Genomic DNA, 46,575 nt, shown 5'->3' with positions numbered 1-46,575 from the left:
CTTTTTTAGCTGCAGTTTTCTTAGTTGTAGTTTTTTTTGCAGTTTCTTTTACTTCAGCTTCATCTTTTTTAGCTGCAGTTTTCTTAGTTGTAGTTTTTTTAACAGTTTCTTTTGCTTCAGTATCATCTTTTTTAGCTGCAGTTTTCTTAGTTGTAGTTTTTTTTGCAGTTTCTTTTACTTCAGCATCATCTTTTTTAGCTGCAGTTTTCTTAGTTGTAGTCTTTTTTGTAGTTTCTTTTACTTCGTCTTTTTTGTTTGTAGTAGTTTTTTTTGTTGCCATATCTTTTTACTCTGTAATATTTTGTTTATTTTTGATTAATATGTTTCTTATAGAGCTCATAGTTTTTTCATCAAACATATTTTCTGTAATATTTCCAGTTTTTAATGACTCTACAAGATAATTGTTTAAATTTATATCTTTGTTTAAGTTATATTTCTTAGCAATATAAACAGAATTACACATAAATAAAATTACTCTAAGCTGATTTCCATTAGAGGAATATTTATCTATTAGCTTTTGGGGATCATCTATACCTAAACAACTTAAATTATAACAAACTTTGAAGAAAAGTTTATCAACAGCTTGTTTAACTTGAGTTTCTTTTTTAGCTTTCTTGTTTAGAGTATAAAGTATAGAGAAATCCCTAGCTTCAAAATTACATACAGTGGCAAAAAACTTCTCTTGATGCGGCATAAGATAGTGATGACTTTTCACTTTAGATTCTACTCTAGTAATAAACCCTTTTTCTTCAAGAGTATCCAAAGATTTCACTATAGTAGCATTTCCACCTATTCCAGCTTCGCTTAATATCTGAGAATGAGTTATTTTAGCAAGTCCAATCTCATAATCATAATTAGCCACTAAACTTCTGTAAACTTCTTTAGCAGATAGAGGTAATTTTTTCCAAGTGTTGTTCTCTGTTATAGATTTTGGAATAAACGAACACATTGATGCTATAGATAAGAATGTCTCTTTATCTATTGTTTTTAATTCAGCTTTGTTAATAATATCTATGATGTTATCCAAAATCTTACTCCATTTTTAGGTTTATATAATATATCTAATTAAATATAAAATCAAGTTCGTATAAACATAATATTTTTTTTAGCTTATTTTTATATATAATCAGCTAATTTCCTTTATCGGCTTTGTTTAAAATACTTTAGTTGATATTTTTTTTATTTATCATTGCATTTATATTGTATTTTTTTAAGAATAATTTTTTATAATTTTTTTTATAGAACAAGTCTTTAATTTTCAAGAAAGACTATAATACCTAATTTTTAATAATATCATAAACAAATATAGTTTTTTGAGAATCAAGTTGTATTTTTATTTTTTATATCTTTTCTTTGTCTTTTCCAAGCATGCAAGATGTAGCACTTTATTTTTTGCATCATTCACCATTTCTTTTGCGATCGAAAAAAGTCTTTTATAGCGACTGAAAAAATACTTTTAGCTATTCTATTGATACAAAGTCTTATATTCTCAATATACTTTGTAAAAAGGGTATCTTAAAGTTAATAATTTATATCATAATCTAAAATAAACTTAGTATGATTTTATAATTGTAAGTTTATATTTGCGCTTTCATAAAATATATCCAATCCTGTTGAGGGTATAAGGTTCTTTAATGAAGTACTAAAAGAGTATGTGTCTGTAAAATAACAACATAAAAATTGACAAACTTTAAAAAAATCAATGTATCCTAATCTCAAGACTATACTAATTTTCAAGAAAGATTCTAATTACTAAGAATAATCTTAATTGATTTTAAGATTTTTTGAAATGATTTTAAGATTTTTTGCGGCTTTTTATAGAAATTTTATGCCCTTTAGACCTGCTATTTTGGAAAAATTTAGAATTATTTTGGAAAAAATATCCATGTATTTTGAAAATTACATAGTCTAAAACGATTTTTTTAAAAGTTTTTTTCTAAAAAAATCCAATTTTTTGCAATTTTTTTAAAAAAATCAGGAAAAATTTCCCAAAAAAGCCCCAAAATTTCCCAGAAATTCCAGATTTTGAGCCATTTTCGAGGTCGAAATTGGCAAAAAATGGGCAAATTTGGCAAAACGAATTTTAAAAATGTAGTATATGTATTATAAAGCGTGATTATGGCTAAAAAACTCAGAATTTTTTTAAAAAACGCGGTTTTAGCCTATTGTGTTTTTTTGACCCTGTGCTATAATAATAAAACAGTTGATGAGAAAAAACAAAACGAAATAAACATCAGCTGAGACACAAAACTAAAAAACAAAAGTTCTTTGAAATATGGATAGCAGAAGCAATTTAAGAAAAACAAAACACAACTGGTGTAAATGAACTTAATAAGTTCTATGACCCAACGGTTACAATTTGTAACATTTCTTTAAGTAAGTAAATCTCTATTCAGTAGAATAGAAAAATAAAGAATCGTTTCAGATTCACAAAATTGTGAGTATGGAGAGTTTGATTCTGGCTCAGAGCGAACGTTGGCGATGCGTCTTAAGCATGCAAGTCGAGCGGGCTTATTCGGGCAACTGGATAAGTTAGCGGCGAACTGGTGAGTAACACGTAGGTAATCTGCCGTAGAGTGGGGGATAACCCATGGAAACATGGACTAATACCGCATATACTCTTGCTACATAAGTGGCGTAGAGGAAAGGAGCGATCCGCTTTACGATGAGCCTGCGGCCTATTAGCCTGTTGGTAGGGTAACGGCCTACCAAAGCTACGATAGGTAGCCGACCTGAGAGGGTGACCGGCCACATTGGGACTGAGATACGGCCCAGACTCCTACGGGAGGCAGCAGCTGAGAATCTTCCACAATGGACGAAAGTCTGATGGAGCGACATCGCGTGAGGGATGAAGGCCTTCGGGTTGTAAACCTCGGAAATTATCGAAGAATGAGTGACAGTAGATAATGTAAGCCTCGGCTAACTACGTGCCAGCAGCCGCGGTAATACGTAGGAGGCAAACGTTGCTCGGATTTACTGGGCGTAAAGGGTGAGTAGGCGGACTTATAAGTCTAAGGTGAAAGACCGAAGCTCAACTTCGGGAACGCCTCGGATACTGTAAGTCTTGGATATTGTAGGGGATGATGGAATTCTCGGTGTAGCGGTGGAATGCGCAGATATCGAGAGGAACACCTATAGCGAAGGCAGTCATCTGGACATTTATCGACGCTGAATCACGAAAGCTAGGGTAGCAAACAGGCTTAGATACCCTGGTAGTCCTAGCCGTAAACGTTGTACACTAGGTGCTTCTATCTAAATAGGAGTGCCGTAGCTAACGTCTTAAGTGTACCGCCTGAGGAGTATGCCCGCAAGGGTGAAACTCAAAGAAATTGACGGGTCCCCGCACAAGTGGTGGAGCATGTGGTTTAATTCGATGATACGCGAAAAACCTTACCTGGGTTTGAATTGTAAGATGAATGATTTAGAGATAAGTCAGACCGCAAGGACGTTTTACATAGGTGCTGCATGCCTGTCGTCAGCTCGTGTCGTGAGATGTTGGGTTAAGTCCCGCAACGAGCGCAACCCTCACCCTTTGTTGCTACCGAGTAATGTCGGGCACTCTTAGGGGACTGCCTACGTTCAAGTAGGAGGAAGGTGGGGATGATGTCAAGTCCTCATGGCCCTTATGTCCAGGGCTACACACGTGCTACAATGGCAAGTACAAAGAGATGCGAGACCGCGAGGTGGAGCGAAACTCAAAAAAGTTGCCTCAGTTCGGATTGGAGTCTGAAACTCGACTCCATGAAGTTGGAATCACTAGTAATCGTAGATCAGAACGCTACGGTGAATACGTTCCCGGGGATTGTACACACCGCCCGTCACGCCATCGGAGTTGGTTTTACCTGAAGTCGTTAGCCTAACCGCAAGGGGGGCGGCGCCGAAGGTGGGACTGATGATGAGGGTGAAGTCGTAACAAGGCAGCCGTACCGGAAGGTGTGGCTGGATCACCTCCTTTATTCGGAGATTGTCCGACTTAAATCTTACTGCTATTCATATTTGAAAGAATTTTTCCATATTATATTTTTTATACCTCGTTAATAAACTAGCCACTTAGGCTGGTTTTTTTGTGCCTTTTATTCTTTATTTCCTTGAATTCTTCTATAAACTTGTTATACTTTTAAATATTTTAATTTTTAAAAAGGAATTTATTATGTATCAAGATTTTAATAAAACTGAATTAAAAAATTTAGGTAATGGGCTTAAAAGAAAAATATTAGCTCATTCTGATAATCTTATGACTGTTTATATGGAATTTGATGAAAATGCTGTAGCTGAACCTCATTCTCATAATGAGCATGAACAGATTACTTATATATTAGAAGGTGAATTTCAATTTAATGTTAATGGACAGGAATATTTCTGTAAGCCTGGTGATACTTTGCATTTCGCTAAAAATATGGCTCATGGATGTAAATGCATTAAAAAAGGTAAATTATTAGATACTTTTACTCCTCAAAGAGAAGATTTTTTGAATAATTAATTTATATATTATAAGGGTGTATTATGCCAATAATAGAAGATGAATTAAAATTATTGACTTTAGGAAATATTTTAGAAAAAAAATTAGTTATACCAGAATATCAAAGACCTTATAAATGGAAAGAAGAAACTATTTTAAAGCTTCTTAATGATATAAAAAATAATAATAATAAAAATGAATATAGAATTGGTACTTTAATTTTACATAAAGAAAAAGAAGAATATAATATAGTAGATGGTCAGCAAAGATTGGTGAGCATTTCTATTATACTTAATATTTTAGAAAAAATGAATGATAAAAAAGAAAGTATAGAAAATGCTATTTTAAATTCTTGCTTCGATGATATTTCTAAAAATAATATTATAAGAAATTATAAATATATAAAAAGTTATGTAGCTAAAGATACAGATTTGTTAAAATTTATTTTAAATAATTGTAAGATGGTGGTTATTGTAGTTGATAAGTTAGAAGAGGCTTTTCAATTATTTGATTCTCAGAATTCAAGAGGTAAGCCATTGGAAGCATTTGATTTATTGAAGGCCTATCATTTGAATGAAGTGTCTCCTTACATTACTAATTTAACAAAAAAACAAATTGTGAACAAATGGGAAAGATTAATAAATAATAATAGGTTAGGTGAATTATTCAACACATTGTATAGAATAAAAAAATGGACTGTTAGAGATTATGCTAGTGATAATTTTTACAAAAATGAAATAAATTTATTTAAAGGTATTAATAAAAATAAAAATTATCCATATATTAATAGCAGCATAGTTAATAATTATTATGATATAAATAGACCTATTATAAATGGGGAATATTTCTTCTATATGCTGGAGTATTATAATGATTTGTATGATACTGTGGAAGTCACATTAAAAAATGCCATTCATATCAATTATTATAAGAGTGATAGATCTGGTGATAAATTTGTTAAATTATTATATAAAGCAGCATTAATAGCTTTTATTAATAAGTTTGGAATTAATAGTTTAAATGATAATTTAAATATCAAAATATATGCTTATGCTTATAGAATAAGATTGGAAAAATATGCTGTTACAAATCATATTATTAATAATTCTATAAATAATTATTTTTATTATATTTATAATTTTTGCTATGAGCCTAATGATATATTAAAACTAGGTATAATGAATCAAAAAGTAAATATCAAATATGAAAAAAGAAAAATAGATAAAATTATTGACTATATAAAAAATACTATTCCTGTTTTTTATGATAATAAAGAAATTAAATAATTGGGGGATAAAAATGTCTAGTGAAGAATTAAAGACTTATACATTATACGAAATATTTGATAATGATGATTTCTATAGAATACCTATATATCAAAGAAATTTTGCTTGGGGTGAAAAAGAGATATTAGAATTATTACTTGATATTTATAATCAATATAAAAATGATAAAGAATCGCATTATTATATAGGTTCATTGGTTGTTGCTCATAAAGAAAATGATAATATCTACGATGTTATAGATGGTCAGCAAAGGTTAACAGTTATAAGTTTAATTTATATTTATTTGAGAGAAAAATATCTTTTGAGAAATGAATTAATAAATAAAGATATCACAATTTATTTTGAAATTAGAGATGAAATAAATGAATATTTGAAAAAGAAGTTAGGAAAAGAAGAAATAAATGAAGCATATGTAACAGAAGAAAATGGCTTGCAGTCGTTTGAATATGCTTTTAATGTTATAAATAATTTTTTTGATGAATATTTCAAAGAAAATGAAGACATCAAAAAAGAATATACTGATTTTTTATTTGATAAAGTACAAATTATAAGAATAATACTTTCTAAGGATACTGATTTAATAGAATATTTTGAGATAATGAATACAAGAGGCGAACAGTTAGAATTTCATGATATATTAAAAGCAAGACTATTAAATTTAATCAAAGAAGGTGAGAAAAGAAAGCAATATTCTTATATTTGGGAAATTATTTCTGATTTTAGTATATACCCTTCATATAAATTAGATATTGAGAATATAGAATCTATAATAAATAATGAAAATATTTTTGAAAAAATAAATGCTCAGTTACCAAATATAAGTGATAAATCTACATTGATTAATATTTTTAAAGATGAGGCTTCAATAGATACAAAACCAGATGAAAAAACAGAATTAGATGAAAGGTTCAAATCTATTATAGATTTTCCAAATTTCTTATTGATTGCTCTTAAATTATATTCAAAAAATGAGGAATTATCATTAGATATACAAAAATTATTAATTAATTTTGATCAATATTTAGAAAGGAATAATTTTGTTTGTGATTTCATATTGAAATTATTAAAATATAGATTTATTTTTGATAATTATATTATTAAGCAGGATAATAAAAAAGAGAATGATGAAAAATATAGAATACAGTCATATAAGAAGAATATTAAGGAAAAATATTATATAAATACTATCACTAATGAATTAGAAGAAGATGAAGCAAAAGATGATAATAAAAAATTGTTAGAATTATTGGAATATTTTATTATACATTTACAAATTATACTAGAAAATTTAAGTCCTACAAAACAAAATAAAACTTGGCTTTATAAAGCATTAAATTCATTGATAAATAACTGTGAAGAAGATAGATTAATGAGTTTTACAAATTCTTTGTGGAAATCATTAAGAGAAAATGTTAGTAAGTTGGATTTTTATAAATTATGTTATCCTGATATTTCCCGTAAACTTTTTTATTATATAGATTTTTTAATTTTATTAGAGAATAAGCTTTTTAATAATTATAACGAAATTAATGATATAATAAAGAATTTTGAATTTGCTTCAGTTGGTTCTATTGAGCATATATATTCACAAAAACAGGCTGAAAATATAGGATTAGGTAATGATATTTTGCATGGTATAGGAAATTTATGTTTAATATCTTCATCACAAAATACTTTACTAGGAAAATGGGATTATAATAATAAAAGATTAGAATGGGAAAAATTTAAAAGAAAATATAGCTTAAAACAAGCTTTAGTTTTTTGTAAATATGATAAATGGGTAGAAGATGATATTAAAAATCATCAGGAAGAAATAATTAATTTATTAATAGAATATGAAGATAAAGATGATCTATATAGTATAATAACAGAGAATAAATAAGATGAATATTAATCAAGCAATAATTAATTACGCTAAAAAATTAGAAAATATTAATAATGATTATAAAGTGTCATATATTGAGGCACAGACTATTATAATGCATACTTTGAACATATCTAAAGTAAAATTAATATCTGAGGGCTTAAAAGAGCTTACAGAGGCTGATATAAATCAAATAGAGACATTTATAAATAGACGTCTTAATTATGAGCCTTTATCTTATATAATAAATAAAAAAGAGTTTTATGGTTTTGATTTCTATGTAGATAGTAATGTACTTATTCCAAGGCCTGAAACAGAAGAAATTATTGATTTAGTATTAGATTATACAAAGGATAAAGATAATATTTCAATATGCGATATTGGTTCAGGAAGCGGAAATATACCTATTACATTAAAAAAATTATTTTTAGAGCAGAATAAAAATATTGATATTACTGCTCTTGAAATAAGTTCTTCAGCTGTTGAAGTTATAAAGAAAAATGCTTTAAATATATTAGGTTCTATTGATTCTATAAATATAATAAATGCTGATGCTTTAGATTTTCTGACAGAAAAGAAATTTGATATAATAGTTTCCAATGCTCCTTATGTACCTTTAAGAGATAGAGATTCACTTCAAATGGATTTAGAATTTGAACCTCAAAATGCATTATATTCTGGATATGATGGGCTTGATTTTTATAGGAGTTTTTTAAGTATAGTAAATAGATATTTAAAAGATAATGGTGCTTTCTTTTTTGAGATAGGCTATGATCAGGGAGAGGCTTTAATAAATATATGTAACGGCATTAATATAAAAAATGCGGCAGTAGAAAAAGATTTAAGCAATAAAGATAGATTTTTAGTTTGTTTTAACTATTTAAGTATTAATAGATAAATTTAACGCACGGTAAACTAAGTTTCTAATATAATCAAATTTAAATTTTAAATAATACTATCTTGTTAATTTCATTTTACGTGCGGTGAGTAGACATCAGATTTAAAAAAATCTTGGGTGGGCAGCTAAAATAACAATTAGAAATTTAAAAGAAAAATAATTTTAAATATCAAGAAAAATAAAAAGGATAGAGGGTGGGCAAGTGTAATTAAATTTTAAAATTCAAATATTTTGTAAATTAAGGTTTATTATACCGAACGTATATTGTACTTTGTATAATGAATGCTATTACTGTTCCCGCCCTTTATTCTTTGTTGTTTAAATCAATAATCTTACTTTTATTATCTTTACTGCTTAATTAGAAATTTTAGTACCCACCCAAGTGTTATTTAAATTTAAGGCTTATTTACCGCACGAAGAATGATTTTATTAATATGAACTTAATTATTAATTCAAATTAAATTTATTATAAGAATGCATTTACCGTGTGTTGATGAAATTATGAATTTAATTAGCACTTTTGTGTGAGTTCTTTTTTATTAATTACAGTTTAATATAAATAAAATTTTTAATTGAAATTGAGACTATAATTTTACAGTGTGGATTTAAAAAAATATATATGTCTTTTTTGCAACTTTTTTGGCGAAAAAAAGTTGATATAAAAATTAATGCATTTATTTAATCAAAATTTAATTCTATATAAAAAAAGCATGCACTTCTAAAGAATAAAAGTGCATGCGAGGTTATATTATCTTTTTAGAATATATGCTTAACTATTTCTTATACATTCGCATAAGCAGGTTCTGAACTATTCTCATTGTTATTTTTTTCTTCTTCCAATGCTTTTCTTTTCATCTTTTGATAAATATAAATGTACATGATGCTAGCCATTATAACTGTAACTACATCGGCTATAGGCTGAGCCCATATAATACCTTTTATTCCAAATAATTTTGTACCTATGAGTATTGTAGGAACGAATGCTATACCTTGTCTGCTTATAGAAAGTATTAGGGAAGGTATTGACTTTCCTAATGCTTGGAATGTAGACATAAATACAAATTGGAAACCTATTATAGGAGCTATAGAATAACTAGCTACTAGGAATCTTACTCCATAATCAATTACTTCTTCATTGTTAATGAATACTTGAACGGATAATCTTCCAAATACTAAAGATAAACCTAAAAGTAAAAATCCTATTATTACGCTTGTAACGCATGATAATTTTATAGCGGCATTCATTCTTTTATAATTTTTGGATGCAAAGTTGTATCCCACAAAAGGCTGAAGACCTTGAGAAAGTCCTATAAATACTAATACAGCAAGAGTAAATATTCTTTGAGCAACTCCAAGTCCTGCAACTACATTATCATTGTAGCCAGCTGCTAAATTATTTATAAGTATATTTGAAGCACTCATAAGTATATTGTTAATTGAAACAGGTATTCCTATAGCAAATACATTTGATAGTATGTCTGATTTCATACTAAAATCTTTAAAATGTATAGATAAGAAAGTTTTCTTTCTCAAGATATGATAAATGTAGTATATAGTAGAGCATGCATTACCAATGATTGTAGCAAGAGCAGCACCAGCAACACCCATATTCATATAAAGAATCATAATAGGGTCTAATACAATATTCACTACAGTACCTATCATCATACCAATCACAGCCTCTTTTGAAGAACCTTCAGAACGTATGATCTGTCCCATAGCCATTTGATTGACTACAAAAGGAGCACCGAATGCTACTATAACTAAATAGTCTTTAGAAAATTGATAAGTATTTTGACTAGCCCCTGAAATCTTTAATATGTCTTTCATAAATATCAAATAAACAGCCATAGATATAAAGCCAATTATAATGCTTGCATAAAAAGCAAAAGAGGATATTTTTTTTACGCTTTCATAATCTTTGGCACCTAATTTTCTTGATATGTATGATCCTCCGCCTATACCAAATATATTACCAAAAGCCATAAGGAGCAAATATATAGGCATACATAATGATACTGAAGCAACCTGATTTGGATCTCCAGTTTGTCCTACAAAGAAAGTATCTACCATATTATAAAAAACGTTTACTAACATTCCTAGTATTGTTGGAAGTGCTAGCGTAAGTAGAGCTTTATGTACTGGATAATTTTCAAATAATTCAATTTTTTTATCTGTCATACGTCGTACCTCCTGATTTTAATTGTTTGAAATATATAGTATACTATATATTAAAATATAGCAAGCAATATATAAGAAGAAAATTTGGTTTTTTTATATGTATTTTTATAAAAAAATGAATTTTATTTGATTTTTTTCTTAATTGTATATTGATAGATTAGTTATATTGAATACTTATTTTATATTTTTTAATATGTAATTTATTAAGAATTTTGATGAAAAAAATAGTATTAAATCGTACTAAATTTTATAATTGATGATTTTATTTAAAAAAATAAAGAGGCACTATTAAATAAATAATAATGCCTCTTAATAAACTCTATATAGATTATTCTATTAATCTCTTCTTTTTTGAGCCAACATTACAAGTCTTAAAAGTGTAAGTATAGCACTAACAGCAGCAGCAACATAAGTTAAAGCAGCAGCAGATAAAACTTTTTTAGCTCCGTAAAGTTCTTCGCTATCTAAAAATCCGCCTTTATCCAATATCTTTATAGCTCTGTTTGAAGCATCAAATTCAACAGGCAAAGTAACTAAAGAGAAGAATACAGCAAAGGCAAAAAGTATAATACCAGCTATCATAATGTAGTATGAAAAACTTCCTGCACCTCCTATCATCATACCTATTAATACCAAATAAGGGCCGAATTGATCCCCTATAGCACATAAAGGATAGAAACCATTTCTTATAGAAAGAGGAGCATATCCTCTATCATGCTGTATAGCATGTCCTACTTCATGAGCAGCAACACCTAAAGCAGCAACATCAGTACCATCATATACACCAGAAGAAAGTCTTAAAACTCTTGCAGAAGGGTCATAATGGTCTGTTAATGTACCGCCTATTCTTTCTACAGGAATATCTATACCATATCCTGACAATATGTATTTAGCAGTTTCAGCACCAGTTATTCCTCTTTTATTTTCCATTCTGCTGTATTTAGCATAAGTAGTTTTTACTTTAATTTGTGCCCAAAAACCTAATATTAAACCCGGTACGAGTATCCACATATATCCGAAATAATACTCAAAATATCCAAACATATTAAAAAAACCTCCTATTTTTTAGTATTTTTCATTATAAAATTATAAAATAATTTGAATATATTACAACAATTTTCTATAACAATGTTAATAGTTTTAATGTAAAATTAAATTTTGTATGTTATATATTTTTTATTGTTAGCTATAAACTTCTTATAAATTAGCTTACAATCTTAATTAATATGTAAAAATCTAACAATTGACATTTAATTTTTTGTTCTAAGTATAACATTCTCATTTATGGTATAAAATTAATAAACTTTTATTATTGTTAATCATAAACTCGCTTTATAATAACTGACAACTTATCAGCTGCTCGTTTATGACAGAAATTAATAAATTTTATCAGCGTTCTTTATTGTGTATTCTATTGTCTTTCCTACAGCATCTAAAGTTTTTTTATCTAATTTATCTATTGTATCTTGTGATGTATGGTGAAAAGGATAATCCATATCTATAACATCAATAAAAGGTATTTTCTCATTTAAAAAAGGAGTATGATCATCTATTATACTTCCATAATGAGCATCAAAGAAATATTTACCGTATCCTAAATCATTAGCATACTGCCAAATTTTATTGTATATTGGTGAATAGTATGTATGTGCAAAACTTTCATATTTGAATTTGGCATCTTTGCTTCCTACCATATCAAGAAGTATTCCAAATTTTATTTTTTGTTTGTCTATGATCTTATCTCTTAAGATAATTTCATTTACAAAAGCAATACTTCCCTGTATCCAGTCGGTTTCAATTAATGAATTTCCTTCAACATCAAATAAATTTCCGTCATCTTCCAAATCAAATAATACAAAGCAAACACTATAAGGCAAATCATTATAATTTTTTAAAGCGTTCATAAGTTCAAGTAAAACACCGCTGCTGCTTGCTCCGTCATTTGCACCGCTTATAGGTTTATTTCTATTAAATGCCATAGGATCTTTTTCAGCTACAGAACGGCTGTCGAAATGGCTTGATATAATTACATAATTATCAGTTTTTCCTTTTAGAAAAGCGTATATATTTTCGCCTTTTCTGTCTTTAATGTATGGAGCTTCAAAATTATGAGTATGTACTTCATACCCCATATTAGAAATTTCTTGTTTAAATAACTCTCTTACTTTTTTATGAGCTTCACTTCCGTAATTTCTAGGGCCTAAATCTGTTTGAGCCTTTATATATTTGTATGCATTTTCAGAATTGAAGTAAAAATTGTCATTTATTTTTATACTATTATCAGTATTTGCCTTTGCTTTACTACAAGAACTTAGAAAAATAGCAGTAATAAAAATCATTATATATATTTTTTTCATATTTTTTTATCCCTAAAATGTGATAATACCGCCCAATTTTAGTGTAATATAGTTAAAAAGTCAATCTTATTGTAGTAATATACAGTATAAAATAGCCTATCGACATTTTTTTATAAAAAATTAGTCTTTACTTTTTTTTAAAAAGGTATTATAATTAATTATGTGAAGTTGATATTATGTTGCTATTTTTTAGGGGATGACTAAATAGCAGGGTAAGACATAATATATATAGCTTTAGAAAATAAAAATTACAAAAATATTTTAAGCACTATTCATGGAGGGTAGTTATGATTATCAACAATAATATTTCTGCATTAAATGCAAACAGACAATTGAATTTAACTGGAAATTCAATGACTAAAACAATCGCTCAGCTTTCTAGCGGTCAAAGAATAAATACAGCTGGTGACGATGCTTCTGGATTAGCAGTATCTGAAAAAATGCGTTCTCAATACCGTGGTTTACAACAAGCTACTAGAAACGCTCAAAACGGTATCTCTTTCATTCAAACAACTGAAGGTTATTTAAATGAAACTACTAACATTATGCAAAGAATGAGAGAATTAGCTATTCAAGCTGCTAACGGTATCTATTCTGACAGCGACAGAGCTTTAATCCAAGTAGAAGTTAACCAATTAGTAGCTGAAGTTGACAGAATCGCTTCTCAAGCTGAATTCAACAAAATGAACATGTTAACTGGACGTTTTGCTGCTGACGGTCAAACTCCTATGACTTTCCACATCGGTGCTAACATGGATCAAAGAATTTCTGTTAATATAGGTTCTATGACTGCTGCTAACTTACAAGTTGGTGGAGATACTCCTATTTCTATTTCTTCAGTTGAAACTGCTAACCAAGCTTTAGGTAGAATCGACGAAGGTATACAAATGGTTGTAGCTCAAAGATCTGAATTAGGTGCAGTTCAAAACAGAATGGAATCAATGGTAAAAAGCTTAATGATAGCTACTGAAAACACTATAGCTTCTGAAAGCGTTATACGTGATGCTGATATGGCTTCTGCTATGGTTGCTTATACTCGTGAGCAAATCTTACAACAAACAGGTGCTGCTATGTTAGCTAACGCTAATATGAAAAACCAATCTATAATGAGAATCATTGGATAATTTTTTCTAAGCGACTTATTACAAATGTAGATATAAAGCCTGTCGGTAGCAATACTGATGGGCTTTAATTTTTGCATAAAATTAATATGATTTTTATTTATTAAGGTTGTATATGTATAAAAATAATGTATATAGAAAAGAAAAAATAGAAGGCAGAAGTTTTTTCGGCATTATTAAAAATGGTTCCTATTTCTTTTCTAATTTAGCAATTTATGAAGATGGTATAGTTAGTGCTTGGGCTAAATTTGATATTTATCAATTTGAAAAAGCATTGGAAAGAAAATGGGTTGTATCATTTATAGAAGATAATGAGAAATTGGATATTCATGGAATAGGGAATTTTGAAATTTTAGAATCACAGTGGTTTCATAAAGATGATTATTATGAATATGTAAAAAGCATATTGAAAGAAATGAATCCTGAAATGCAGAATATTTATAAAACTACCAAAAGAGAAATAGAAAAGTGGGAAAGTTTAAAAGTAGCATTTTCTGCAAGTCCAATTGATTTTAAAATGAAAGGAAAATTTGGATATGATTTATCCGACGGTAAAAGTTATTTTATATTTAGAAAATCTCCCAATTATTCATATAATAAAGAAGTATTTTTAATTTGTTATACAATTTATGATGATGAAACAATATCTTTTAATAATGATGAAAAAGTATATTCTTTTGATGATATGAAAAATATGTTTGATAAAGATGAGTTATTATTATATCCAAAAGAAGATGATACTATTATAATAGAAAATCTTGCAAAACTTAAATTAAAACCAGTTATAAAATACACAAATAAAAAAGAAAAATTAAAAGAAATAGAAGAAAATATAAAAGAGATTTCAGATAAAGAAAATGCTTTTGACTATGCAATAAGATGTTATCATGATTATCTTGTATATCCTTCAGATTATAATAGAAAATTATTAAAAGAAGCTTATGAAAAAGTACCTGAACATGAAAGAATGTTTTTAGGAGATATGGACAATAAAGACACTGATTTCATAAGAATAATTTATACTCCTAATATAAAGAGGGAAGTATAAAACTGAGGCAGTCTTTTAGTATATACCTAAACAATTATATTTTGTCAATTTTCACTTTTTTATAAATGTAAATTATTATTTTTTATAAAGTAAAAGATTACCTAATATTAAGAAATATGTTTTACATGTAATATATATTTATTGATTTTGTATAATAATGAGTAATCAGCCGCACTTATAGAGGACATTCAGTAAAAATAAGCAATACTGTGCGGGTTGCCGCTACGGCTAGTAGTTGACAAAGTTAAAAATTTTTAGTATATAAAAAAATAACAAGCATTTTAAAAATATACTTATTTAAAACAAATATTATTTTTAATTTGAGAGGCAAATATGTCTGTATGCTTCATAAGCCACAATAGCTGCAGTATTTGATAGATTTATTGAACGTATATTATCGCTCATAGGAACATATACAGAATTTTCTAAATCATTTTCCCATAATGATTCTCTTAAGCCGGTAGATTCTCTTCCGAATAGAAGTATATCATCATTTGAATAATTAAATTCGTCGTATCTATTTTTTCCAAATTTAGTAATAGGTATTATTCTTTTATTATTGTTATTGCAGTATTCTAAAAATGTATGTTCATTTTCATGTTTTATTATATTAAGATGTTCCCAATAATCCAAACCAGCACGTCTTACTTCTTTTGAGCTTATTATAAATGCAGGTTTTGAAACTATATGCAAAGATATATTAAGTCCTACACATAATCTTCCAATATTTCCAGTATTAGCTGGTATTTCAGGTCTGTATAATGCTATTGATATATAAAAATTATCTTTTATTTTTGTTTGATCCATAATGCTATAAATTTATTTTTAATATGTATTTTTTATATTTTATTTTAGTATAGTTTATATTTTTTTCAATATGTTTAATATATTAATATAATTATTATTTTAAAACTATTGATTTTTTTCATTTATAAGTTAAAGTAGTTAATTAGGGATTTTATATAAAAAGAAGGTAAGAAGAAAAAGTGAATAAAATAGAAGAATATAATCAGTCAACTTCAAAATATGAGCTATATACTCATCTTACAGAAAAAATAGTTTCAGGCGAAATAAAAGCCTTTTCAGAAATTTTTACTTATGCTAAAAACGTTAATTTTGAAAAAGTACATGATCACAAAGCAATATTAAAAGGGTTATTCGATCTCATACGTAAAATTAACTGGGGGTTTTTTAATAATTTAGATAAAGAATCTTATCCGAAACTATGGAGCAAATTTGTTATAGAAAATCAAAAATATAATTTTGCGGGGGATTTAAAACTTAGTTTGTCAATAGCTGATGTTTATATAGCTATGCTTGATATTCATGGCTATACAAAGTTTTGCGAAGAAAATAAGAATAACTTATCAAAACTGCATGCATTAGATGATTTGATGCAAAATAAAGTAAGTGAAGTAACAAAATTTTATAATGTTATATCACATAGGAAGCAGGGTGATGAAATTATTATGGTATGCCCTACTGCAACAGATGCTTTGAGTGCTACAATAGCTATAATTGGTGTGTTAAGTAAAAAGAGATTATTAAATGAATATCCTAGTGTTGATACTTCAGGGCTTCCGGAGTTTAAAATAAGTGCCGGAATATCAGGCGGAAACACTAACAGTTCTTTGATTATTACAGAAGACGGAGATTTATCAGGATTCTTAATTAATAATGCGGCAAGAATGCAGTCAAGGGCAAATACTTTAGCACCTAAAGAAAACAAAGTAATAGTTACAAAGAACTTACAGTTTAACTTCTTGAAAGAAAATAGTAAAGTAAAAAGCGAATTATTTGAAAAGAATATTATATCTTTCTATGATAATGGAATGATATCATTTAAAGGTACCGAAATACCTATTGTAGAAGCTATATTTAATCCTAATGAAAAATATAAAGAATCATTCTTTAATGAAATGGAAGAACTTGTAAAAAGTGTAAGAGGAAATTTATGGAAGCAGAGAATGTTTACTGCAATTTTGGATTTAATATCCAAAGTAGCTAAATCAATGCCTCCTTTTGAAATAAAAGAAAAAGTTAATGATTATATATCAGGCTATACTAATGCTACTATATGTGATTTATGCGATAGAGCAAATGGAGCTTATGTAGTTAAAGAAAATTATAAAGAGGCAATAGACACTTTTGCTTTAATAATAAATTTATTAAAGACTATTCCAGATTTTGATAAAATGGTTCTAGAATATGCCGAAAGTATTTGTGCGGGGTATGAAAAAGTTTTGCCTATATATGATGTGGTTATAAAGAAAGATATAGAAGCAAATATATCTGAAATATTTCCAGCTAATCATATACCAATATTCCAAAATGTACAAAAGGCAAATGAAACCTATAATAAGTTAATGAATTATGCTATGAGCAGTAAAACATTAAAAAGAAGAAAATCTATTTGGTACGGTATTTTAGAAAAAGAATTGCCTAATTTGGTAATTAGTATGTATTCTGGTAAAAAATAATAAAAAAGTTCTTGACTTATTAATTGCATATATGTAAAAATTATGTGTTTTTGCTTGCAGAAATATTTATATATGATACACTATACAACTATTAAATCGTTTTTTTATTTTTAAGGAGTATAAATTTATGAGTTTAAAAAACTTAAAAAAACTGTTATTAATATTAACATCATTACCTATCATCGCTTGTTCACAGGGTAATGGAGGATCATCTTCTGGTTCTTCTGCTTCATCTGATGCAGTTAGTTATTTGAAAGGCGGAGAAGGTGAATGGGTATTAAAAATAGATGATTTTACTATTAATCAAACTAATTTTATGAAGGATTTAGAAGCTTCTTTAGTGCTTCAAAGTGCTACACCAGAACAAATAGCTATGTATGCTAATGATGCTGCTACTAAACAAATGTATGCAGATCAATTAATAAGTTCTATATTATTATTGAAAAAAGCTGAAGAAGAAAAGTTTTTTGATACACAAGAAGCTAAAGATTTTATTAATCTTTCAATAAGAAATATTAAATTCCAATATTATTTGACTAAATTAATGGCTGATGCTTCTAAAAATATACCTGATCCAACTCCTGAACAGGCTAAAGCTTTCTTTGATCAAGCTAAACAGCAATTAACTCAAATGTATGGTATAACAGAATATAATACAGAAACAGCTCCTTATATTGCTCAGTTATATAAAAATACTTATGCTGAACAATTAGTACAAAGAGATTTAATGGATTTGAAAGATAAAGCAGTTATAGAAAGAAATACTGCAGTTTTAGGCGAAGCAAGCATACTTCCTCCTACAATAGGTCAGCAAAATACAAATGCTGCTATGCCTGCTCAAAGCAATGATTTATTACCAAGAACAAACAATTAAAATCTAATATAAATGGGAAAGGAAAATAATGTCTCAAAAAAATGAGAATAATGAAAAAAACATTAATCAAGAAAGCTCTGTAGCTGATAATAAACCTAAAGTTATAATAAAAAAGGCCAATAACAATAATAACAACAATAATGATGACGGCCAAGCTACAGCAAAAGTAAAGAAAAAAGTTATAGTAAAAAAGAAAATTATTATACATAATAAGGCTGAGAAACAAGAAGTTCAAAAGCAGGAAAATAATTCTGAAAATATAAAAAAATCTAATAGAGATAATAATAACAACAATAAAGAAAATAATAAAAATAAGAATTATTCTCATACTAATAAAGAACATAAAGACTTCAACAAAGAGAGTAAAGAAAATAAAGAAAACAAAATATATAAAGATACTCCTATTACTCCTCCTGTTGAAGATGTTTCTTCTTTCAAAAAAGATAATAAAAAAGACAACAAGAAAAGAGATTATGAGAAGAAAGAAAAAGAATACGATAAAAAATCTTCTCAAAAAGACTCTAAAGCTGAAGCTGCACAAAGACAAGAAAATAAAATCTTTAATAAACTTCAAGCTAAAAAACGTCAGCAGGAACAAAGACTTGCAAGTGTTGAAAAAGAAATCAGCATAATGGAAACTATTACTGTTGGTGATTTAGCTAAAAAAATGAATTTAAGAGCTTCAGACATAATATCCAAACTTATGGGAATGGGTACTATGGCTAGAGTTAATGATATAATCGACTCTGATACTGCTACAATTATAGCTGATGATTTCGGCTGTAAAGTTAATGTGGTATCTTTACAGGAAGAAGCTACTATTGAAGTAAAAGAAGACAGAGAAGAAGATTTGAAACCTCGTCCTCCAGTTGTAACAATAATGGGACACGTTGACCATGGTAAAACTTCACTTCTTGACGCTATAAGACATAGTAATATTACTTCTAAAGAAAGCGGCGGTATTACACAAAATATTGGTGCTTATAAAGTAAAAATACCTAGCGGAGAAATAGCATTTATTGATACTCCGGGACACGCTGCATTTACTATGATGAGAGCAAGAGGTGCTAAGAGTACTGATATAGTAATACTTGTTGTTGCTTCTGATGACGGTGTAATGCCTCAAACAGTTGAAGCATTGAACCACGCTAAAGAGGCTAATGTACCTATAATAGTTGCTGTTAATAAAATGGATTTACCTAATGCCAGTATGGATAAAGTAAAAGCTGCATTATCTGAATATGGTCTTACTCCGGAAGAATGGGGAGGAGATACTCAATATATAGGTGTTAGTGCCTTAACAAAACAAGGTATTAATGATTTATTAGAGGCTATTATTTTACAAGCTGAGATGTTAGAATTAAAAGCTAATCCTAACAGAGAGGCTATAGGTATAGTTTTAGAGGCTTCTCTTGATCAGGGCAGAGGTCCAGTAGGTACAGTTTTAGTACAAAATGGTACTTTGAAAATAGGCGATTATTTCGTATGCGGACTTTCTGTTGGTAAAGTACGTGCTATGGTTAATGATTTAGGTCAAAGAGTTACAAAGGCTTTGCCTTCTACTCCTGTTGAAGTTTTAGGTTTTGAAAAGACTCCGGAAGCAGGCGAATCATTCAATGTTATGCTTGATGAAAAAGAAGCTAAAGCTATAGCTGATAAGAGAGTACAATTAAAACAGCAAGAGGCTTTGAAAGCTAATGTTAAAGTTACATTAGAAAATCTTTATGAAAAAATAGCTTCTGATGCTATGAAAGAGTTTAAAGTTATTATTAAAGCAGATGTACAAGGCAGTGCTGAGGCTTTAAGAGATGCTTTAAATAAAATACAAAGTGATAAAATTCGTTTCGTTTCAATATATAGTGCCTCAGGTGCAGTTACTGAAAGTGATGTAAACTTGGCACATGCTTCTAATGCTATTATTATAGCATATAGAGTACGTCCTTCTGCTAAAGCTAGAGAATTGGCAGAAAAACTTGGAATACCTATAGAAAGATATGATATCATTTATGAGGCAATTGAATCTATTCAAAATGCTATGAAAGGTTCTCTTGAAAGACTTAAAAAAGAAGTTGATATCGGTACTGTTGAAGTTAGAGATGTATTCCATGTACCTAAAGTTGGTACTATTGCCGGTTGTTATGTAACTAGCGGTAAAATAGAAAGAAATGCTAGTGTAAGAGTAATGAGAGATAACGTTCTTATATACACAAGCAAAATATCAAGTTTAAGACGTGTTAAAGATGACGTAAAAGAAGTTGCTACTGGTTATGAATGCGGTGCTTCTATAGAAAACTTTAATGATATTAAGAAAGGCGATATATTAGAGATATTCAAGATTGAAGAAATAGCACAAGATTTATAATCTTTTGCATTTAAATATTTTATAAGCGATGAATTCATTACAAGTTCATCGCTTTTTTTATTGTTATTTTTTATTTTTATATATAATTTTATTTTTATTCATGTGTTATTACAGTATATATATAGATTTTATGTATGAAATGTATTGTAATTTGTAAAAAATGTTAACAGTTATGCTTAAAATAAAGTAAAATTTTTTTTTATTTATTTTTTAATTATTGATTATTTAATTTTATATGTTATAATAATATATATGAAAAATACATAATAATAGGAAATTTAATATGAAACAATACGTTCTTTTTATTTTGTTATCTATTATGTCTCTAGTATCATGTACCAAAAATACTGGCATAGTTGTAACAAAACCTGGTTCTGATTTAGTGCTTGCAAAGATGCATAGCGGAAATTGGACTGGTGTTACTGCCAATGGAAATACTTTAAATATAAAAGGCAGTCAAGAAAGTGATGGAAATTATACATTCAATAGTCCTGTACTTGGTATAGGTGCTATGTATAAAGATGAAAGCGGAAAATATTTATTGACAGTTCCAATGGGAAGCGATTTGGTTGTAGTTACAGTGTTAGAAGATGGAAAAAAAGCCATTGATGCTGTTTTGGATGTATTAGATGATGCTGGCGGGGAAGCAGTTATTGGCAATTTGGTTGATGTTATAGTAAAGGAAGGTGCTGGAAATCTTGATTTGAGTAATCCTGATAAAATACTTGCAGGAACTAACATTTCAATGGATAAATATAAAGAAGTGGAAAGTATATTGATGGCATCTAATAAAGATAGTTTTACTAATGCTGAAACTATAAAGTAATTTTTAGAGTGTGATTTATGAAAAAGAATTTTATAATAATATTTATTTTGATTAGTTTATCAAATGTTGTATTTGCTAAAGGTTTACCATTATCTACAGAAGTAACAGGGGAAGATTATAGCTGGATTAAAGGCAGACAAATGATTAGTTTGAATTTTAATCCTGGAATATCTGTATTTGCTCCTTTATATTTCAATGATATATTTAGACATGGAAAACATATAGCAGGTATGTTGGGTATGAATTTAGGAGATATAAGCACTTATTTAAATTATGCTGAAGTTAAGGGTTCATCTTGGTTTTTACCTAGAGTAGAGTATTCTTTATTTGTACATAATCAAATAGCTCTTGAGGCTGGAATAGGTGTATATGGAAGTGAGTATCTATTAAATATTAGTAAAGAAAATGCTGATAAATTTTTAGATTCTATGGGACAAGGTAATTATGCTGGTGTTGTTTCTTCTGATACTAAATTCAGAGCTTCATTTGTATTTATGCCTACTACATTTGGTGTTAAGTTTTATGGTAAGAAAAGACAATTTTATAATGCTTTCCGTTTAGGTATAGATGCATTTTTCTATACTATTGAAACAGAAAACGGCTTAACAGGAATAAAAACTACTCAGTCTATATCAGATGCAGCAGTTTATGTTTCTTATGAAATTGGCTGGAATATAGAATTATTCCCTACTAAAGAGTGGAGAGTAAAACCTATGATAGATATAGGACTTTTAGAAATTGGTTACTATGTAAGACCTTGGGCAGGCAATGTATATGGTGCTATACAAGGAAACTTAGGCGTTTTAACTGCTGGTTTTGTTCAAATGCCTTTACCTGCTTGGGAAAGCGTTCCTGGTTGGGCTAAAATAGTTTCTAATTTAAGAATAGGTTTATTCCCTAGAATAGGCGTTAGTATAAGATTTTAATGGATTGGATTATGAAAAAAATAATAATACTTATATTTGTTTTAATATTATCAATGAATACTGTGATGTATGCGGCAAGTTATGAAAATGTTAAACATGCTGTAGGCATAGATTTCGGTACTACAATATTTTCTGCTGTAACTTTGCCTGGTGTTGCTAATTTAATTTTTCAGCCAAAAAATGGTGCCGCTGAAAAATTATTTAAAGGCGGTTTTGGTATAAGATTTACATACAATTACAGATACTTACCTAAACAGGCAATAGATGCTACTTTTGGTATATATACTTTCAGTGGTTATTACAATGGAGTAAAAACTATTGGAGGAACAAGTAATTATGAAAAATTTTATAATGCAGATGTTGTTGCTATACCTGCTTCTATAGGTGTAAGATTTTATTTCAATAAAAGAGATAAAGATAATGGCTTCTTCCTTCTTCCTAAAGTTGGTATGACTATATTAGCTGTAAACGGCAGAGATTATCAGGTTAATAAACAGGAAAAGAGTGCTATAGCTAATTTCTATATATCTGGTGAAATGGGATTCAAGATAGATATGTTTACAAAAATGGGGGCTGAATGGCCAGTACGTCCATTTATAGATATATCAATACTAGATTTTGGTTATTCATTTACTCATGGAATAAGATTTGTACCGCTTCCTAGATTATCTATTGGGGTAGCATTCTAAAAGATATTATTAATATGAAAAATGAAATAGGTATGGTTTTTTACTGTACCTATTTTTTTTATAAATATAAAAATTTTTCTTGTAAATAAAAAAAATATTGGTATACTACTAGCTATATATATCTTATTCAACAATAAAAAATGTAAAAATTAAGGAAATTATTTATGAGTATTTCTTATGAAGACAGCGGAGTCAGCAGAGAGGAAGGATATAAAGCCGTTTCTCTTATGAAAGAAGTTGTAGCTAAAACTATGCATGAAAATGTGCTTAATAATATAGGCAGTTTTGGTGCTATGTATGAACTTGGAAAATATAATAATCCAGTTTTGGTATCAGGAACAGATGGTGTCGGTACGAAATTAGAAATAGCATTTTCTATGAAAAAATATGATACTATAGGAATAGATGCTGTTGCTATGTGTGTGAATGATGTACTTTGTCATGGTGCTAAGCCTATTTTCTTCTTAGATTATTTGGCTTGCGGAAGATTAAATGGTGAAACTGCTGCTTTGATAGTAAAAGGTATTGCTGACGGCTGTTATGAGGCTGGAGCTGCTTTGATAGGCGGTGAAACTGCTGAAATGCCTGGTTTTTATAAAGAAGGCGATTATGATATAGCAGGTTTTTGTGTTGGTGTTGTTGAGAAAGATAAAATCATTGATGGTTCAAAGGTTTCTGAAGGAGATGCTATTATAGGTATTGCTTCTTCTGGTTTTCATAGTAATGGATATTCTCTTATAAGAAAATTAGTTCGTGATTATAATGCGGTATATGAAGGCGAAAAAATTGGAGAAACTCTTTTAATTCCTACTAAAATATATGTTAAGAAAGTTTTGCCTTTATTAGATAAATATAATATTAAAGGTATGGCTCATATTACAGGTGGCGGACTTATAGAAAATGTTCCTCGTGCTGTTGCTAAAGGATATAAGGCTGTTATAAAAAAGGATAGCTTCCAAACTCCTAAAATATTTAATTATATTAAGTATCTTGGAAATATCAAAGAAGAAGAAATGTATAATACTTTTAATATGGGCATAGGATTTGTAATAATAGCTGCAAAAGAAGATAAAGATAATATTATAAATGATTTAAAAGAAATGAATGAATATGCTTATGAAATAGGTTATATTGCTAAAAATGAAAATGAGGATAAGAGTGATATATGCTTAGAATAGCTGTTTTAATTTCCGGCGGCGGAAGCAATTTAAAATCATTGATTGAATCACAGGATAATAATTATTATAAAATAGATGTTGTTATTGCTGACAGAAAATGCGGGGGCTTGAATATAGCTGAGAATGCTGGTATAAAAGCTGTTTTAATAGACAGAAAATTATACAAAGATGAATTATTCAAAAAAATAGATGAAGAACTTTCAAACATAGATTTAGTTGTATTGGCAGGATTTTTATCTATAGTAGATTCAAATTTTATAGCAAAGTGGGCTAATAAGATTATTAATATTCACCCTTCGCTTCTTCCAAAATTTGGAGGAAAAGGAATGTATGGTATTCATGTTCATGAAGCTGTTATAGCAAATAAAGAAAAAGAATCCGGCTGTACAGTACATTATGTTACTGACACTATAGACGGAGGTGATATTATAATGCAGGCTAGGGTAGAGGTAAAGGAAGATGATACTCCGGAAATACTTCAAAAAAGAGTATTAGTAGAGGAGCATAAACTTCTTCCTGCAACAGTTAAGAAATTATCTCAAGCTGTTTAATTATTTACCCATATAATAAATATAAGCTGACATTATTGATATTTCTCCAGATGTTTCATTACCTTCAGTATCTTCATCGCTGTAGCTGAAATAGCTTGATAATGGTGCATAATCATCTTCAGTTATATTGTAATCTATACTTGTTTTTATAATAGAATCATTCAAATCTGAAACTATTAATTTTGTATCATCACTTATTATACTGCTAGGTTTATTATTATATATGCTTGATATTCCAAAGAATAGTAATAATACTGCAGCTATAGAACCTATGTATCTTATTACTTTATATTTACTGAATGTATTTTTCTTGTTTACTATAATAGGTTTATTGCCTAAAAGTATAGATGACATAGAATCCAATTCATTTTTAAACTTCTGACATGATTTGCATTCTGATAAATGCTTTTCCATTTCAAATATTTCATCTGTATTTAAATCATTGTCTTTGTATCTGCTTATTAGCATTTCATAATATTCATGATTGTTTTTCATAAGCTCACCTCCATTTTTTGCATAATAGATAAGAGTTTTTTTCTAGCTCTGAAAATTCTAGTTCTTACTGTATTAACAGGAAGGTCTAGTTTTTCAGATATTTCATTATAAGAATAATTTTCATATTCAGCCATCATAAGCGGTATACGAAAATCATCTTCCAATTTTGCCAATGCTTCTGCTAGTATAATTTTATTAATACTATGATCATTATCTGATTCCTGCACCTCTGAATGTCTGTATTCTTTAAGTCTGTATTTCTTTTCTCTTTCTCTTTTTCTAATATGATCTATTGCTCTATTGAAGGACACTCTATAAAGCCAAGTATAAATCTTGCTTCTTCCTTCAAAACTTTCTCTTTTTATATAAAAGCTTACAAAAACGTCCTGCACTATTTCTTCTGCCTCATCAGTATTAGAAATAATGGAATAAACCAAATTAAACAATGGTTTTTTATATGTTTCTATAAGCTCTTTATAGGCTTCTTCATTGCCTATTTTAAAAGCATCTATATTATCTTCATAAGCCATAGTTTCGTTCATACTTACCCTTAAATTATTTCATTATTTCATCATACAACTATTTAGCTGTGCCTTTTGCTCAGGGGTTAGTACATTAATGATATCTAAATCCCTAACTATTCTCAAATAATCCCTTAATGCTTCCTGCTCTTTTTTGCTTTTTATTAATTCTTTTAATTTATTCCTATCAGTATTTTCTTTCATTAATTCCATTCTAATACTGTTTTCTATTCTTTCTATTTCAAATCTTATAGGTTCTTCTTCAGTGATGAATTTTATAGCAATATCATACATTTTATTTGCTTGTTCATCTGTAAGTACTATTCCTGCTCTTCTAAAAAACTGCAATGGATCATGACCTAATCTTTTATCAAAATCATCTCTGCCTCTATGTCTTGGACCTTTAGGGCCGCCTCCATGAGGACCTGGACCCATTGGACCTGGCTGACCTAAAAGAGTTAAAGATAATATCAATATTAGTGATGTGATGTATACTACTTTTTTCATAAACTCTCCTTACAAAACTGCTGTCAATTTTATTTAATGATCCTCTAAATCCATTTATTTAGACGATTTACAGATAAAAAAGTTCCCTTACTTTTGGAAAATTATATAATATTTTATCTTTTTTATATCAGTGTCGGAAAATAATTCTAAAATATCCAAATCACATGACATAATAAGATAGTCAAAATCTGCTTCTTTTCTCTTTTTTTCGTAAATAAGTTCTTTTATATTTTTTAAATTGATTTCATTTCTTTCATATTCTTTACTTATTTTGAAATCTATATCTTTTATTTCTTTTAATAGTATTTTTGCATCGTATGAATATTTATTTACTATTAATTTGATATTTTCTAATTGATCCTTTTTTATTTCTATACCAGCATCTCTAAGAAGTTTTAAAGAATTATCACTTATTTTAAAATTATCATTAGCGTATAAAATACTTATATTAAACAAAATAAAAATAAATATTATGAATTTTTTCATATATCTCCAATATAAATAAAGTAATTTAATTTTTTATTATTTTCCTTCTTAGACGAATATAAAAATCAAAAAGTTCCTTAAAAATAACTTCCAAATAACTTTATTTTGTATCTTTAAAAAAGTATTTTTTTGTACTATAATATTATAATTACAAAAATATTTTAATTACAAATATAAAGGTTCGGATATAAAATGTACAAAATAATTTCTTTTGATGAAAAACTGAGAAGGGTAAAAATACTTTACGATGACAATTCCAAAAATGCTATGTTTTCTTTAATGCGTTATATAAAGTCAAAGATAAATGCAGAGATGAAAGAAAAAGATAATGGCTATTTATTATTTAATGAAGATAAGAAATACTTTTTTTATATTGTAGAAAATGATGCTTTATATATAGAAGTATTAGAACATGATGATAAAGTGGCTTTTTCCAATTTCAAATATATGGAAGGAGAGTTTAAATCTTATATAGATGATATTAATTTGCTTCAAATAAATGAAAAGGTAAAAAATATAAATGCTGCTATAAAGGATAATATGTGGCTTGATTTTATGATTTCTGATTATGAAAAAGATTTGCATATTGTAGCCAGCAATGATTTAAGCTGTTATCATAGTATAGAAGTGATTTTTAAAAATGCTTCTTTTGTACAATGTTCAAAACATTTTAATGTATGTCCAAATGAGTATGATGTGTTTCATATTTGCAGCAGCGATGATATTGAATATATTAATAAAAGTTATAAAAATATCATAAATGAAAAGTATTCTATTATGATAAAAATTAAGCCTGATGATACTAATAGTTTCTTTTATATAGCTTGCGATGGTTTGGAATTTATAGACGAAGAAGTAAGATACGATTATGATTTTACTTCTTTATATTCTTCTGATAAGGAAAACATTATAAAGAAATATGATCTTAAAAAAGAAAATAATGCTTGGTATCAGGAAAAAGAAAATTCTCATAAAACATTAATATTTACAGATAAATTTTTAAATAGAAATGACACTATTGGTATATTATTTAGAATATATAAATTATGTTTTGCCAAAGTAAAGTATTTTAGGGCTTATCCATTTAAATTTGAGCCTTATAAATATGATTATAAAAAAGGATTCATTAAAACAGAACTTTGGGACGCTGAGTTTTTCAAACATACGGATTCCGGATATATGCTTGATTTAAGGTTTTTGCAGTCCATAACAGTTTATGAAGATTTCGTAAAATTATGCAAAGAACTGGAATCTTTTGAAAAATGATGTATTATTTATAAATGGATTTATTTCTTCAATTATTATTCGGTGCCTTCCTTGGTGCCGTATCTGGATATTATACTAATACAATTGCTTTAAAAAAGTTATTCTCAAATAATGGAATAATAGCAAGGGAAAAGGATAAATTTATTGATGAAATAAGTAAAATGATATCTGTAAAAATCATTAATTATGATTCTATATTTAAAGAAATCAAAAAAGATAAATTTAAAAATAATATAAAAGAATTCTTCAAAAATGTAAAAGATAAATTAATATCAAAAACAGCTATAAAAATAAAAGATATAGTAGGATTTAATAAAACAAAAGATAATATTGTAAATTGGACTAAAGAAAATACAAAAGATTCTGTTATATTGATACTAGATAATATATTTAAAAATGTTAAAGTTAAACAGATTGCAGATGATAGACAAGTTAAATATATTATTAATAATGTAATAGATTCTTTTGTATCTTATGACAGAAAAAATAATTTAATAAATACTACTCTAAAAAAAATAGCTGATGATGAAAAATATAAAATTATATTAAAAGAGATTATAGACAATATATTTACTAATTTATCTAATAAAGAAAATGAAAGCGATGATGAAAAATTAATAAGATCTTTGATTGAGTATTCAAATATAGAAAATTGTTTTTATGATTTTCTTTCTTCATTGTCTTCTAAAAGAATAAATGATTTATTTACTGTAGATGATATTTCTGAAATAAAAGATATTATCAATCAGTTATCAAGAAATAAAGATTTTGAAAATATTATTGATTATGTAATAGAAGAATTATATTTAAAATTAAAAGATACTGATAAAACTATATATGAATTATTAAATCCAAATATAGCAAACAGATTGAATTTAATATTATCCGATATACTTCCAAAATTGATAGATGTAATAATTCCAATAATAAATGAAAATAAATTAAGATTAGATGCTATTATAGAAGAAGCTGTTGATGAAGAAATAGAAAATATAGACGGTGTTTTTTGGCAGTTTATAGTAAAATTGATAAGGAAAGTTTTTTTACAGGATATAGCAGCAAGATATAAAATAGTTCAAAAGATTATAGAATATGTAGAGAAATATAAAGAAAATTCTGATGATATTATTAAAGCCATTACAAATGATATTGTTAATTATTTAAATGATACAAAAATTTCTGTTATATTAAAAAATGTTAATAATATAGATAATGTAAAAAACATAATAAAAGATATTGTATTATTTAATATAAGAGAGATTCCTGATTCTTGGATAGAAAAGTTCTTAAATATGAGAATAGATATATTAGTAGATTCTAATATGATAAAGGATTTATATACTTTCTTAGAAAAAGAGATTATTAAATATATATCATCAAATTCTATTATAGAAAAAATTAAGTCAGTAGTAAATAAAAAAATAGATTCTTTAAATGCTGATAAATTGAAATTAATTTTAGATAATGAAAAAATTATAAGCCTTATTAATCAAAATAAATCAAATATAGAAAATTACATATTTGATATTTATAATCAATACAAAGATAGAAATATTAATAGTTTATTTGAAGATATTGATTATATATTTGAACTGTTATTTGAATTATTTGAAAATATAATAAATAAATATTCTGATAAAGATTTAAATGAATTTATTATAAATAAAGAAAGTCAGATAAACTTTTTTATAGATAATAATGCCTATAATTCAGTATTAAGTTTTTTGAGTAAAGAGAAAGTTTTTATATCAAATATAATAGATTCTCTTGTAATAAAAACAATAAAAAATAATATGGGCAAGCTCAATAAAGATGAAATAGCTAGAATGGCGAATGATTTTATGGGTAAGGAATTAGAGCCTATAAATATGTTAGGTGCTTTACTAGGACTTGTATTTGGATTATTTACCGCTTATTTATTTCCTACAAATTCATTTAATCCTTCTTTAGGATATTTAAATTATATAGCAGAGCCTTTAGTATATACTTTTATAGGCTGGATAACAAATGTTCTTGCTATTTATTCTATATTTCAGCCTTATGAGCCTTTATTCGGTATAAAGAAAAAAGTTTTTTGGGGTGCTGTGGCATGTGAGAAAAACAGATTTGCTGCTTCAATGTCTGATTTCGTTAATGATAGGCTTATGGAGAAAGAGGGTATATTAGATATACTCGATAATAAAAAAGATATAGAAAATAATTTGATTAAAGATAATTATAAAACATTCTTTAATTATATGCTTGAAGATGATAAAATAGTAAGTTTTAATATATTTTCAAGTTTAAAAAATAATTTGAATAATATTATAAAAGGAAGTATAAATTCTATAAAATCTGGAGTTATTCAATTTATTATAAAAAATAATTATTTAGATAAAATAAAAGAAAATAAAAACATTAAAAAATCAATTATAGATTATACTAATAGTAATATAGATAATATATTGATATCTATATTAAACTCTTTATTAAAAAATATTGATGTTATTCCATTAAAAGAATTTATACAAAACATAGTAAGAAATAATTTAAATGATTTAAGCAGATTTAAAAATATAATAGTTGCTAATATGATAAAGGCTCTTAATTCAAATTCTGTGAGAGATAGAATATTTGTTATAGTTACTGATTTACTTGATAATGAAATATCTAAAAATGGTGATAAAAAGATAAAAGATATGTTTGGAGGAGAAATTCTCAATCTGGTTAAAACTAATAATGAATTTATATTTTCTATGATGAATAAAAAATTGAATGAAACTTTAAATAATAATAGATATGAAATAAGAGATATGATTTTAGAGAATGTTCCTGTAAAAAATGATTTTGTTGTAGATTTAGTTGATAGAATAATATTAAATTTAATCAATAGAAAGATTCCTGTTTTTATCAATGATATGAAATATAATATTATGAATATAAGTTTTGACTTCTTAGATGATAATATTTTATCAAAAAAAGTTACTTATTTATTCGGAGATGAAAAACTTTATGAGGTGAATAGTTTAAGAAAGTATTTAGATGACACTATAGATAATAATCAAAAAATGATATTCAATGTTTCAAATATGTTATTTGAAGTTTTAGTTAATAATTTGGATAATAAAATAATAGAGAAATATATAAATTTATTTTTGAAAAATACAGATTATGATTTTTATGAATTAATAAGAAAGTTATGCATTAATATTTATAACAATAGAGATAATGTTATTACAAGTATTAGAAATTATATAGAAAATAGACTATATCCTATTAGTATAAAAGATTGTATAAATATAGAAAAATATTTTGATGATGTGTTTAATGATATTTTTAAATACTCAAAGAATGGTATAGAAGAATTTTTGATTCATATATCAAATGATGACAATTTAATTGATTTAGATAATTTGAAAGAATCTCTTTATAAATTGCTTGAAACTTTAGAGCATGATGAATTAATAAATAATACAATATACATAGAATCAAAGAAAATATTATCAAATTTAAGAAATGATTTGCTTGATATTATAGATGATGAAACAAAATATTATTTTTTGAATTTGATTATTGATTGTGCCAAAGATGATATTAATTTGATAATAGAAGCAATAGATTTTTCAAAGATTACAAGAGAAGAAATAGATAATATGAATCCTAAAAACATACATGATGTATTTAATTCTTTTGCCAAGAAGTATTTAAATAGATTAAAATTATACGGTATGTTTGGAGGATTGGTTGGAGTTTTGCTTGTTATTATCAAGTGTGTAAATACGGTTAATGCAGATGTCTTTAATGTTCTTAATATTATTGTTATAGTATTAACAGCCATTTTATCAATATTTATGATTATTAATATAGTAAAGAATATTTAGTTTAAAGTATTTGAGCTTTATTTAATACCCCGCCCTTTAAAGTTTATTAATTTATTTTGAATTATAATACTATTATATTTATAGCTTAATTAGAAATTCCAGCACCCGCCCAAGTTTTGTTTAAATTTTAAAACTTTATTTAACGCACGGTAAACTAAATATATAATATAATAAAATATTGAATTATAAATAAATTTATATTTTTAGCTTTATTTTGCGTGCGTAGAGTAGACTATATTAAAAAATATATATTGTGTATATAGTTAAAAAAGTGTATAAATATTATGAAGATTTGTAAAATACAGAGTTTTTAATATATAAATGATAAAAAAATATATTTTTGGTATAAATTGTTTAAAACTTTTTTCAAAATTATTCGTCTAAAATAAAGACAAATTGAGATTGATAAAAATAGATTGTATGCTATATATTATATAAAGCAGGGGTGAATTGAATGAGAAATTTTATAGAATTAGTAGTAAAAAGACCAGTAGCGGTTTTCATGTGTATGATAGCTGTGCTTATATTGGGCTTTGTAAGTTTAAGTAAATTGGCAGTAGATTTTTTACCGGATATGGAACTTCCATATATTACAGTAAGAACAGAATACGAGAATGCAGGCCCGGAAGAAGTTGAAAAATCAGTAACTAGAATAGTAGAAAATGCAGTTGCTACAGTAAGCGATATTAGTACAATAACATCTACTTCAGAAGAAGGACAATCAAGCGTTTTTATAGAGTTTAACTGGGGAACTGACTTAGCGGTTGCTACTGCTGATGTTAGAGAAGCAATAGATACAGCAAAAAATTCACTCCCAGATGATGCTGAAAATCCAACAGTACTTAAGTTTTCAACAGATATGATGCCTATTATGGAAATAGCATTTTTCGGTACAGATAATTTAGGAGCATTATATAATTTAATAGATAATCAGGTACTAAATAAAATAGAACAGGCTTCAGGAGTTGCAAGAGCTGAGATTAGAGGCGGACTTAAAAGCGAGATGAAAGTTGATTTAGTTTTGAATAGACTTCATGCTTATGGTATAGATATTAATAGTATAGTTTCACTTTTATCTTCAGAGAATCAAAATCTATCAGGCGGAGATACTTATGAAGGAGTTTATAAATATACTTTAAGAACAATGGGAGAGTTTACAACGGTAGAAGATATTGAAAATACAGTTGTGGCATTAAAAACAAATGATACTCCTATAAAATTAAAAGATGTAGGCAGAGTTTATCAAGGATACAGCGATGATTCAGAAATAGTAAAAATTAATGGAATGCCTGCAATATCAGTTTCTGTTAATAAAGAATCAGGCGGAAATTCAGTTAATGTATCTAAAGCAGTTCAAAAACAATTAGCTAATCTTAATCTTCCCGAAGGAGTTGAATACGAAATTTTATTCAATAGTGCTGACAATGTAAATGAATCTATAAAAGGTGTATTAGATACAGCTTGGCAGGGAGGTTTATTTGCCGTTATAATATTAATGCTTTATTTATGGAATATTAAAACAGTTTCTATAATAGCGGTTTCTATTCCTATATCAATAATTATCACTTTTACATTAATGTATTTTATGGGAATAACTTTGAATATAATATCATTATCAGGACTTGTTTTGGGTATTGGTATGATGGTAGATAACTCCATTGTTGTGCTTGAAAATATATTCTATTACCGAAATAATGGTTATGGAAAATATTCATCTGCTATAAATGGTACTTCTTCTGTTGCTCTTGCTATATCCGCTTCTACACTTACAACAATAGCAGTATTTTTACCATTCCTTTTTGTTGAAGGACAAACAGGACAATTATTTAGAGATTTATGTATTACAGTAACAGTATCTATGATAGGTTCTTTATTTGTGGCACTTACTATAGTTCCTATGCTTGGAGCTAGACTTGTAACAAATAAAAAGACTAAATTTTTAATACCTATAGAAAATTTTGTTAATAAAAACTTTCATGACAGAGTTAATAATTTGTATTCATCAATACTTCATTATTCTATAAAAAATAAGAAAAAAGTATTGATTTCATCTTTATCAGTGATACTTGTAATAATAGCATTAGGCTTGATATTTATAGGTAAAGAAGGATTTCCTACTTCAGATGAAGGACAATTTAAGATAGATGTAAAAATGCCGGTTGGTACAAAATCCGAACAAACACAATCATTTGTAACAAGAATGGAAAGCGATATACAAAATATAATAGGCGAAGATTTTGACAGAATGCAGTCAAGAGTAAAATCAGGTTCAGAAGAAAATACAGCAGAAATAAGAATACAATTAAGAGAGAAAAGCGAAGGAAGAAAAAAGTCAGTTGATGAATATATAGAATTAACAAGAAATGCTTTAACACCATATCCTGCACAAATTAATATAGCAGCTATAACAACTTCAGCAATTGGCGGCGGCGGAAGAAACGGAGGAACAGGCGGACAGGAAATAGAAATAGAAGTAGTAGGAGATGATTTGGATAAAGCCACAGAAATTGCTAATAATATAATTTCAGTAATAACAGATATAGAAGGTATAAGAGAACCTAGATTAAGCAGAGATGACTCTAATCCGGAATTAAAAATATATGTTAATAGAGAAATAGCAGCTAAAATGGGTATTAATGTAAATACAATAGCTAATATAATAAAAACAAGTTTTGCAGGAACAACAGCTACAACTATGACTCCAGCTAATTCAGATGTTACAGATATAGATGTTAATGTTCAATTAGGAGAGCCGGACAGATTAAAAATAGATGATATATCAAGACTTATGATACCTACAACAGCAGGAATAGTACCTATATCATCAATAGCTACAGTAGAAAAAAGTTACGGCCCTACAGAAATAGAAAGAAAGGACAGTACTAGAATAACAACAATAAAAGCCTCAGGATATAATAGAGCTTTAAGCGATATAATGATTGATGTTCAGGAAAAAATAAAAAAAGAAGTATTCGTACCTTCAGGATTTAATATTAATTATACTGGTGATTTTGAAGATATGAATGAGGCATTTTTACAGCTTCTTCAGGCTTTGATATTGGCATTAGTTTTAGTTTATGCAATAATGGCAAGTCAGTTTGAATCATTTATAGCACCTTTTGTAATAGCATTGGCTATACCATTTGGTTTTGCCGGTTCTTTAATAGCTTTATTTATAGGAGGACAAACTTTAAGCGTATACAGCGGAATAGGTTTCATAGTTTTGATTGGTATTGTAGTAAATAATGGTATTGTACTTATAGACTATATGAATCAGCTTATGCATGAAAAACGTATAAGCGGAGATGAGGCAGCATTAGAATCAGGCCCAAGACGTTTAAGACCAGTATTAATGACTACTTTAACTACTATACTTGGACTTTTGCCTATGGCATTATCAGGCGGAAGCGGAAATGAAATGTATCAGCCATTATCTTTAGCCATACTTGGAGGACTTTTGCTTTCAACAGCATTTACTTTGATAATAGTACCTACAGTTTATGCTGCTATAAGAAATAAAATACCTCTAAAAGATTATGAGAAAAAAGATATGGAAAGCAGAAACGATTTTAGTAATTATGATACAGTAAATGTGACAGGTAAGTGATATTTTTTTCATAAATTGTTTATTTTGTTTGATGGGGCTTTATTATAAAATAAAGCCCTATTATTTTTTATATTAATATTCTATGCTATATTATATATAATATAAATTTGTAATTAATTTAAAATTGTATATACTATATATAGTATATAAATACTAGAATTCAATATAGTAGGATATTAAGTGAAGAAAATATTTACAGACATACCTCATCCAATAAAAGAAATAGCAAGAATATTGCATGTTGAAGGCTTTCAGTGTTTTTTAGTTGGCGGAGCAGTTAGAGATTCAATAATGGGGCTTACTCCTCATGAATATGATATAACTACAGATGCGAAACCAGAAGATGTGCAGAGAATATTTAAATATACTATTCCAACAGGAATAAAGCATGGCACTGTGCTTGTTATTATAGAAGATATGCATGTAGAGATTACAACTTTCAGAAGTGACGGAAATTATAGTGATGGAAGGCACCCAGATAATGTTGAATATGCTTCTAATATAGAAGAAGATTTGCCTAGGAGAGATTTAACAATAAATGCTATGGCTTATAATGTTTTAGACGGAACACTTATTGATATGTTTGACGGTATGAAAGATATTAAGCGTAGAATAGTAAAATCTGTAGGAAATCCTTATGAGAGATTTATGGAAGACGGACTTAGAATAATGCGTGCTATAAGATTTGCTACTAAATTGAATTTTGATATAGAGAAAGAAACTTTTGAAGCTATAACGCATTCTACCGGTATGCTTGCTTCGATAGCGGCAGAACGTATAAGAGAGGAGTTTAACGGTATATTATTATCAGATAATCCTTTCAGAGGTTTAGAGTTATTAAGAAAAACAGGAGTTCTTCCTTTAATATTGCCGGAACTTATGCAAGGTTATGGAGTTACTCAAAATAAATTCCATAAGTATGATGTTTATTATCATATACTTCATACTATACAGGCAGTTGAGCCTTTAGAAACAGAAGAATTAACTTTATTGGTAAGATTGGCGGCATTATTCCATGATATAGCAAAACCTATGGTTCAGAAGAAAGTATCAAAGCAAGATGACCCCGTTTATTATAATCATGAGGTAGTAGGTGCCAGTGTTGCCAAAAAAATAATGAAAAGATTAAAATACTCTAATTCAGAGATAGATTTTGTAACTTTATTGGTAAGACAGCATATGTTCTATTATCAAGATGAATGGACTGATGGTGCGGTTAGAAGATTTATGCGTGCTATAGGGGTTGAGAATATAAAACCTCTTTTAAAGCTTAGAGAGGCTGACAGGCTTGGAAGCGGTCATAGGAAAGATAAGGAAAGTAAGGCTATACCTAAACTTTTAGCTAGAATAGATAAGATAATAGAGGAAGAGAATGCAATTACAGTAAAAGATTTGAAAATAGACGGAAATGACTTGATTAATGAGTTTAATTTAAAACCTAGTCCTTTAATAGGTAAGATATTAAATTACTTGCTTGATTTAATATTAGATGAGCCGGAATTAAACAATAGGGAATTTTTATTAGAAAAAACAAGAACATTTTTGGAAAGTAATAACATAAAAGATGAGGCTTAAGAGAGATGTACCTTCTTGCAGATATCGGAAATACAAGAGTTAAGTTGGCAATGTTTGAAGATACTAATGTTCCTATTTATTATGAAGCTATAGAACATAGTAATGCTTTAGATTTGGTAAATGCATTAAATAAAATAAAGAATAATCACCCATATATAGAAAATGTATACTACAGCAGTGTTTCATTGAAGGTAAATGATTTATTTGAGGGCAGTGTAGAGGATTGTTTTAATATAAAGCCTTATAGGGTTACTCATAGTGATATAAAATTAAAAGATAATTTATATGAGCCTAAAAATGCTGTAGGTATAGACAGGCTTTTATCTACTTATGCTTCTATATGTCTTGAGGGCAGCAGTGATGAAGATAAATATGCTTCAATAGTTATAGATATGGGAACAGCTACAACAATAAGCATAATGCTTTCAGATTTTACATTTTTGGGCGGTATGATAATAGCAGGTACAAAAACAAGCTATCAGGCATTATCTAACTGTACATCTTTACCGTATTATGAGATAGGAGCAGTTGAAAATATACCTAGTCCTATAAGCAATAATGTAAAAGATGCTCTCATGTCAGGGGCTATGTATAATACAATAGGAACAGTTAATTATGCCGTTTCAGAAACTAAGAAATTCATAAAATCCAAATATAATATCAAATCAAAAATATTTTTAACAGGCGGAATATCTAATTTAAAACTTTTAAAATGTAAAATTTATCCTTTTTTAGTTTTACAAGGTATATATTTTAATATGATAGATAATAAAAATACTATATGATTATATATTATGTAATAGTTCGTTTGTTATTATGATAATATTTTATTTTATTGTACTAAAAATATAGTTTTTCATTGTCTATAATTTGACAAATGGGAAAAAACTGATATACTTTAAACTATATATAAGAAAAGAATATAGGAGTTTTAAATGACTACAGGTAAAGTTACTATACAAAATGATACTGGTCTTCATGCTAGACCTGGTAATGAGTTTGTTACATTCATAAAATCGCTAACAGGATGTAAAATTGAAATAGAAAATGAAGCTGGAAAAAGAGTTAATGCTTCATCACTTTTAAAGGTTTTATCTTTAGGTGTAAAAAAAGATTCAGTACTTACTGTTTATTGTGACGGTGAGAATGAAGAGGAAAATTTAAAGAAAATAGAAGAATTTCTTGCTAATTTAAAAGACTAATTTTTTTTGGAATTTGTAATATGGAAAAAAGAATTACTGGAATAGGGGTATCCCCTGGTATAGCTATAGGAAAAGTCTATTTATTTATTAAAAAAGACTTGGTAGTGTCTAAATGTCCTTGTAAAGATATAGTTGATGAGCAAAAAAGGTTGTTAGATGCTAGAAATAAATCCAAAGAACAACTTTTAAAAATAAGAGAAGCTACAGCTAAAAAAGTTTCAGAAGAAAAAGCTGCTATATTTGATGCTCATATAACTTTACTTGAAGATGAGGATTTACTTGAAGAAGTTAATAATATTATAGCCGATGATAAAGTATGTGCTGATTATGCCTTATCACAAGGAATAGAAGTTTATACAAATATTCTAAGCGAAGTAGAAGATGAATATTTGAGAGAAAGAGCTGGAGATTTAGCTGATATTGCTGACAGATGGATAAGAAACATTCAAGGTAATGAAATAGCAGATGTTTCTAGTCTTCCAAAAGATTCAATAGTAGTAGCTAGAGATTTAACTCCTTCTGATACAGCTAATCTTGATTTAGATAATACTTTAGGATTTATTACAGAGATCGGCGGACGTACTTCACATACTTCTATAATGGCCAGATCTTTAGAGCTTCCTGCTGTCGTAGGTATTGGTGAAATATTAAAAGACTTAGAAAATGATCAGACTATAATACTTAACGGTAATACAGGAAATGTTATAATAGATCCTACAGAAGAATCTATAAAAGAATGCTTGAAACTTAAAGATGAATTTGATAAGAAAATGGCATTATTAAAAGAATATGCCCATAGAGATGCTGTATCTAAAGACGGTACAAAAATTAGGGTATATGCTAATATAGGTTCTCCAGCAGATTTAGGCGGAGTTCTAAAAAACGGTGCTGATGGTATAGGTCTTTATAGAACAGAGTTCCTATTTATGGAAAACACAGATTTCCCTACAGAAGACGAGCAATTTAAAGCTTATAAAGAAGTTGCTGTTGCTATGAGCGGTCATACTGTTACTATAAGAACTATGGATATAGGCGGCGACAAATATTTGCCTTATTTAGAAATGCCTAAAGAAGAAAATCCAGCATTAGGTTGGAGAGCTTTAAGAATATGTTTAGATAAAACTGCTATTATTAAAACTCAGTTTAGAGCTTTGCTTAGAGCTTCTGCTTTTGGTAAAATAAAAGTTATGCTTCCTATGATAGTTTCTTTGGAAGAATTAAGAAAGGCTAAAGCTATATTCAATGAATGTAAATTGGAACTTATGAAAGAAAACATTGAATTTAATGAAGCTTTAGAATTAGGTATGATGATAGAAACTCCTTCTGTTGTATTTAGAGCTGAGTCTTTTGCAAGAGAGGCCGATTTCTTCTCTATAGGTACCAATGACTTAACTCAGTATACATTAGCTTCAGATAGAGGTAATGAAAGAATAGCTAGTATATGTGACCCTTATAACCCTTCTGTACTTATAGCTATAAAAATGGCTATAGAAGGAGCACATGCAAGCGGTATTATCATTTCTATGTGCGGAGAGTTGGCAGGAGATTTACTTGCTGTGCCATTACTTTTCGGACTTGGTCTTGATGTATTCTCTATGTCTGCTATATCAATACCAGAAGTTAAGAAAATGATAATTTCTTTAGATAAGGCTGAATGTAAGATGTTAGCTAAAAGAGTACTTACTTTGGATACAGCTGAAGAAGTTAAAGCTGAATTATTAAGATTCATAGAAGTACATGAAAGAGGCGGTACTGTAAGTTATTAAAGATATATTAAACTTAAAAGATTAAAAGGGGTTGATTTTATTTAATCAGCTCCTTTTTTATTGCAAATTATTTTTCTATGAAATGAATGTACTATATATTTGTTCTATATATGATATTCATTGAGCTTATTATATAAATTGTATGAATTTAGATTTGAAGTTATTTGATACAATAAATATTTATGAATAGTATCTAGCGTATATGCCGCAAGGAAGAATTATATTAGAATTTTCTGTAGGGAGTCCTATTTCTCCGCTTTCAAAAGTGCCGTTATATTTTATTGAAGTTGATAAAATATTTTTTAATGATATATGAGAAAAACTTGCAGTGTAGCAATTAATTAAAAATAGAATAGGGGAGTCAGATAAAAGTTTAACGCATTCTTCTACCAATCTTGTTAAACTTGTTTCTATTTGCCAAAGTTCTCCATTAGGGCCTCGTCCATATACAGGAGGATCCATAATTATTACATCATATTTTCTTTCGCGTCTAACTTCTCTTAAAACAAATTTAATTACATCTTCTATAATAAATCTAACTTTTTTTTCTTGAAGATTATTTATTTCAATATTTTGTTTAGCATGTCCTACAATCTTTTTTGAGGCATCAACATGAACAACTTCATTACAATCAGCATAAGCACAAGCAACGGTAGCTCCGCCAGTGTATGCAAATAAATTTAATGCTTTTATCTCTTTATTTTTATGAGTAGTAGATTTTTTTTCTTTAATTTTATCTATAATGAATTGCCAATTAACAGCTTGTTCCGGAAATAGTCCAATATGTTTAAAATTAGTGAATTCTATTTTAAATGATAAATCTTGATATTTTATAATAAAATTATCTTTAGGCTTATTAATATATTGCCAATAACCGCCGCCTTTATCAGAGCGATGATATATAGCATCTAAATTATTCCATTTCGATAGGCTTTTAGACCAAATAACTTGAGAATCCGGGCGGGATACTAAAAAGCCGCCTATATTCTCAAGTTTTTCGCCTTCACCGCAATCTATAATTTTATAATCTTGCCATTTGTTAGCTAAAAGCATAATATTTATTTTTAGTTAGTGTTATCTTTGATTATAATAAGTAACATCATTTCTTACTATAACAATATCTACTCTTCTATTTAAAGCACGCCCATCAGGTAAATCATTAGATGCCACTGGTCTAGTATCTGCATATCCCGCAATAGAATATTTATTTCTATCAAGCTTTCCAGTCTGATCATTTTCAAATAATTTCTCTAAAATAACCATAGCTCTGGCAGAAGAAAGTCCCCAGTTATTACCAAATTTCTGTTCAGTAATACTTCCTCTAATAATAGAACCAGAGTCTGTATGACCTTCAATTCTTATATCATTTGGGATACCGCTAAGCAATGAAGCCAATTTAATAAATGTTTCTACATTATTTTGACTGTCTATTATATTAGTAGAAGCTGATTCAAAATATTGGTCAGCACCAAGACTTATAACAAATCCTCTTTCATCTTCTTCTACCCTTACTTTCTTACTTTTTATTTCAGAGTCTAAAACAGCCATAGCTCTATCAATACTCCTTCCCATAGAATATCCTCTGTCTGTAGATGGAAGTGTATTAGCATTAGCTCCTCCATAAATAAGTTTGCTTTGAGACAGTGTAGCACCTCCCGGCATAACTCCGAATGAACCTTGGAATGCTGTAGCAATAAGTTGTATAGCAGAGTCATTAACAGAACTAGACATTGTTGCAAGAAGCATTACGAAGAATGTCAATACTAATGTTACGAAGTCTCCATAAGTTTGAAGCCATAAAGGAGCTGAAGGGCCCGGTACTTGAGCCTTATCACCTGCTTTTTTAGCTTTTTTACCAAATTTAATAGTAGCCATTATTTACCTCTGAATTATTATCTATCTCCAACTTGTTCATTAACTTTCTGACGCTGAGCAGGAGGCAAGAAAGATATAAGTTTATCTTTTACTATTCTAGGGTTATCACCTGCCTGTATAGATAATATACCTTCAAGCATAATACTTTGAACAGTAGCTTCTGAAGCATGTCTTGCTGCTAGTCTTCCAGCTATAGGCAAAGCAAAACCGTTAGCTATAACAGATCCGTAATATGTAGTAATAAGTGCTACCGCCATACCAGAACCGATAGCATCAACACCGCCGCCGCCGCCCAAACTTCTAAGCATGATTACAAGTCCGATTAATGTACCAATCATACCCCAAGCAGGATATAATGAAGCAGCATCTTCAAATACTTTTTTAATTGTATCATGCCTTGCTTCTACGTTATCTATTTCTGTATTAAGAATGTTTTTTACAAGCTCTGGATCTGTTCCGTCTACTACAAGCTGCATACCTTTTTTAAGTAAAGGATCTGAAATTTCTTGTATATCATCTTCTAATACTAATAAACCTTCTCTTCTAGCTTTTTCTGAAAAACTTAAAAGTGTTATAATAATTTGTGCTTCATCATAATCAGGTTTTTTCAAAAGAACTTTTATAGCTTTAGGAACACCTAATATAGTTCCTAAGTCATTAGCAACTAAAAGCGAAGTTGTACCTCCCAAACCTGTAACGACTACAGATGCAAAGTCAACCATATGACCTACATTACCGCCTCCTGAAATGATACCGAATAAGTTAATAACTATAACTAATACAACACCTAATGGTACAAATATATCCATATTTTGACCTCTAACTAAAATTTATTTTTTCTTTTAAATTGTTTATTCTTCGTTACCATAGAATGAAGGTTTTTTTACACTGTTTTCACAAACTATTCTGCTTCTATATTCTACTATTCTATTAAGTACTGTTTCAAAGCTATCTTTGGTTACAACCTTCCTTCCTGATAACATTGTTATTACTAAATCAGGAGTCTCCTCCATAAACTCTATTTGATGTGGATTTACATATAATATACTTCCATCAAACCTTGTTATGTGTATCATAATCAGAAACTCCTAACTCTATTATACTATAAAATTATAAAAAGTCTATTTATTATCTCTTAAGAGCTATAACTTCCTGAAGCATTTGGTCTGCTGTAGTTATAGTTCTAGCATTAGATTGGAAACCTCTTTGAGTTACTATCATATCAGTGAATTGTTCACTCAAATCAACATTAGACATCTCTAAAGTACCAGCTTTAATAGATCCTCTTCCTTCTGCTGAAGCAACACCTATGTTAGCAGCACCAGAGTTATTGCTTTGTACAAATAAAGTATCACCTGCTTTTTCTAAACCGCCAGCATTGTTGAATTTAGCTAAAGCAACTTGACCTAAAGTTTTTCTGTTTCCGTTAGTGAATACACCAGTTATTTGACCGCTGTCATCAAAGCTGAAACCTTCTAGCATACCCATAGTATAACCGTCTTGTTCTATAGCTTTAGTTGTTGATGGTGATTCAAATTGAGTAATACCATTGAATAAACCAACTTCACCCATAGTAAGATTGATAGTTTGATTTACTTCTCCTTCAGTACCTTGATAAGTGAAAGATACATTAGGCATTAAAACACCTTCAGTTTGAGTGTTAGTTCCATCGCTTACTGAAATCAATGAACCAGCATCATTGAATACTAATTGGAAAGTATTGTTTCCGCCGCCTTGTACTGGATCACCAGCTGAAACGCTAACGCTTCCTTCAGTTGCTTCTGGTACATCTATTACCATATCCCATCTGTTAACATCTGTTCTAGTGAAAGTAGCTCTTAATTGACGAGGTATACCTGTAGAATCATATATTGTTAAATCAGATTGATGTGTTTCTCCGCTTTTTTGTAAGTTACAGAAGAATTTTGTATTAGCTGTAGCTCTTGCAGGGTCTTTTGAACCTACTGGTATAATAATATCTTCTACACCAGCAGCAGTGTTTAAATCCATTTCTCCAGTTTCTGGATTAAGTACAGCATTCCAACCTTGTACTTTATAACCGTTAGAAGGATTTACTAAATATCCGTCTTTATCTAAAGAAAAAGCACCATTTCTAGTATAATAAGAATTATTGCCTCTTTTTTCAATAAAGAAACCTTCTCCCTGAATAGCTAAATCAGTGTTTACACCTGTAACTTGTAAAGCACCTTGAGTATGTATAGTGTCTATAGTTGCAACCATCATACCTAAGCCTACTTGTTGAGGGTTGATACCGCCTCTATCTTCTTGGGGCTTAGCTGCTCCGCTTAAAGATTGGCTTATCATATCCTTAAAAGTAACTCTACCTCTTTTAAATCCGTAAGTATTAACATTGGCAATGTTATTTCCAACTACATCCATTCGAGTTTGATGATTTTGTAAACCAGACACGCCGGCAAATAATGAACGCATCATAAGGCGTATTCCTCCAAAAAATTAATATTTCTTATATAAGATTTTCGGTATAATTGAAATTTGTTTAATGTTTTTTTTAAGGATTTAGAAATTATGTAAACTTAGCTTTTTTGTTAAAATTCTATGTTATTTATGTAATTTTAACTTATTTACTACTATTATATGTCATAGAAATTGTATAGAAAAAACTTTTATATATTAAAAAATTATACAATCATAAAAAGTTTTAATTCAAATTAAATCTATACTGCAATGCCTCTGTAACATGATTTACTCCTATAATATCTTTATCTTCCAAATCAGCTATAGTTCTTGATACTTTTAATATTTTATTATAGCTTCTGGCACTCATTGAAAATCTTTCCATAGCCATATTAAGTAGATTTTTAGCCTTATCATCTAATATGCAGAACTTTTCAGTATCTTTTATGCCCATAGATGAATTTGAAAATATTTTAAGTCCATTTTCTTTGAATCTTTTTTCTTGTCTTTTTCTTGACTCAGTAACTATTTTACGCATAGAGGCAGAACTTTCTCCATCGGCTTTTGAAATCATTTTATTGTATTCAACAGCACGTACTTCTATTGATATATCTATTCTGTCAAGTATAGGGCCTGAAAGTTTAGCAATGTATTTTTTTCTAGCTATATCAGAACATCTGCATGTATGTTTTTCATCTCCGTAATATCCGCAAGGACAAGGATTCATAGCAGCAATTAAAGTAAAATTAGCAGGAAAAGAAATACTTCCATTGGCACGGCTTATAGTTATAGTTTTTTCTTCCATTGGTTCTCTTAAAGTTTGAAGTGCAGAGCTTTGAAACTCTACAAACTCATCAAGAAATAAAACTCCATTATGTGCTAATGTTATTTCTCCAGCTTTTATATTTCTTCCGCCTCCTACTAAACTTACATAAGAAGAAGTATGATGAGGTATTCTAAAAGGACGTTTTTTTACTATAGGCATATTTTTTGATAATAGCCCATAAGAAGAATAAATTTTTGTAACTTCCAAAGCTTCTTCAAATGTTAATGGAGGTAGTATTGTAGGTATTCTTTTTGCTATTAAAGTTTTTCCGCATCCGGGTGAACCTATCATTATAAAGTTATGTCCGCCTGCTGCTGCTATCATTGCCGCACGTTTTGCATATTCCTGACCTTTAACATCTGAAAAGTCTATTGTTTCATCTTCTTCAGCATTAAAATTAAATTTTCCTTCTGATACAATAGGAGATTTTTTGCCTTCAACAGCATCTATGGCTTCTTTTAAAGTTTTTACTGGGTATAGATTAAGTCCGTCAATGATATTAGCTTCTTCCATATTATTAAATGGTATTACAGCATTTTTTATACCTAATTCTTTGGCATTTAAAAGCATTGAAAATATTCCTTTTACTTCTCTTACACTTCCGTCCAATGCCAATTCTCCAAGTATAATAGTTTTATCCATAAAGTCAGAAAAAAATACTTGTGCACTTGATGAAAGTATACCCAAAGCGAAAGGCAAATCATACATACTTCCTGTTTTCTTTAAATCAGCAGGTGCTAAATTTATAGTTATTCTTTTAGGAGGAAAAAATCTGTCGCTATTATTTATGGCGGCAATTACCCTCTCTTTTGCTTCATTTACTGCCTGATCTGGTAAGCCAACAACATCGAATTTAGGCAAACCTTCTGATATATTTACTTCTATTACAATGGGTATTCCTTCTATTCCATAAAGAGCTTCTGAATATATTTTTGTATGCATATAAAACTCCGTTATATTAATTTTTATATGCATGTAGTTAAACAAATTTTTTTATCATTTTAAGCCTGTGTTTTTTATGAAAAAATATATTTTTATTAAAAAATTTTTTTT

At 28.3% G+C, this 46,575-nt stretch carries 37 protein-coding genes and 1 rRNA gene; 22 read left to right on the top strand and 16 right to left on the bottom strand.

Annotation, left to right across the window (positions count from 1 at the left end; all coding sequences use genetic code 11):
• A partial coding sequence (locus R4K56_RS06695) for a hypothetical protein (protein WP_335786897.1) occupies positions 1-280 on the bottom strand: 280 nt, incomplete at its 3' end.
• 6 nt (positions 281-286) lie between these two features.
• Positions 287-1,027 carry a hypothetical protein gene (locus tag R4K56_RS06690; RefSeq protein ID WP_335756829.1) on the bottom strand — a complete coding sequence of 247 codons (741 nt, stop codon included), beginning with the start codon at positions 1,025-1,027 and terminating at the stop codon, positions 287-289.
• 1,413 nt (positions 1,028-2,440) lie between these two features.
• Here R4K56_RS06690 and R4K56_RS06685 point away from each other — a divergent pair.
• From R4K56_RS06685 to prmC, 5 genes are all read left to right on the top strand, one after another.
• Positions 2,441-3,955 (top strand): 16S ribosomal RNA (locus R4K56_RS06685).
• A 195-nt stretch (positions 3,956-4,150) separates the two neighbouring features.
• A complete protein-coding gene (locus tag R4K56_RS06680) occupies positions 4,151-4,480 on the top strand; it encodes a cupin domain-containing protein (RefSeq protein ID WP_335771688.1) in 330 nt (109 codons plus the stop codon).
• A gap of 23 nt (positions 4,481-4,503) precedes the next feature.
• A complete protein-coding gene (locus R4K56_RS06675) occupies positions 4,504-5,745 on the top strand; it encodes a DUF262 domain-containing protein (RefSeq protein ID WP_335771687.1) in 1,242 nt (413 codons plus the stop codon).
• A gap of 13 nt (positions 5,746-5,758) precedes the next feature.
• Positions 5,759-7,627 carry a DUF262 domain-containing protein gene (locus tag R4K56_RS06670; RefSeq protein ID WP_335771686.1) on the top strand — a complete coding sequence of 623 codons (1,869 nt, stop codon included), beginning with the start codon at positions 5,759-5,761 and terminating at the stop codon, positions 7,625-7,627.
• Between the two features lies 1 nt (position 7,628).
• Positions 7,629-8,507 carry a peptide chain release factor N(5)-glutamine methyltransferase gene (prmC, locus tag R4K56_RS06665; protein WP_335771685.1) on the top strand — a complete coding sequence of 293 codons (879 nt, stop codon included), beginning with the start codon at positions 7,629-7,631 and terminating at the stop codon, positions 8,505-8,507.
• Positions 8,508-9,287: 780 nt separating this feature from the next.
• Here prmC and R4K56_RS06660 read toward each other — a convergent pair.
• The 3 genes from R4K56_RS06660 to R4K56_RS06650 all read right to left on the bottom strand — a co-directional run bounded on the left by R4K56_RS06660 (position 9,288) and on the right by R4K56_RS06650 (position 13,045).
• A complete protein-coding gene (locus R4K56_RS06660) occupies positions 9,288-10,688 on the bottom strand; it encodes an MATE family efflux transporter (RefSeq protein ID WP_335771684.1) in 1,401 nt (466 codons plus the stop codon).
• 336 nt (positions 10,689-11,024) lie between these two features.
• Positions 11,025-11,732: a zinc metallopeptidase gene (locus R4K56_RS06655; protein WP_335756823.1), complete on the bottom strand. Its 708-nt coding sequence runs from the start codon at positions 11,730-11,732 to the stop codon at positions 11,025-11,027.
• A gap of 332 nt (positions 11,733-12,064) precedes the next feature.
• Positions 12,065-13,045, bottom strand: a complete 981-nt coding sequence (locus R4K56_RS06650; RefSeq protein ID WP_335768984.1) for a M28 family peptidase — start codon at positions 13,043-13,045, stop codon at positions 12,065-12,067.
• A gap of 287 nt (positions 13,046-13,332) precedes the next feature.
• Here R4K56_RS06650 and R4K56_RS06645 point away from each other — a divergent pair, with 287 nt between their 5' ends.
• Positions 13,333-14,169 carry a flagellin N-terminal helical domain-containing protein gene (locus R4K56_RS06645; RefSeq protein WP_335756821.1) on the top strand — a complete coding sequence of 279 codons (837 nt, stop codon included), beginning with the start codon at positions 13,333-13,335 and terminating at the stop codon, positions 14,167-14,169.
• Positions 14,170-14,281: 112 nt separating this feature from the next.
• Positions 14,282-15,214: a DUF7638 domain-containing protein gene (locus R4K56_RS06640; RefSeq protein WP_335771683.1), complete on the top strand. Its 933-nt coding sequence runs from the start codon at positions 14,282-14,284 to the stop codon at positions 15,212-15,214.
• Between the two features lie 315 nt (positions 15,215-15,529).
• On the opposite strand, the gene R4K56_RS06635 is transcribed toward R4K56_RS06640, so the two are convergent.
• Positions 15,530-16,021 (bottom strand): tRNA (cytidine(34)-2'-O)-methyltransferase, encoded by a 492-nt coding sequence (locus tag R4K56_RS06635; protein WP_335771682.1) that lies wholly within the window; start codon positions 16,019-16,021, stop codon positions 15,530-15,532.
• A gap of 179 nt (positions 16,022-16,200) precedes the next feature.
• Between R4K56_RS06635 and R4K56_RS06630 the strand changes: the two genes are divergently transcribed.
• From R4K56_RS06630 to purN, 8 genes are all read left to right on the top strand, one after another.
• Positions 16,201-17,694, top strand: a complete 1,494-nt coding sequence (locus R4K56_RS06630) for a nucleotidyl cyclase domain-containing protein (protein ID WP_297295918.1) — start codon at positions 16,201-16,203, stop codon at positions 17,692-17,694.
• Between the two features lie 127 nt (positions 17,695-17,821).
• Complete coding sequence (locus R4K56_RS06625; protein ID WP_335756818.1) at positions 17,822-18,568, top strand: hypothetical protein; 747 nt, start codon at positions 17,822-17,824, stop codon at positions 18,566-18,568.
• A gap of 28 nt (positions 18,569-18,596) precedes the next feature.
• Complete coding sequence (gene infB, locus R4K56_RS06620) at positions 18,597-20,930, top strand: translation initiation factor IF-2 (protein WP_335756817.1); 2,334 nt, start codon at positions 18,597-18,599, stop codon at positions 20,928-20,930.
• A gap of 283 nt (positions 20,931-21,213) precedes the next feature.
• Positions 21,214-21,756 (top strand): hypothetical protein, encoded by a 543-nt coding sequence (locus R4K56_RS06615; protein WP_335771681.1) that lies wholly within the window; start codon positions 21,214-21,216, stop codon positions 21,754-21,756.
• Between the two features lie 17 nt (positions 21,757-21,773).
• Complete coding sequence (locus tag R4K56_RS06610; RefSeq protein WP_335771680.1) at positions 21,774-22,682, top strand: hypothetical protein; 909 nt, start codon at positions 21,774-21,776, stop codon at positions 22,680-22,682.
• Positions 22,683-22,693: 11 nt separating this feature from the next.
• A complete protein-coding gene (locus R4K56_RS06605) occupies positions 22,694-23,371 on the top strand; it encodes a hypothetical protein (protein WP_335771679.1) in 678 nt (225 codons plus the stop codon).
• Between the two features lie 164 nt (positions 23,372-23,535).
• A complete protein-coding gene (gene purM / locus R4K56_RS06600; RefSeq protein WP_335756813.1) occupies positions 23,536-24,549 on the top strand; it encodes a phosphoribosylformylglycinamidine cyclo-ligase in 1,014 nt (337 codons plus the stop codon).
• Entirely contained in the window at positions 24,537-25,100 is a 564-nt protein-coding gene (gene purN, locus R4K56_RS06595) for a phosphoribosylglycinamide formyltransferase (protein ID WP_335756812.1), read from the top strand. Before purM ends, purN begins: the two co-directional genes overlap by 13 nt.
• On the opposite strand, the gene R4K56_RS06590 is transcribed toward purN, so the two are convergent.
• The 4 genes from R4K56_RS06590 to R4K56_RS06575 all read right to left on the bottom strand — a co-directional run bounded on the left by R4K56_RS06590 (position 25,101) and on the right by R4K56_RS06575 (position 27,109).
• Entirely contained in the window at positions 25,101-25,595 is a 495-nt protein-coding gene (locus R4K56_RS06590) for a zf-HC2 domain-containing protein (RefSeq protein WP_335771678.1), read from the bottom strand.
• Positions 25,592-26,137 carry an RNA polymerase sigma factor gene (locus tag R4K56_RS06585; RefSeq protein WP_335771677.1) on the bottom strand — a complete coding sequence of 182 codons (546 nt, stop codon included), beginning with the start codon at positions 26,135-26,137 and terminating at the stop codon, positions 25,592-25,594. Before R4K56_RS06585 ends, R4K56_RS06590 begins: the two co-directional genes overlap by 4 nt.
• 21 nt (positions 26,138-26,158) lie before the next feature.
• Positions 26,159-26,623 carry a Spy/CpxP family protein refolding chaperone gene (locus tag R4K56_RS06580; protein ID WP_335771676.1) on the bottom strand — a complete coding sequence of 155 codons (465 nt, stop codon included), beginning with the start codon at positions 26,621-26,623 and terminating at the stop codon, positions 26,159-26,161.
• 87 nt (positions 26,624-26,710) lie between these two features.
• The gene (locus tag R4K56_RS06575; protein WP_335771675.1) at positions 26,711-27,109 is read right to left on the bottom strand and encodes a hypothetical protein; all 399 of its coding nucleotides are present in this window, start codon (positions 27,107-27,109) and stop codon (positions 26,711-26,713) included.
• 192 nt (positions 27,110-27,301) lie between these two features.
• Here R4K56_RS06575 and R4K56_RS06570 point away from each other — a divergent pair, with 192 nt between their 5' ends.
• The 7 genes from R4K56_RS06570 (at position 27,302) to ptsP (ending at position 40,385) form a co-directional block, all read left to right on the top strand.
• Positions 27,302-28,375 carry a hypothetical protein gene (locus R4K56_RS06570; protein WP_335756808.1) on the top strand — a complete coding sequence of 358 codons (1,074 nt, stop codon included), beginning with the start codon at positions 27,302-27,304 and terminating at the stop codon, positions 28,373-28,375.
• Between the two features lie 14 nt (positions 28,376-28,389).
• Positions 28,390-32,235 (top strand): hypothetical protein, encoded by a 3,846-nt coding sequence (locus R4K56_RS06565; protein WP_335771674.1) that lies wholly within the window; start codon positions 28,390-28,392, stop codon positions 32,233-32,235.
• A gap of 454 nt (positions 32,236-32,689) precedes the next feature.
• Complete coding sequence (locus R4K56_RS06560) at positions 32,690-35,842, top strand: efflux RND transporter permease subunit (RefSeq protein ID WP_335771673.1); 3,153 nt, start codon at positions 32,690-32,692, stop codon at positions 35,840-35,842.
• Between the two features lie 180 nt (positions 35,843-36,022).
• Positions 36,023-37,417 carry a CCA tRNA nucleotidyltransferase gene (locus R4K56_RS06555; protein ID WP_335756805.1) on the top strand — a complete coding sequence of 465 codons (1,395 nt, stop codon included), beginning with the start codon at positions 36,023-36,025 and terminating at the stop codon, positions 37,415-37,417.
• A gap of 5 nt (positions 37,418-37,422) precedes the next feature.
• Complete coding sequence (locus R4K56_RS06550) at positions 37,423-38,202, top strand: type III pantothenate kinase (protein WP_335771672.1); 780 nt, start codon at positions 37,423-37,425, stop codon at positions 38,200-38,202.
• 150 nt (positions 38,203-38,352) lie between these two features.
• Positions 38,353-38,619 carry an HPr family phosphocarrier protein gene (locus R4K56_RS06545; RefSeq protein ID WP_297295884.1) on the top strand — a complete coding sequence of 89 codons (267 nt, stop codon included), beginning with the start codon at positions 38,353-38,355 and terminating at the stop codon, positions 38,617-38,619.
• A gap of 20 nt (positions 38,620-38,639) precedes the next feature.
• Positions 38,640-40,385: a phosphoenolpyruvate--protein phosphotransferase gene (ptsP, locus tag R4K56_RS06540; RefSeq protein WP_335759348.1), complete on the top strand. Its 1,746-nt coding sequence runs from the start codon at positions 38,640-38,642 to the stop codon at positions 40,383-40,385.
• A 180-nt stretch (positions 40,386-40,565) separates the two neighbouring features.
• Here the strand turns inward: ptsP and R4K56_RS06535 are convergent, their stop codons facing one another.
• The 6 genes from R4K56_RS06535 to R4K56_RS06510 all read right to left on the bottom strand — a co-directional run bounded on the left by R4K56_RS06535 (position 40,566) and on the right by R4K56_RS06510 (position 46,464).
• Positions 40,566-41,438, bottom strand: coding sequence for a class I SAM-dependent methyltransferase (locus R4K56_RS06535; RefSeq protein ID WP_335771671.1), 873 nt, complete (start codon positions 41,436-41,438; stop codon positions 40,566-40,568).
• 21 nt (positions 41,439-41,459) lie between these two features.
• Entirely contained in the window at positions 41,460-42,260 is an 801-nt protein-coding gene (locus R4K56_RS06530) for a flagellar motor protein MotB (protein ID WP_335771670.1), read from the bottom strand.
• 17 nt (positions 42,261-42,277) lie between these two features.
• On the bottom strand, positions 42,278-43,069 hold the full coding sequence (locus tag R4K56_RS06525; protein ID WP_335769004.1) for a motility protein A: 792 nt from the start codon (positions 43,067-43,069) through the stop codon (positions 42,278-42,280).
• A gap of 42 nt (positions 43,070-43,111) precedes the next feature.
• Positions 43,112-43,336: a flagellar FlbD family protein gene (locus R4K56_RS06520; RefSeq protein ID WP_020003817.1), complete on the bottom strand. Its 225-nt coding sequence runs from the start codon at positions 43,334-43,336 to the stop codon at positions 43,112-43,114.
• Positions 43,337-43,388: 52 nt separating this feature from the next.
• Positions 43,389-44,714, bottom strand: coding sequence for a flagellar hook protein FlgE (gene flgE / locus R4K56_RS06515; RefSeq protein ID WP_335758498.1), 1,326 nt, complete (start codon positions 44,712-44,714; stop codon positions 43,389-43,391).
• Between the two features lie 226 nt (positions 44,715-44,940).
• Positions 44,941-46,464, bottom strand: coding sequence for a YifB family Mg chelatase-like AAA ATPase (locus R4K56_RS06510; RefSeq protein ID WP_335771669.1), 1,524 nt, complete (start codon positions 46,462-46,464; stop codon positions 44,941-44,943).
• Between the last annotated feature and the right edge of the window lie 111 nt (positions 46,465-46,575).

The organism is Brachyspira pulli, assembly GCF_036997785.1.
GTDB classification, from domain to species: Bacteria; Spirochaetota; Brachyspiria; order Brachyspirales; family Brachyspiraceae; genus Brachyspira; species Brachyspira pulli.
Note: the sequence above shows the minus strand (reverse complement) of the source record. Positions and strands in the feature narration are given on the sequence as shown.

What these genes read in the sequence shown, in the direction of transcription:
- R4K56_RS06645 (WP_335756821.1), top strand. Translation starts at nt 13,333, where the DNA reads ATGATTATCAACAATAATATTTCTGCATTAAATGCAAACAGACAATTG.
- R4K56_RS06510 (WP_335771669.1), bottom strand. Translation starts at nt 46,464, where the DNA reads ATGCATACAAAAATATATTCAGAAGCTCTTTATGGAATAGAAGGAATA.
- R4K56_RS06590 (WP_335771678.1), bottom strand. Translation starts at nt 25,595, where the DNA reads ATGAAAAACAATCATGAATATTATGAAATGCTAATAAGCAGATACAAA.
- R4K56_RS06575 (WP_335771675.1), bottom strand. Translation starts at nt 27,109, where the DNA reads ATGAAAAAATTCATAATATTTATTTTTATTTTGTTTAATATAAGTATT.
- R4K56_RS06615 (WP_335771681.1), top strand. Translation starts at nt 21,214, where the DNA reads ATGAAACAATACGTTCTTTTTATTTTGTTATCTATTATGTCTCTAGTA.
- flgE (WP_335758498.1), bottom strand. Translation starts at nt 44,714, where the DNA reads ATGATGCGTTCATTATTTGCCGGCGTGTCTGGTTTACAAAATCATCAA.
- R4K56_RS06605 (WP_335771679.1), top strand. Translation starts at nt 22,694, where the DNA reads ATGAAAAAAATAATAATACTTATATTTGTTTTAATATTATCAATGAAT.
- R4K56_RS06565 (WP_335771674.1), top strand. Translation starts at nt 28,390, where the DNA reads ATGGATTTATTTCTTCAATTATTATTCGGTGCCTTCCTTGGTGCCGTA.
- R4K56_RS06635 (WP_335771682.1), bottom strand. Translation starts at nt 16,021, where the DNA reads ATGGATCAAACAAAAATAAAAGATAATTTTTATATATCAATAGCATTA.
- R4K56_RS06530 (WP_335771670.1), bottom strand. Translation starts at nt 42,260, where the DNA reads ATGGCTACTATTAAATTTGGTAAAAAAGCTAAAAAAGCAGGTGATAAG.
- R4K56_RS06580 (WP_335771676.1), bottom strand. Translation starts at nt 26,623, where the DNA reads ATGAAAAAAGTAGTATACATCACATCACTAATATTGATATTATCTTTA.
- R4K56_RS06610 (WP_335771680.1), top strand. Translation starts at nt 21,774, where the DNA reads ATGAAAAAGAATTTTATAATAATATTTATTTTGATTAGTTTATCAAAT.
- R4K56_RS06545 (WP_297295884.1), top strand. Translation starts at nt 38,353, where the DNA reads ATGACTACAGGTAAAGTTACTATACAAAATGATACTGGTCTTCATGCT.
- R4K56_RS06640 (WP_335771683.1), top strand. Translation starts at nt 14,282, where the DNA reads ATGTATAAAAATAATGTATATAGAAAAGAAAAAATAGAAGGCAGAAGT.
- purN (WP_335756812.1), top strand. Translation starts at nt 24,537, where the DNA reads ATGCTTAGAATAGCTGTTTTAATTTCCGGCGGCGGAAGCAATTTAAAA.
- R4K56_RS06625 (WP_335756818.1), top strand. Translation starts at nt 17,822, where the DNA reads ATGAGTTTAAAAAACTTAAAAAAACTGTTATTAATATTAACATCATTA.
- R4K56_RS06670 (WP_335771686.1), top strand. Translation starts at nt 5,759, where the DNA reads ATGTCTAGTGAAGAATTAAAGACTTATACATTATACGAAATATTTGAT.
- infB (WP_335756817.1), top strand. Translation starts at nt 18,597, where the DNA reads ATGTCTCAAAAAAATGAGAATAATGAAAAAAACATTAATCAAGAAAGC.
- R4K56_RS06585 (WP_335771677.1), bottom strand. Translation starts at nt 26,137, where the DNA reads ATGAACGAAACTATGGCTTATGAAGATAATATAGATGCTTTTAAAATA.
- R4K56_RS06570 (WP_335756808.1), top strand. Translation starts at nt 27,302, where the DNA reads ATGTACAAAATAATTTCTTTTGATGAAAAACTGAGAAGGGTAAAAATA.
- R4K56_RS06660 (WP_335771684.1), bottom strand. Translation starts at nt 10,688, where the DNA reads ATGACAGATAAAAAAATTGAATTATTTGAAAATTATCCAGTACATAAA.
- R4K56_RS06525 (WP_335769004.1), bottom strand. Translation starts at nt 43,069, where the DNA reads ATGGATATATTTGTACCATTAGGTGTTGTATTAGTTATAGTTATTAAC.
- R4K56_RS06560 (WP_335771673.1), top strand. Translation starts at nt 32,690, where the DNA reads ATGAGAAATTTTATAGAATTAGTAGTAAAAAGACCAGTAGCGGTTTTC.
- R4K56_RS06550 (WP_335771672.1), top strand. Translation starts at nt 37,423, where the DNA reads ATGTACCTTCTTGCAGATATCGGAAATACAAGAGTTAAGTTGGCAATG.
- R4K56_RS06655 (WP_335756823.1), bottom strand. Translation starts at nt 11,732, where the DNA reads ATGTTTGGATATTTTGAGTATTATTTCGGATATATGTGGATACTCGTA.
- purM (WP_335756813.1), top strand. Translation starts at nt 23,536, where the DNA reads ATGAGTATTTCTTATGAAGACAGCGGAGTCAGCAGAGAGGAAGGATAT.
- R4K56_RS06535 (WP_335771671.1), bottom strand. Translation starts at nt 41,438, where the DNA reads ATGCTTTTAGCTAACAAATGGCAAGATTATAAAATTATAGATTGCGGT.
- R4K56_RS06520 (WP_020003817.1), bottom strand. Translation starts at nt 43,336, where the DNA reads ATGATACACATAACAAGGTTTGATGGAAGTATATTATATGTAAATCCA.
- R4K56_RS06675 (WP_335771687.1), top strand. Translation starts at nt 4,504, where the DNA reads ATGCCAATAATAGAAGATGAATTAAAATTATTGACTTTAGGAAATATT.
- prmC (WP_335771685.1), top strand. Translation starts at nt 7,629, where the DNA reads ATGAATATTAATCAAGCAATAATTAATTACGCTAAAAAATTAGAAAAT.
- R4K56_RS06650 (WP_335768984.1), bottom strand. Translation starts at nt 13,045, where the DNA reads ATGAAAAAAATATATATAATGATTTTTATTACTGCTATTTTTCTAAGT.
- ptsP (WP_335759348.1), top strand. Translation starts at nt 38,640, where the DNA reads ATGGAAAAAAGAATTACTGGAATAGGGGTATCCCCTGGTATAGCTATA.
- R4K56_RS06680 (WP_335771688.1), top strand. Translation starts at nt 4,151, where the DNA reads ATGTATCAAGATTTTAATAAAACTGAATTAAAAAATTTAGGTAATGGG.